The sequence below is a fragment of the Streptomyces sp. NPDC031445 genome (assembly GCF_055581365.1).
Window position 1 is genome coordinate 172,402 of the sequence record NZ_JBVIJO010000001.1, and the last position, 50,835, is coordinate 223,236.

The 50,835-nt window shown below is 73.2% G+C and carries 34 protein-coding genes (1 of these 34 only partly in view); 30 read left to right on the plus strand and 4 right to left on the minus strand.

Going from position 1 to position 50,835, the window contains the following annotated elements:
• Positions 1-648: the 3' portion of a helix-turn-helix domain-containing protein gene (locus ACZ5DC_RS00710; protein ID WP_468647966.1), read on the plus strand. 291 nt of this gene lie to the left of the window's left edge; the window shows 648 of its 939 coding nt (coding positions 292-939); its start codon lies off the left edge, out of view; its stop codon occupies positions 646-648.
• Here the strand turns inward: ACZ5DC_RS00710 and ACZ5DC_RS00715 are convergent.
• Positions 626-1,126, minus strand: coding sequence for a peptidoglycan-binding domain-containing protein (locus ACZ5DC_RS00715; RefSeq protein WP_468647968.1), 501 nt, complete (start codon positions 1,124-1,126; stop codon positions 626-628). The genes ACZ5DC_RS00710 and ACZ5DC_RS00715 overlap by 23 nt on opposite strands.
• A 142-nt stretch (positions 1,127-1,268) precedes the next feature.
• Here ACZ5DC_RS00715 and ACZ5DC_RS00720 point away from each other — a divergent pair, with 142 nt between their 5' ends.
• From ACZ5DC_RS00720 to ACZ5DC_RS00775, 12 genes are all read left to right on the plus strand, one after another.
• Positions 1,269-2,222 (plus strand): helix-turn-helix domain-containing protein, encoded by a 954-nt coding sequence (locus ACZ5DC_RS00720; RefSeq protein ID WP_468647970.1) that lies wholly within the window; start codon positions 1,269-1,271, stop codon positions 2,220-2,222.
• Between the two features lie 460 nt (positions 2,223-2,682).
• Complete coding sequence (locus tag ACZ5DC_RS00725) at positions 2,683-3,579, plus strand: LLM class flavin-dependent oxidoreductase (RefSeq protein ID WP_468647972.1); 897 nt, start codon at positions 2,683-2,685, stop codon at positions 3,577-3,579.
• A gap of 233 nt (positions 3,580-3,812) precedes the next feature.
• Positions 3,813-4,004 carry a hypothetical protein gene (locus ACZ5DC_RS00730; RefSeq protein ID WP_468647974.1) on the plus strand — a complete coding sequence of 64 codons (192 nt, stop codon included), beginning with the start codon at positions 3,813-3,815 and terminating at the stop codon, positions 4,002-4,004.
• 30 nt (positions 4,005-4,034) lie between these two features.
• Complete coding sequence (locus ACZ5DC_RS00735) at positions 4,035-4,328, plus strand: hypothetical protein (protein WP_468647976.1); 294 nt, start codon at positions 4,035-4,037, stop codon at positions 4,326-4,328.
• A gap of 75 nt (positions 4,329-4,403) precedes the next feature.
• Complete coding sequence (locus tag ACZ5DC_RS00740; protein WP_468647978.1) at positions 4,404-5,426, plus strand: ParB/RepB/Spo0J family partition protein; 1,023 nt, start codon at positions 4,404-4,406, stop codon at positions 5,424-5,426.
• 104 nt (positions 5,427-5,530) lie between these two features.
• Positions 5,531-6,634 (plus strand): DUF6421 family protein, encoded by a 1,104-nt coding sequence (locus ACZ5DC_RS00745; RefSeq protein WP_468647980.1) that lies wholly within the window; start codon positions 5,531-5,533, stop codon positions 6,632-6,634.
• 119 nt (positions 6,635-6,753) lie between these two features.
• Complete coding sequence (locus ACZ5DC_RS00750) at positions 6,754-8,850, plus strand: SidA/IucD/PvdA family monooxygenase (RefSeq protein ID WP_468647982.1); 2,097 nt, start codon at positions 6,754-6,756, stop codon at positions 8,848-8,850.
• Positions 8,843-9,055 (plus strand): MbtH family protein, encoded by a 213-nt coding sequence (locus tag ACZ5DC_RS00755; protein ID WP_366763628.1) that lies wholly within the window; start codon positions 8,843-8,845, stop codon positions 9,053-9,055. Before ACZ5DC_RS00750 ends, ACZ5DC_RS00755 begins: the two co-directional genes overlap by 8 nt.
• Positions 9,052-9,876, plus strand: a complete 825-nt coding sequence (locus ACZ5DC_RS00760) for a 2OG-Fe(II)-dependent halogenase WelO5 family protein (RefSeq protein WP_468647985.1) — start codon at positions 9,052-9,054, stop codon at positions 9,874-9,876. The genes ACZ5DC_RS00755 and ACZ5DC_RS00760 overlap by 4 nt, the downstream gene beginning before the upstream one ends.
• A gap of 30 nt (positions 9,877-9,906) precedes the next feature.
• Positions 9,907-10,719: a phytanoyl-CoA dioxygenase family protein gene (locus ACZ5DC_RS00765; protein ID WP_468647987.1), complete on the plus strand. Its 813-nt coding sequence runs from the start codon at positions 9,907-9,909 to the stop codon at positions 10,717-10,719.
• Positions 10,716-11,816, plus strand: a complete 1,101-nt coding sequence (locus ACZ5DC_RS00770; RefSeq protein ID WP_366748299.1) for a zinc-binding dehydrogenase — start codon at positions 10,716-10,718, stop codon at positions 11,814-11,816. Before ACZ5DC_RS00765 ends, ACZ5DC_RS00770 begins: the two co-directional genes overlap by 4 nt.
• Before the next feature lie 83 nt (positions 11,817-11,899).
• Positions 11,900-15,796 carry an amino acid adenylation domain-containing protein gene (locus ACZ5DC_RS00775; protein WP_468647989.1) on the plus strand — a complete coding sequence of 1,299 codons (3,897 nt, stop codon included), beginning with the start codon at positions 11,900-11,902 and terminating at the stop codon, positions 15,794-15,796.
• Between the two features lie 70 nt (positions 15,797-15,866).
• Here the strand turns inward: ACZ5DC_RS00775 and ACZ5DC_RS00780 are convergent, their stop codons facing one another.
• A complete protein-coding gene (locus ACZ5DC_RS00780) occupies positions 15,867-16,781 on the minus strand; it encodes a thioesterase II family protein (protein ID WP_468647991.1) in 915 nt (304 codons plus the stop codon).
• A gap of 43 nt (positions 16,782-16,824) precedes the next feature.
• On the minus strand, positions 16,825-18,063 hold the full coding sequence (locus tag ACZ5DC_RS00785; RefSeq protein WP_468647993.1) for an MFS transporter: 1,239 nt from the start codon (positions 18,061-18,063) through the stop codon (positions 16,825-16,827).
• A 220-nt stretch (positions 18,064-18,283) separates the two neighbouring features.
• Here ACZ5DC_RS00785 and ACZ5DC_RS00790 point away from each other — a divergent pair, with 220 nt between their 5' ends.
• The 16 genes from ACZ5DC_RS00790 to ACZ5DC_RS00865 all read left to right on the plus strand — a co-directional run bounded on the left by ACZ5DC_RS00790 (position 18,284) and on the right by ACZ5DC_RS00865 (position 47,238).
• Positions 18,284-19,465 carry a cytochrome P450 gene (locus ACZ5DC_RS00790; RefSeq protein ID WP_468647995.1) on the plus strand — a complete coding sequence of 394 codons (1,182 nt, stop codon included), beginning with the start codon at positions 18,284-18,286 and terminating at the stop codon, positions 19,463-19,465.
• A gap of 34 nt (positions 19,466-19,499) precedes the next feature.
• Complete coding sequence (locus tag ACZ5DC_RS00795; RefSeq protein ID WP_468647997.1) at positions 19,500-26,039, plus strand: amino acid adenylation domain-containing protein; 6,540 nt, start codon at positions 19,500-19,502, stop codon at positions 26,037-26,039.
• Between the two features lie 26 nt (positions 26,040-26,065).
• Entirely contained in the window at positions 26,066-28,489 is a 2,424-nt protein-coding gene (locus ACZ5DC_RS00800; RefSeq protein WP_468647999.1) for a non-ribosomal peptide synthetase, read from the plus strand.
• Positions 28,490-28,539: 50 nt separating this feature from the next.
• Positions 28,540-33,297 (plus strand): excinuclease ABC subunit UvrA, encoded by a 4,758-nt coding sequence (locus tag ACZ5DC_RS00805; protein WP_468648001.1) that lies wholly within the window; start codon positions 28,540-28,542, stop codon positions 33,295-33,297.
• Complete coding sequence (locus ACZ5DC_RS00810) at positions 33,294-34,265, plus strand: hypothetical protein (RefSeq protein ID WP_468648003.1); 972 nt, start codon at positions 33,294-33,296, stop codon at positions 34,263-34,265. Before ACZ5DC_RS00805 ends, ACZ5DC_RS00810 begins: the two co-directional genes overlap by 4 nt.
• A 177-nt stretch (positions 34,266-34,442) precedes the next feature.
• A complete protein-coding gene (locus ACZ5DC_RS00815; protein ID WP_468648005.1) occupies positions 34,443-38,387 on the plus strand; it encodes a non-ribosomal peptide synthetase in 3,945 nt (1,314 codons plus the stop codon).
• Positions 38,388-38,402: 15 nt separating this feature from the next.
• Positions 38,403-39,245 carry a DUF6202 family protein gene (locus ACZ5DC_RS00820; protein ID WP_468648007.1) on the plus strand — a complete coding sequence of 281 codons (843 nt, stop codon included), beginning with the start codon at positions 38,403-38,405 and terminating at the stop codon, positions 39,243-39,245.
• A 1-nt stretch (position 39,246) separates the two neighbouring features.
• Positions 39,247-40,071, plus strand: a complete 825-nt coding sequence (locus tag ACZ5DC_RS00825; protein ID WP_468648009.1) for an aspartyl/asparaginyl beta-hydroxylase domain-containing protein — start codon at positions 39,247-39,249, stop codon at positions 40,069-40,071.
• Positions 40,072-40,129: 58 nt separating this feature from the next.
• Positions 40,130-41,176, plus strand: a complete 1,047-nt coding sequence (locus ACZ5DC_RS00830) for a ketoacyl-ACP synthase III family protein (protein WP_468648011.1) — start codon at positions 40,130-40,132, stop codon at positions 41,174-41,176.
• Positions 41,173-43,098, plus strand: coding sequence for an HAD-IIIC family phosphatase (locus ACZ5DC_RS00835; RefSeq protein ID WP_468648013.1), 1,926 nt, complete (start codon positions 41,173-41,175; stop codon positions 43,096-43,098). Before ACZ5DC_RS00830 ends, ACZ5DC_RS00835 begins: the two co-directional genes overlap by 4 nt.
• Complete coding sequence (locus tag ACZ5DC_RS00840) at positions 43,091-43,351, plus strand: acyl carrier protein (protein WP_366748285.1); 261 nt, start codon at positions 43,091-43,093, stop codon at positions 43,349-43,351. The genes ACZ5DC_RS00835 and ACZ5DC_RS00840 overlap by 8 nt, the downstream gene beginning before the upstream one ends.
• A gap of 39 nt (positions 43,352-43,390) precedes the next feature.
• Positions 43,391-43,822: a VOC family protein gene (locus tag ACZ5DC_RS00845; RefSeq protein ID WP_468648015.1), complete on the plus strand. Its 432-nt coding sequence runs from the start codon at positions 43,391-43,393 to the stop codon at positions 43,820-43,822.
• Between the two features lie 69 nt (positions 43,823-43,891).
• Positions 43,892-44,734, plus strand: coding sequence for a dimethylargininase (gene ddaH / locus ACZ5DC_RS00850; RefSeq protein ID WP_468648017.1), 843 nt, complete (start codon positions 43,892-43,894; stop codon positions 44,732-44,734).
• Positions 44,735-44,774: 40 nt separating this feature from the next.
• Positions 44,775-45,374 carry a nitroreductase family protein gene (locus ACZ5DC_RS00855; RefSeq protein WP_468648019.1) on the plus strand — a complete coding sequence of 200 codons (600 nt, stop codon included), beginning with the start codon at positions 44,775-44,777 and terminating at the stop codon, positions 45,372-45,374.
• 4 nt (positions 45,375-45,378) lie between these two features.
• Positions 45,379-46,086 (plus strand): 4'-phosphopantetheinyl transferase family protein, encoded by a 708-nt coding sequence (locus ACZ5DC_RS00860; RefSeq protein WP_468648021.1) that lies wholly within the window; start codon positions 45,379-45,381, stop codon positions 46,084-46,086.
• Positions 46,087-46,314: 228 nt separating this feature from the next.
• Positions 46,315-47,238, plus strand: a complete 924-nt coding sequence (locus tag ACZ5DC_RS00865; protein ID WP_468648023.1) for a LuxR C-terminal-related transcriptional regulator — start codon at positions 46,315-46,317, stop codon at positions 47,236-47,238.
• Between the two features lie 96 nt (positions 47,239-47,334).
• Here the strand turns inward: ACZ5DC_RS00865 and ACZ5DC_RS00870 are convergent, their stop codons facing one another.
• Positions 47,335-48,774: an endo-1,4-beta-xylanase gene (locus ACZ5DC_RS00870; protein WP_468648025.1), complete on the minus strand. Its 1,440-nt coding sequence runs from the start codon at positions 48,772-48,774 to the stop codon at positions 47,335-47,337.
• A 526-nt stretch (positions 48,775-49,300) separates the two neighbouring features.
• Between ACZ5DC_RS00870 and ACZ5DC_RS00875 the strand changes: the two genes are divergently transcribed.
• Entirely contained in the window at positions 49,301-50,725 is a 1,425-nt protein-coding gene (locus ACZ5DC_RS00875) for a non-reducing end alpha-L-arabinofuranosidase family hydrolase (RefSeq protein ID WP_366748278.1), read from the plus strand.
• The last annotated feature ends 110 nt before the right edge of the window (positions 50,726-50,835 follow it).

A 50,835-nucleotide genomic window follows, 5' to 3' on the forward strand; every position in this document is an offset into this window, starting at 1 on the left:
CCGGCACCCGCACCACCGCGTCCGGCGGGTGACGCACGGAACCTGGTTGTCCCGGACACCGTGCCCTCAGGCCCCATGCCGGCTGCGCACCGGGTTCTCCCGCGCGGCTTACGGCCGCCACCCGCGGGCGTGCTGGCCGCTGTCGCCGCTTGCTCGCTGCTGGCCGTCCTGCTGCTCGCCCGGCCGTGGGACGGCCGGACCAGCGGGACGGAGGACGGCCGCCCGCCGGCCGGCGCTCCCTCGGGAGCGCCGGCCTGGCCGTGGCCCTTGCACGGCGCGGCGGACGGGGCGGCCGCCGGGTGCCGGGCGGGCGGCTGCCGGGGCCTGGACCCCTACCGCGAGAGGTGCGACCGCGACAGTGTCGTCGTCCACCGGCTGCGCGCGTCCGGCCGGGTCTTGACGCTTCGGTACAGTCCCGCCTGCCGGGCGAGCTGGGCGGAGGTCGACATCGCGGCGCGGACGGCCGGGCTGCGAATCGCCACGACGAGCGGCGACCAGCAGACGGCCACCGGCGGCGGCGCGTACACGGCGATGGTGGCGAGCGGGCCGGACGGGGCACGTGCCACGGTCGTCGTCCGCGGCCGGCAACTCGGCGTCGCGCGGTACGACAGCTGGATCGACGCTGTCAGCGGCAGCGCGCGAGGGTGACGGCGTCCGTGCGCAGCCGGTGGAACCGCCCGGCGTCGTAGACCTCGTAGACGCCGTCCGGGGCCGGGCGCAGCGGAAGACCGTAGCGCTCGCCCTGGTAGACCATCCACCGGCCGACGGGGACGATACGCTCCGCCGCGGCGCCCCAGGTGGCCGGCCCGACGATCCCGTCCGCGGACAGGTGGTGGTTGCTCTGCCAGACGCGGGTGGCCTCGGCCGTCGCCTCGTCGTACGTGCAGGTGACCCCGGAGCGCGCCGAGTATCCGTCGGCCCACAGCACGCTCTGCCACAGGCCGATCAGGTCGCTGCGCCGGGTGCGGCCGACCGCCAACTGCTGTGCGGCGCCCAGCCCGGCGGCGACGGGCACGCCGCCGTGCCGGTCGCGGGACTGCTGGTTCCGCGGGGCCCCGGACCCCGCGCACACCACCGCCAGAATCAGTACGCACAGCGCGGCGCGCGCCGTCGTCCCTTCGCCCATGGCACCGTCTCACCGTCGTGAGGTCAACTACGTTCCGCACGGGCCTGGTTGTGCAGAATCAGCGGCTCCGCGATCGCCCGCGTGGATACAGTAGGGAAGGAAAGCGACGATCCCCAGAGAGCACTGGGCCCGGAGGGCGTACGTGACTGAGTGGAAGCCGTTACCCGTCGGCCTCGCCTCGGACGTCCGGCATCTGGTCGCCGAACTGCGCGCGTTGAAGGACCGCGCCGGACTGAGCCTGGCCGTCCTCGGCGGCCGCACTCCGTACAGCAAGTCCTCCTGGGAACGCTATCTCAACGGCAAGGCACTGCCGCCGCAGCACGCGGTGATCTCCCTCGGGAAGCTGGCCGACGCCGATCCCGCCCGGCTCCTGGCGCTGTGGGAACTGGCGAACACCGCCTGGCACGAGCACAAGCCCGAGGGCGCGGACGGGGCCCGCGACGCCGACGACGTGCGGGGCCGGCCGCCCGGGGAATCCACTGCCTCCACGGAGCGCGCTCCCGCCACGCGGGCCGAGGAGCCGCCGTCCGTGAGCCGTCGGTCCGGCCGGCGGCGGCTGGTCCGGACGGTGGTCGCCCTGGTCGCCGCCGTCGGCCTGTCCGTCTCCCTGTACGCCGCCTTCGGCCGGCATGCGGGCGCGCACGCCGGCCGGGACGGCACCGTGAGCACGGACGCGGCGAGCAGGCAACTGGACGTGAACTGCTTCGCGGACAGCTGTACCGGGAAGAACCCCGGGCAGACCGGCTGTGGCGGCGACGCGTGGACCGCCGCCCTGTACAAGCTCGCCGGGGTGTACGTGGAGCTGCGCTACAGCGACGCCTGCAAGGCTGCCTGGTCCCGCATCAGCTGGGGACACCCCGGCGACATCGCCCGGGTCATCGGCGAGGGGGGCCGGACGTACCAGAACAAGGTCCACTACGACACCGACACGTTCAGCGCGATGGTCGCGGCGCCGAGCCCCTCGACAGCCAGGGCATGTGCGCTGCTCACCTCCGGGGCGCACGCCTGCACCTCCCCGGGCGGCACCCAGCACCTCACCGAGCCCCCGAACCCGCCCACCCCGGCCGTCCCCTCCGCGGCGGCCGGCACGAGGTGAGCGGGACCGCCGAGGGCGGCCTTCGGTACACCACTCGGTCGAGGCAGGCCGCGGCCGTGCAGGAGGTCAAGGGCCGCCGCCGGCCGCGCATCCTGCGGTCGGCGATCCGGTAGCGCGGTGCCGGTGTGAAGCCGGCCCGGCGGCAGGCGCCGGCCATGGCCTCCGGTCCGCCGTCGCCGTCGTCGGTGAGCGTCGTCCAGGTCTCGCCCGCCGGATCGGCGAGTTCGATCCGCGCCTGCCCGGCCAGTGGGCGACGCGGTCCTGGACGGGGAGGCCGCCGACCACGAGGTGCCGCTCCCCGTACTGTCCGGCGACGAGCATGCGGGTGAGCGTGGTCGCCGAGTGCTCGGTGGTGACCATGGCACGCCGGCTCGGCGGACCGCGGTGGCGCGGTTCTCCTCCCGGTTCGCCACGGCGATTTCCCCGGCGACCGGCAGGGGGGCGCGCTTAGGGTCGGCACATGCGACTGAGTACCGTGATCCTTCCCGTCCGGCGGTGGCGCGACGGGGGCCGTGAGCAGTGGGTACGGGCCGAGCGGCTCGGCTTCCACGCCGCGTACACGTACGACCACCTGTCCTGGCGGAGTCTGCGCGACCGCGCGTGGTTCGGGGCGATACCGACCCTGACGGCCGCCGCCGGGGTCACCGAGCGGCTGCGTCTCGGCACCATGGTGACCTCACCCAACTTCCGGCATCCGGTCACCCTGGCCAAGGAGCTGATCTCGCTCGACGACGTCTCCGGCGGCCGGATCACCCTGGGCATCGGCGCCGGCGCCGCCGGGTACGACGCGACCGCGCTCGGGCAGGAGGCCTGGAGCCCGCGCGAACGGGCCGCGCGGTTCGAGGAGTTCGTGCCGCTGCTCGACCGGCTCCTGACCGAGGACGCGGTCAGCCACGACGGCACCTACTACTCCGCCTCCGAGGCCCGCACCATCCCCGGCTGCGTCCAGCGCCCCCGTCTGCCCTTCGCCATCGCGGCGGCGGGCCCCCGTGCGCTGCGGGTCGTCGCCCGCCACGGCCAGGCGTGGGTGACGATCGGCGACATCAGGCTCTGGCAGACCGGGACGGCCGAGCAGTCGATGGAGGCGATCCGCGAGCAGTCGGCCCGGCTCGACGACGCCTGCGCGGCGGAGGGCAGGGACCCGGCCGGGCTGGAGAGGATCCTGCTCACGGGGCTCACCCCGGACCGGCCGCTGGCCTCCCTGGACGCGTTCGTGGACTTCGCCGGGAAGTACGCGGCGCTCGGCTTCACCGAGATCGTCGTCCACGCGCCCGTGCCGGACTCGATGTTCGACACCTCGGAGGAGGTCTTCGAGCGGATCGCGACGGAGGGAGTCGCTCAACTCGGCGGTAACTAGGGGGGCTGGCACGAACATGCTTGGCCGGGTGTGGCCAGCGTCGCAACGTCCAAGGTGGGCCGGGTGGCGGCTCCCGCCACGGGGGGCCCCATCCGGCCTGGCCTGTTGGTGCAACGCGGCATGTACTGACAGTGACACGGCGGCGAGCCAGTATTTCTCTCGAGCGCCACAGCGGCCGGTTCATCCGATACGGCCCTCGCCATCGCTGGTTCCCGATTTCCCGAAGGAATAACGTGAAGAGTTCCCAGCTTTCCGTCGCCCGGTTTGTCGTCGCCGCCGCCGCGGTCGCCGCCGTCGCCGCCCCGTTCGCCGTCCTCGCCGACGGCACCGGCCGCGCCCACGCGGCGGTGACCGCCACCACCGACGCCCCGGCTTCGGACGCGAGCGTCACCGAGAGCCCGGAGCCCGGCTTCGGCTGGGGCTGATCGGCACCCGCCACCGAGCGAAGCACGTCCATGTATGCCGCCGTCGTCGTGTTGAAAGCCGGCGCCGACCAGGCCAAAGCCTCCGTCAGCAGCGCCTCGCTGACCGACGCGTTCTGGGCGCACGCGCAAGCGGACGACGGCCTGGAGCACGTACGGACCGCGGACCGCGCCGACGGCTTCTCGGTCGTGCTCTTCATGCATGGGGGAGACGAGACCGAGGTGGCCACATCCGCGCTCGCCCTGTGCTGGCGCCTGGTGATGGTCATGCCGCCCCTGGCGGGCTGGTATGTCGATTCCTGTGTCGTGCGCGGCGCCTGGCGATAACGGCGGCCACATGGATGCGGAATTCCGTCGGTCCCGACCGGGTCGATCGCCGCAGCAGAATTGCCCGGAGGAAGAGTGAGCATCTCCCTGAATCTGCCGGAATCCCTTTCTCTCGACGTCCTCGACCCGGACGCCGACGACGCGCCGACGGTCTCCCTCCCCGTCCGCGCGCTGCGGTTCGGGGACTCGCCGCGCGGCGGCGGGCTGAACGACGCGCACTGCCGCATGCTGGCCGCCGCCGGGGACACCCTGCCCCCGGTCGTCGTGCACAGCCGCACCATGCGCGTCGTGGACGGCAACCACCGGGTGCGGGCCGCCGTGCTGCGCGGCCGGCAGGAGATCACGGCCCGGATGTTCGAGGGCACGGCCGACGAGGCGTTCGTGCTGGCCGTGCGGCTGAACACCCTGCACGGCCGCGGCCTGCTCCTGTCGCGTACCGACCGCACCGCCGCGGCGGCGCGCCTGGTCACCACCCACCCGCACTGGTCCAACCGCATGATCGCCTCCCTGACCGGCCTGTCGGCGGGCACCATCGGCCGCATCCGGGGCCAGCTGACCGCCGAGTCCGGCGGCGCGGTCGTACGGGTCGGCAAGGACGGGCGGGCGCGGCCCGTGGACGGCTCCAGCGGCCGGATGAAGGTCTACGAGCTGCTGATGAGCGACCCGACCGCGTCCATCCGCGACATCGCGCAGCGCGTCGGCGTCTCCCCGTCGACCGTGCACGACGTACGCAAGCGCGTCCTGGCGGGGGAGGAGCCGGTCTCCCGGCGCCGCAGGGCACAGGCCGAGGACGAGACCGAGCAGGACCGCACCGTTGTGCCGCGCCCGCAGCCCGAGCCGGAACGGGAGGCGCCCGCCGACCCCGCGGCGATCATCGCGGCGCTCACCAAGGACCCGTCCCTGCGCTACAACAACATCGGCCGGCGGCTGATTCGCTGGCTCGACGGGTGCCGGCGCGGCGTGGCCGAGTGCCCGGAGATCGCCGAGCGGGTGCCCTCCCACAACATCGACCCGGTGGCGGCGCTCGCCCGCGAGTACGCCCACGCGTGGCTCGACTTCGCCACCGCGCTGGAAGAGCGCAACCGCGACGCCTGCTGACCGCCGTCCGGCAGGCGCACATGTCCGCGGCGGCCACTCACCATCCCGTGACCGGTCCCACAGGCCGCCGGGGTGCATTCTCGGAAGGGTATTCCATGGCTGACATGACCGAGGCATTCGCTGAAATAGAGGACATCAGGGCGAGCCTCCCCGAACGACAGTTCCTGCGGGACGAGACCGAACTCAAGGAGCTCTCCCGCCAACTCGGCTCCAGCCGTGCGCTGCGCGGTGTGCCGGCGGTCGAGGCGTTCCTCGACGACCTCGCCGTCTTCGAACCGGGAAAGCGTCTGGAGGCGACGAAGGCGCACATCAACAACCGGCGCGACAACGTCATCTTCTCGCTCTTCGACGCCTCGTACTTCCCGCGCCTGAACCTCGACTGCCTCACGTACGACACGCTGCCGACCGACCCGTACCTGGCCGAGCGTTACGCCAGCAACACCATGCCCGTGAACATCACGGGAAAGACCACCGGATTCGGCTCCCGGGTCGTCGTGGCGCTGTTCCCGGAGAACCACATCGACGGCATACAGAAGCCGGACGACCTCATCTTCTACTTCATCGACAAGTTCCTGGAGCGGCACAACAGGGTCACCCGACTCCTCATCGACGAGGTGATGGAGCCGGGCAGCTTCCCGCAGATCCAGGGCGCCTCCGACCGGAAGGTCGAGCAGGCCTCGTCCTGGTGGGTCCGGCTGCACGAGTACCACCACCGCCACGGCGACATGCCGATCCCGGAGTACCTCGCGGCGAAGAAGCTGAAGCCGCTGGCCGGCCTGGAGGAACTGCGCGTCGACGTCTCCGGCATGCTCGTCTGCCTGCACGACACGAAGCTGCCGCGCGAGGAGGCGCGGGCCGCGTACGAGTTCATCCTCGCCGAGCGTCTGCTGCGCTACGCGGTGGAGGGCATCCCGCGCCCGAACTACGACGCGGTCGCCTCCCAGTTGCTCTTCAACTATCTGGAGGGGAACGGCGGGATCGGTCTCGCCGACGGCCGCATCCGGCTCACCGAGAAACTCCCCGACGTGCTGCGCGATTTCCTCTCGGAGATCGAGCGCATCGAATCCGGTATCCACCGGGACCCGGTCGAGGTCGTGAAGCAGCGCCTTCTCGACTTCACCAACCGGTACACCGACTACGACACCGAGTCGCGCGACTACCGGCACATTCCCTACTTCGCCGAGGTCAAGAGCCGACTCGGCGTCTGAACAACGTCACCGGGCCGGAGTGTTCGACCGTGCAGCACAGTCGATCACACCGGCCGATCAGTGCGGGCATCATCAGGAAATCGCCCTGCGTAAGAGCCGACTGTTCTAGAGGAGTAGTTGTGAGAAACGAAGGCGCGGCCCCCGAGGGCGAGGACCTGGTGGGAACGACCGCGGAACGCCCCTACGACCTCCTGGGCATAGGATTCGGCCCTTCCAACCTGGCTCTCGCCGTGTGCGCCCGTGAGCAGAAGCTGCCGCTGTCCTGCCTGTTCGTCGAGCGCCGCGAGGGCGTCGCCTGGCACCCCGGCATGCTCATCGACGGCGCCCGGATGCAGATCTCCTTCCTCAAGGACCTGGTGTCGCTGCGGAACCCGGCCAGCCCCTACTCGTTCCTCCAGTACACCAAGGCCAAGGGGCGGCTGGAGCGGTTCGTCAACCTCAACGAGTTCCGGCCGACCCGGATCGAGTACGACGACTACCTGAAGTGGGTCGCCGAGGACTTCACCGACCAGGTCCGCTTCGGTACGCGGGTGAACCACGTGACGCCGGTGACGGCCGGCGGCGGCACCCTGTCGCTCTTCCGCGTCGAGACCGAGGAGGTCGCCACCGGCCGGCGCACCACCCACTACGCCCGCAACGTCGTCCACGCGGGCGGCGGGCGGGCGGGCCGGCCGGACGGTGTCGCCGACGTCTCCGCCGTCATCCACTCCAGCGAGTTCCTGACCCGCTTCCCGGAGCGGTTCAAGGACCACGACGCGCCGTACCGGTTCGTGATCGCCGGCGGCGGCCAGAGCGCGGGCGAGATCGCCGAGTACCTCCTCCACCACTACGACCGGGCCGAGATCCACCTCGTCGTCTCCGGGTACACCCTCCAGCCGACCGACAACAGCCCCTTCGTCAACGAGCAGTTCTACTCCGGCGGCGCCGAATCCTTCTACCGGATGGCGCCCGAGCACCGCGCGGTCGTCGCCGCCCAGCTGCGCGACGCCAACTACGGCGTGGTCCGCGAGGACCTGCTGGAGCGGCTCTTCAACACCGACTACCTCGACGAGGTCAAGGGCCGCCGCCGGCTGCACATCCACTCCTTCTCCCGCCTCGGCGAGGTCCGCGAGGACGGCGACGGGCTGGCCGCGACCCTCCACGGGCGGCTGGAGGAGCGCCCGGACGAGGTGCTCGCCTGCGACGGCGTGGTCCTGGCCACCGGCTACGACCGCTCGCTCGACCCGGAGATCTTCGCGGACGTGCTGCCCCACCTCGTCACGGAGGAAGCCGGCACCGGCGTCTCCCTCACGCGCAGCTACCGGGCCCGTACCGGCTCCGAGCTGCGCGCCGGGCTGTACCTCCAGGGCTTCGGCGAGGCGCAGTTCGGCCTCGGTGACACGCTGCTGTCACTGCTGCCGTTCCGCTCCAAGGAGATCGTGGACGACATCGCCGACCGGGTGCCGGCGCCGGCGGGCATCGGCGGCTGCCCGGTGATGTCGCCGGGCGCGTCCGGCCGCCCGGCCGTCTCCGCCCCGGCCGGCGCGTCCGGTACCGCCGCGTACCCGCCGAGCTGGTACCTGGAGCACGACCGGGAGAAGCTCTACGCCCTGATGGAGCGGTTCCGCTTCGCCACGCTGATCTCGGCGCGCTCCGGCGACGAGCCGTTCGCCACCCACCTGCCGCTGATCCTCGACCGGTCCCGTGGCACCATGGGCGTCCTCTTCGGGCACCTGGACCGGGCGAACGAGCACGCCTCGCTCATCGACGGCCGCCGCATGCTCGCCGTCTTCCACGGCCCCAACGCCTACATGCCGCCGGACCTCTTCGCGAGCGACCCGCTGCCCACCTGGAACTCGATGTCCGTCCACGTGCGCGGCCGGGTCCGGGTCATCGAGGACCGGGACACGCTGGTGCGCGGTCTGATCGGGATCGCGGAGCACTCCGAGCCCGACAACCGGCTGCGCGGCGACGACCCGCGCATCGACCGCATCATCGGCGGCATCCTCGGCTTCGAGTTCGAGATCGACGAGATCGTGGGCCGCTTCAAGCTGTCGCAGGACCGCGACGAGACCGACCGCCGGCACGCCGCCGTCGCCCTGGCCCGCGCGACCGAACGCGGCGAGCGGGACTTCATCGAGTACGCGGTGGGGCTCAGCCTCCTCACCGAGGACGCCCCCCGGGACCTGGCCGACCGCCCCCTCCTCCCCATCGCCATTGGAGGCATTCATGAGTGACACGACACTGACCCAGGAGCGTTACCTCGTGGTCCGCAACCACGAGGAGCAGTACTCGGTCTGGCGCGCCGACCGCGAGCTGCCGCAGGGCTGGGAGCCCGTCGGCGAGGCCGCCGCGAAGGAGGAGTGCCTGAGCCGGATCGAGGAGCTGTGGACCGACATGCGGCCGCTCAGCCTCCGGACCTTCATGGAGGGGGAACGATGAGCGGGACGCAGCTGCGGGACGTCTCCACCAACGCCTCGCCGATCTTCACCCTCTTCGACGCCGAGACGGTCGACGAGCTGACCCGGGACCACATCCTGCGGCTGGCCGTCGGGGTGCTCGGCGCGGTACGGATCCGCGGCTTCTCCTCGGAGCAGGAGTGCGCCGACATCATGGAGGGCCTGGACCACCGGGAGTTCGGGGCCTACGACGAGAACCTGATCTTCCCGCCCATCGCCAAGATCGGCCCCGCCGCGTACGACTTCTACGGCGCGCACACGCTGACCGACGAGTACTGGAAGACCGCGGACGAGGCGCTCCGCCTGCGCGGGAAGCTGCACCACGGCTCGGACCCGATGGACCTGGCCGTGGAGCGGGTCAGCCGCGCCTGGGGCGACGAGGTGGTGCCCGCCCGGTCCAGGGGCCGTGAGATGTTCGCGGGGATGATCCGGGAGATCCCGAACGGCGCCAAGCTCCACTTCGACGAGATCGTGCGGGAGTTCCCGGGCATCCTGGACGAGACCCCGGCCAGTTTCCTCACCCTCAACTGGTACCTCTCCATGCCCGAGCAGGGCGGCGAGACCCGTGTCCACCGGCGCCGCTGGCGGCCGGCCGACGAGCCCTTCCGCGACGGCTACGGCTATGACGAGAAGGTGATCGAGGACGAGCCGGTGGCGGTGGTCCGCCCGCGCACCGGCGACGCGGTGATCTTCGACTCGCGCAACCTCCACGCGGTCAACGAGATCGGTGGCGAGGGCCGCCGGGTCAGCCTCTCCTTCTTCCTGGGCGTGACCGGGCGCGGCCCGCTCCAGGTCTGGTCCTGAAACACCCCTACCCATGAGCAGAGTGATCACATGCGACTCAGCCAAGAGCAGGTGCGGCAATTCCGGACTCAGGGCTACCTGATCCTCGACCGGTTGTTCAGCCCGGAAGAGGCCGAGGCCCTTCAGGACGCCTTCCAGCGCGACTCCCTCATACCCGGTGACCACCGTGTGGCCGAGCAGGACGGCGGCGAGGTGCGCGCCGTCTACGCCTCCCACACCCGACAGCCCGAGTTCGCCGCCCTGATCCGCACCCCGAGGGTCCTCGGCCCGGTGCGGCAGCTCCTCGGCGGCGAGGCGTACATCTACCAGTTCAAGATCAACGCGAAGGCGCCCTTCTCCGGCGCCGGGTGGTCCTGGCACCAGGACTTCGCCGCCTGGCAGATGGCCGACGAACTGCGCCTGCCCCGGCTCGTCAACGTCGGCGTCTTCCTCGACGAGGTCAACGAGTTCAACGGGCCGGTGATCTTCTGCCCCGGCTCGCACCGCGACGGTTTGGTGAAGAAGGGCCGGGCGGCCGGCCCGGCCGCCTCCGAGCAGCACGTCGACCCGGAGGACATCGCCCTCACCCCGGCGGACATGACCGGGCTCGTGGAGCGCCACGGCCTGGTCAGCGCCAAGGGCGCCGCCGGCACCGTCGTCCTCTTCGACCCCGAGATCGTGCACGGCTCCGCGACCAACATGGCGCCCTTCCGGCGCCGGCTGCTGATCGTGACGTACAACGACGTCACCAACGTGCCCAAGCCGGCGGGCGAGCGGCGCCCCGAGTACGTCGTCGGCCGCGACACCGCACCGCTGGAGCTGACCGACCAGGAGATCGTCCCGGCCCTGGAGGTGCTGGTATGAGCGTCGGACGCGCCGTCGTCCTGGCGGAGTTCGGCCGGCCGCTGGAACTGCGGAAGTTCCCGGTCCCGCCGGCGCCGGAGGGCGGCATGATCGTCGCCAGCCGGTACGGCGGGGTCTGCGGCACCGACCTTCACCTCCAGCAGGGCCACCTGGAGGTCCCCACGCCGCTGGTCCTCGGCCACGAGGGCCTCGGCACCGTCCACGAACTGGGCGCCGGCGCCGGCACCGACGTCCACGGCACGCCGCTGCGCCCCGGCGACACGGTGATGTGGGCGTCCTCGATCGCCTGCGGCAGCTGTGTGCCCTGCCGGATCCACCGCGAGCCGACGCTGTGCGAGTACCGCCGCACCTACGGCGTGAACCGGCCCACGGACCAGGAGCCGGGCCTGTCGGGCTCCTGGGCCGAGTACATCTGCCTGCGGCCCGGCACGACCGTGGTGAAGGTACCGGACGGCGTCGACCCGGTGGCCGCGATGTCCTTCGCCTGCGCGGGCCCCACCATGGTCCACGCCCTCTACGAGCGGCGCCCGGTCCGCGTCGGCGAGACCGTCGTCGTCCAGGGCAGCGGCCCGGTCGGCCTGGCCGCCACCGCCCTCGCCCAGCTCTCCGGCGCCGCGCGGGTGATCCTCGTCGGCGGCCCCGGCAAGCGCCTCGCCACCGCCGCCGAGGCGCGCGTCGGCGACCACCACGTCAACATCGTGGAGGCCGCCGACCCCTCCGCCGCCCTCGCCGAGGTCATGGAACTGACCGGCGGCCGGGGCGCGGACCTGGTCATCGAGGCCACCGGCGCCCCGGCCGCGATCGACCAGGGCCTGCGCCTGGCCCGGCGCGGCGGCTCGTACCTGGTGGTCGGCCAGTACACCGACAGCGGGGACACGACGATCAACCCGCACCAGATCGTCCACCGCCAGCTGGACGTGGTCGGCTCCTGGGCGTTCACCGGCGCCCACCTCGTGCAGTACGTCGCGCTGCTGCCCGCGCTGGTACGGCGCTTCGACCTGGCGCGGCTGGTGACCAGCTACCCCCTGGAGGACCACGGCAGGGCGCTGGCGGACGTCGCCGCCGGAGCCGTGATGAAGGCCGTCCTCGTCAGCTGAGCCGGCCCCCGGACCGCACCCACCCCACGCAGCCCACCCACGGCCGCGGCGCGGTGCCGCGGCCCGGAACGAGGGAAGTACGCATGGCGACCCCGCCGAGCACCCACCAGCCCTGGCAGGCGGCCCTGGCCGACCTGCCGGAGAAGATCGACCTGCCCGGCCTGCGCCGGCCCGACCAGGCCGGCCCGCCCGGGACGGCCACCGCCGAGTGCCGCCTCGACCCCGGGCTCGGCGGGGCGATGACCCGCCTCGCCGGGGAGGCGGACGGCGGCGCCACCCTCGCCACCGTCTTCACGGCCGGCGTCGCCGCGCTGCTCACCCTGCTGCGCGCCGGTGCCGATCTGCCGCTGGCCACCGCCGCGGCCGCCACGCCCACCGGCGTCCGGCTGCTGCGGGTGGCCGGCTCTGCCGCGACGGACTTCCGCGCGCTGATGGCGGCCGTCCGCGCCGGCGAACGGGCCGCCGCCGCCCAGGACGGCGTCCCCTTCGCCGAGATCGTACGGGCCGTCGACACCGCCCGCGGCACGCCCGGCCTGCCGCTCTTCCAGGTCGGCACGGCCGTGGACGCCGCGCCGCCCGCCCCGGAGCCGGGCCGCGACCCGGGCGAGCTGTGGTTCACCCTGCACACCACGGACGGCGCCGCGGGGGCCCGGCCGCACGTCCGGCTGACCTACCCGGTCGCCGCGCTCGACCGGGCCGGCGCCCAGGCCCTGTGCGACCGGCTCGTACGGGTCCTCACCCGCGCCGTACGCGCGCCCGGCGCGAGGCTCGACACCATCGACTGCCTGCTGCCCGGCGAGGCCGCCGGCCTGATCGGCGAGGGGCACGCGGGCCCGGTGCCCGACGCCACCCTCGCCGGGTGGTTCGAGGAGCGCGCGGCGCGCTGCGCCGACGCCGTCGCCGTCGTCGACGGCCCCCGGCGCGTGACGTACGCGGAACTCAACGCGCGCGCCAACCGGCTGGCCCGGACGCTGACGGCGGCCGGGGCCGGCCCCGAGCGCGTCGTCGCGCTGGTCCTGCCCCGCTCGGAGCTGTCGGTGACCGCGTTCCTCGCGGTGCTCAAGACCGGCGCCACCTATCTGCCCGTCGACCCCGAACTCCCGGCCGAGCGCGTGGCGCTGATGCTGGAGGACGCCGCGCCGGTGGTGACGGTCACGGACGCCGGGCACGCCGGGCTGCTGCCCGCCGGGGCCGCCCCGCCGCTGCTCCTCGACGCGGAGCTGTCCGCCTGCGCCGGGCAGAGCCCGGACAACCCGGCCGAGGCGGAGCTCACCGCTGCCGTCGGCGGCGGCACCCCCGCCTACCTGCTCTACACCTCCGGCTCCACGGGCCGCCCCAAGGGGGTCCTCATGACGCAGGAGGCCGTCCGCAACCTCATGGCCTGGCACCTGGACGAGATCCCCAGCGAACCGGGCCGCGTCACCGTCCAGTTCACCTCCGTCAGCTTCGACATCTCCGTCCAGGAGATGCTCTCGGCGCTGCTGTCCGGCGCGACGCTCGCCATCGTCCCCGAGGACGTGCGGCGCAGCCCGCAGGACTTCGCGCCCTGGCTGGAGGAGCACGGCGTCACGGACCTGTTCGCGCCCAACGTCGTGATCGAACTGGTCTGCCAGGCCGCGCTGGAGCAGGGCCGCACCCTGCCCGCCCTCACCCATGTCGCACAGGCGGGCGAGGCGCTCGTCCTGAGCGAGGCCGTACGGGAGTTCTTCCGGCTGCGGCCCGGGCGGCGCCTGTACAACCACTACGGCCCCACCGAGACGCACGCCGTCACCTCGTACGTCCTGCCGGAGGACGTGGCCGCCTGGCCGGCGGCGGCGCCCGTCGGGACGGCCGTGTGGAACACCTCCGTGTACGTGATGGACGAGGCGCTGCGGCTGGTGCCGCCCGGTGTCGCGGGCGAGCTGTACGCCTCCGGGGTCTGCCTGGCGCGCGGCTACTGCGACCGGCCCGGCCTGACCGCCGACCGCTTCCTGCCCGACCCGTACGGCCCGCCCGGCGCGCGCATGTACCGCACCGGTGACCTGGTGCGCCGCCGGCCGGACGGCGCCGTCGAGTACCTCGGCCGCACCGACCACCAGATCAAGATCCGCGGGATGCGCGTCGAACTCGGCGAGATCGAGGCCGCCCTGCGCGCCGCGCCCGGGGTGCGCGACACCGTCCTCGTCACGGCCGGGGAGGGCGGCACCCGGCGCATCGACGCCTACCTCGTGCCCGCGCCGGGCGCCGACGCGCGGACCCTGGGCGCCGCGACCCGCGCGGAGCTGCGCCGGACGCTGCCGCCCGCGATGGTCCCGGCCTCGTTCACCGTGGTGTCCGAGTTCCCGCTCAACTCCAACGGCAAGGTGGACCGGCGGGCGCTGCCCGAGCCGGTGTTCGGCGGTCCCGACGAGGCGGACCGGCCCCGCACCCCGGAGCAGGAGCGGCTCGCGAGGATCTTCGCCGAGGTGCTCGGGCTGCCCGCCGTCGGCGTCCACGACAGCTTCTACGACGTCGGCGGGCACTCGCTGCTCGCCGCCGAACTCACCGTCCGCGTCCGCAAGGAGTTCCGGGTGGAGCTGTCGCTCGGCGACGTCCTCGGCAACCCCTCGGTCGCCGAGCTCGGCGCGCTCCTGACCCGCGTGGAGCCGGCCCGCCCGCCGGTCGTGCCGCGCACCGGCGACGCGCCCGCGCCCGCCTCCTTCGCGCAGCAGAGCCTGTGGGTCCTCGACCAGCTGGAGGGCGCGAGCCCCCGGTACAACGAGCCGCTCGCCCTGCGGCTGACCGGGCGGGTCGACGTACCGGCGCTGCGCGGCGCCCTGGCCGACGTACTCGACCGCCACCACGTGCTGCGCACGGTCCTGACCATGGAGGACGGGCAGATCGTCCAGCGGGTCCTTCACGGCCCGGCCGCCGTGCCCGCGCTCGGCGAGACCGCCGTCGCGGCGGACGGCCTGGACGCGGCGCTGCTCGCCGCGGCCCGTGTGCCGTTCGACCTGGCGCGCGACCTGCCGGTGCGGGCGACGCTCTTCCGCCTGGAGGGCGTGCGGGAGGACACGCATGTCCTGCTCGTCGTCATGCACCACATCGCCTGCGACGGCGTCTCCCTCCCCACCTTCCTGCGCGACCTCGCCGCCGCCCACAACGCGCGCACCGCCGGCGCTGCCCCCGACTGGGCGCCGCTGCCCGTGCAGTACGCCGACTACGCCGTCTGGCAGCGCGATCTGTTCGCCTCCGACGGGACCGGGCCGGCGGCGGCGCTGCGCCGGCAGTACCGCTACTGGGAGGAGAAGCTCGCCGGGCTGCCGGCCGCGATCCCGCTGCCGCTGGACCGGCCGCGGCCCGCGATGCGCTCGGGCGAGGGCGCGGCCGTGCCGTTCTCCGTCCGGCCCGCCCTCCACCGCGCCGTCCGTGCCCTCGCGCAGGGCCGGCGCACCACCACGTTCACCGTGGTCCACGCCGCGCTGACGGCGCTCCTCGCCGAGCGGGGCGCGGGCGACGACGTCGTGGTGGCGGCGGTCGTCTCCGACCGGGGCGACCCGGCCCTGGACGATCTCGTGGGCTTCTTCGTCAGGACGCTCGTCCTGCGCGTCGACGCCTCGGGGAAGCCGGACTTCGCGGAGCTGCTCGACCGGGTGCGGGAGACCGACGTGGCCGCCTTCGCCCACCAGGACCTGCCGTTCGAGCACGTCGTGGAGCTGGTCAACCCGGCCCGCTCGCTCGACTGCCACCCGCTGGCGCAGGTGATGCTGGCCTTCCAGGTCGAGGAGGCGGAGCCGCCCCGGATGACCGGGCTGACCGTCCGGCACGAGCCGGTGGAGCTGGGCGTCGCCAAGTTCGACCTGTGCTTCAAGGTCGTGGAACGGTTCACCGCGGACGGCGAGCCGGCCGGCGTGGAGGGGCTCCTGGAGTACGCGACCGATGTCTTCGACGCGGAGACGGCCGCCGCCCTGACGGCGGACCTGGTCGGCTTCCTGGAGGCGGGCGCCGCCGGCTCCGCCTGAGCCGCCGGCGGCACACGACCGAGGGCCACGGCGTCGACGCCGTGGCCCTCGGTGCGTGCGGGGTGACCGCTCAGCCGGCCGGGACGCCCAGGCTCCCGGCGACCGTGGCGAGCACCTCCCCGGCGGCGGTCACGGGGAAGAAGTGACCGCCCTCCACGCGGCGGACGGAGAACGGGCCGCCCGCCCAGGGCCGCCACGCCTCGCAGTGGCCCTCGGGAGCCGTCTCGTCCTGGAGCCCGCCCAGCGCCACCATCGGCACGCCCACCCGCCCGGCCGGGGAGACCTCCCGGCGGCAGGAGTGGAACAGCCGCATGTCCGCGCGGAGCGTCGGCAGGAAGGTTCGCAGGAAGGCGGGGTCGGCCAGCAGCTCGGCGGGGGTGCCCTGCCACGCGTTCAGGTGCGCGAGCAGCTCCTCGTCGGTGGGCTCCGGGCCCGGCTCGCCCACCAGGTGCGGCGGCAGCGCCCCGGCCACGAACAGCGCCCGCTGTCCGCTGGTGGAGCCTTCGAGACGGCGGGTGACCTCGCGGGCGACGAGGGCGCCGGTGCTGTGCCCGAAGACGCCGAAGGGCCGGTCCGCGTGCCCGAGGATCTTCTCGGCGATCCGGTCGGCCAGCGCGGCGACGTCGGTGAACGGCGCCTCGCCGAACCGCTCCTCGCGGCCGGGGGTGAGGACGGCCTCGATCCGCAGCCCGGCCGGGGCGGCCGCCGACCACGGCCGGTAGGTGCCGGGTCCGGCGCCCGCCGCGGGGATCAGATACAGCAGGACGTCACCGTCGCCCCGGGTGAGGCGCTTGAACCAGCGGTCCCCGGACTCCGCGCCGATCTTCGCCGCGATGGGCCGCTCCTGTGTCCGCAGCAGCATGACGAACCGGTCGTCCAGGGCCGGGGCGTCCCCCGCGAACTGGAGCCGGCCCGCCGAGTCCACCCAGAGCCGCACCTGACGGCGCCGGGCCTCGCCGATCAGCTGGTCGGCCAGGAATGACATGGGAGTCCTCCTTCTCGTTCGGTTGTCGTGGCCGGGCGGCGGCTCACTCGGCCTGCTCCGGCAGCGTGCGCATCCGGACCAGGGGGGCGAACAGCAGTGGCAGGCAGCTCAGTACGCCGCCGATGACGGCCAGCCAGAGCGCGGGCCGCAGGCCGATCAGGGTGCCCAGGGCGCCGGCGACGAGCGCGCCGGCCGTCCGCACCCCGTGGATGAGCCCGAGGTAGGCGCCCTGCACGCGGGAGCGGAAGCGGTCCGGGGTGAGCGCCTGCTGGATGGAGGAGCCCGCGATGTCACACAGCATCAGGCCCATGCCGGAGACGAACTCGGCGGCCACCACCAGGCCGAACGCCACCCACTTGTCCTGCGTCGCGAACGGGACGAGCGCCAGCGCGCCGGGGAAGAGGACGGAGCCGATCAGGAACGTCGGCCCGATGCCGGCGCGCCGGCTGACCCAGCCGGTGACGAACGAGCCGACCAGGGCGCCGACGGCGCCGAGTCCGAGCGCGACACCGATCATCCCGGGTGTCAGCTTCAGTTCGCGCGCGATGAACAGCAGGAAGAGCGTGAAGTAGACCGTGTAGCAGAGGTTGAGCAGGCCGCCGCCGACGAACTTGGCCCGCAGGGCCGGGGTCCGCGAGACGAAGAGCAGCCCGTCCCGGATGTGGGAGGACGACCTCTCCTTCTCGGGCGCCGGCTCCTCGAGGGAGATGGACCGCAGCAGGAGCGCCGAGCCGAGGAACGACACCACGTCGGCGAGGAGCGCCACGGGCGCCGACAGCGCCTGGACCAGCATGCCGCCGAGGCCGGGGCCCGCCACCCAGGAGAAGGAGAAGCTGCCACGGGTCAGCGACATGCCCCTGACGTAGTCCTCGCGGTTCACGAGCGCGGCGAACAGGCTGTTGCTGGAGACGTTGAAGAGCATCGCCAGGACGCCCGTCACGAAGGCCACCACCCACAGGTGGGTGAGGGTCAGCGCGTCGAGCGCGTACGCGACCGGCACGGTGAGCAACACGGCGGCGCGGCCGAGGTCGCTGAGGATCATCATGTGCCGCAGCCGGCCGTACCGGTCGACGAGGCCCCCGGCGTGCAGCGCGAAGAGCAGGTTGGGCAGCGAGGCCAGCGCGCCGAGGACGCCCATCTCCGCGGCCGAGGCGTCCAGCGCGAGCACGGCCGTGAGGGGCAGCGCCACGGTGGAGACCTGGTCGCCGAGGAAGGAGATGGTCTGCGCGGTCCAGAACCTGCGGAACGTGACCTGTTGCAGCAGTCGAGGTATGCGGTCCATCAGTTGAGTGGCCATCGATAACCATTTCGGTCGTGGAGAGGCGGCTACCGAAGTCGTCGGTCCGGCCGCGCCGGGTTCGGCGCACAATCTACCGGCACGGAACTGCCCTGGTACCCCCGCGTTCGACTGAACACTTGGCGCCATCGAACACCGGATATTCTCGATCCGGAGGCAGATGGAACACCTACGACTAAGAATTCGAGGCGCCGTGCTGCAGGATATGCCCGCACTCACAGATCCGCTTCTCTATTCCGAGGGCGACCCGCACGAGGTATGGCGGAGGCTGCGGCAGGAAAACCCGGTCTCCTGGCACGAGTACGGCGAGCACGGAGGCTACTGGGCCGTCACCACGCACGCGGCCGGTCTCGAAGTGCTCACCGAGTGGGAGCGGTTCACCTCCACCAAGGGAATCTTCCTGCGCCCCAACTTCAAGGACCCGTACCCCGGCGCCGGCAAGATGATGGCGCTGAGCGACCCGCCCCGCCACGACCAGCTGCGCAAGGCGATCATGGGCCTTTTCACCGTACGGGCCATCGCGAAAATGGAGGAGCGGACCCGGGACGTCGTCCGGTCCGCGCTGCGCGGCGTGGTGGAGGCCGGCACCTGTGATTTCGTCAAGGACATCGCCGCTCGCATACCCCTGGCCGTCTCGGCGGAGCTGCTCAGTATTTCCATGGACGATGTGGAGATGCTGGCCAAAGTCACCACCGAGGCCGCCGAGAATTCCACCGACATCGACGGGGTCGAAGCACAGCTGGCGCATTTCGAAATCCTCCGCCACTACTCCGAGATCATCGACGAGAAGCGCCGGAATCCCGGCCGCGACCTGGTGTCCGCGCTGACCACGGCACAGGCCGAGGGGCTCGACATCACGGACGACGAGGTGATCCTCACCTGTGACAACGTCATCGTGGCGGCCAACGAGACCACCCGGCAGGCGGTCGGCGCCGGCATGCTGGCGCTGCTGGAGAGCCCCGAGCAGTGGCGGGCACTGCGGGCCGGTGACCTCAAGCTGAAGACCGCCGCCGAGGAGTTCCTGCGCTGGACCGCACCGGTCACCCACATCCTGCGCACCGCCCAGCACGACACGGTGCTGGAGGGCGTGGAGATCCGCGAGGGCGACGCCGTCACCGTCTGGCTGCCGTCGCTCAACCGCGACGAGAAGGTCTTCGACCGGCCCGAGCGGTTCCTGCTCGACCGCGCCACCAACCACCACGTCTCCTTCGGCGGCGGCGGCCACTTCTGCGTCGGCGCCAACCTGGCGCGGCTGACCATCCGGGTCATGCTCGAGGAACTGGCCCACCTGCCCGCGGAGATCGAGGTGTGCGGCGAGCCGAAGCGGATCGCCTCCTACATCCTCGGGGGCCTCACCTCGCTCCCGCTCGCCTTCCGTCCGCACTGACCACCGACCGAACCATGGGGAGATTGGGCCGAACATGACCGCAGTGCGCGAACTGCTGGACCGGCTGACCGCGGACGGCATACAACTCTGGGTCCAGGACGGACGCTTGCGCTTCCGGCCCACCGGCGCCCTGACATCCGACCAGGTCGCCGACCTGCGTACCCACAAGGACGAGGTCGTCCGCCTGCTGACGCGGCCGGCCGACGCGCCCGGCGGCCTCTTCGACGCCCCGCGTCCGGAGGCCCTGCCGCTGTCGTACGGGCAGGAGAGCCTCTGGTTCCTCGACCGGCTCGGCCTCCAGGCCAGCTACAACGTCGGCACCACGCTCCGGATGGAGGGCGAGCTGGACACGCCCGCCCTGGTGCGCGCACTCGACGAGATCATGCGCCGGCACGAGGTGCTCCGCACCTGCTTCCGCGAGCACGACGGCGTGGTCACGCAGATCGTGACGGACGACGCGCGGATGCCGCTGGAGCGGATCGACCTCACCGCCGAGCCCGCCGAGGAGCGCGAGGCCCGCGCCCAGGCCCATCTCGACCGGCACTTCTCCACCCACTTCGACCTCGCCGCGGACCGGCTCGTCACCGCGCAGCTGATCACGCTCGGCGCCACCTCGCACATCCTCGCCGTCAACGCCCAGCACATCGTCGTGGACGGCGCGTCGATCGGCCGGATCTTCGGCGAACTCAAGGAGCTGTACGAGGCGCTCCGCGCCGGCCGGCCCTCCCCGCTGTCCGAACCGGCCGCCCACTTCGCCGACTACGCGGTCTGGCAGCGCGGCCCGGCCGTCACCGAGGAGCACGCCCGGCAGCTGGAGTACTGGCGCGAGCGGCTCGCCGGCGCCCCCGAGGGGCTCGACCTGCCGCTCGACCACCCCAGGGGCGAGCTGCCCGACTTCGCCGGCGCCAACGTGAGCTTCACCGTGCCGCCCGGCCTCTTCGACCGGCTGCGCGAGGTCGCCGCCCGCAACGGCGCCACCCCGTTCATGGTCGTGCTGGCCGCCTTCCACGTCCTGATGGGCCGCTGGTCCCGGCAGGACGACGTGTGCGTGGGCACCCCCGTCGACTGCCGCGCCCACCCCGAGACCGCCGAGATGATCGGCTACTTCGCCAACACCGTCGTCGTCCGCGCCGACCTCTCCGGCAACCCCTCCTTCACGCGGCTGCTCGACGGGCTGCGGGAGAGCGTCATCGGCGCCTACGACAACCGCCAGCTGCCCTTCGACCGGCTGGTGGCGGCGCTGCGGCCCGGCCGCAGCCAGGTGAGGCAGCCGCTCTTCGACGTGATGTTCTCCTACCAGGGGCAGCAGGACTTCCACCTGGAGGGGCTCGACGTCACCTTCGTCGACCAGCCCAGCACCACCGCCAAGTTCGACCTCTCCCTCTTCGTCTCCGAGACCGACGACGGCCTCTACGGCAGCTTCGAGTACGCCACCTCGCTCTTCGACGCCCCCACCGTCGAGGAGCTGTCCCGGCTCTTCGTCCGCCTCCTCGAAGGCATCGCCGCCGACCCCGGCGCCCGCATCCTGGACCTGTCGCTGGTCACCCCCGCCGAGCGGCCCGAGCTCGTCACCGGTGGCGTCACCGGCCGGCTGCGCGAGGGCTCACTCGCCGGCTGGTTCGAGGAGCGGGCCGCCGCCGCGCACACCGCCCCCGCCGTCCTCGACGGCGAACTCACCCGTACCTACGGGGAGCTGAACGCCCGGGCCAACCGGCTCGCCCGCGCACTGGTCCGGCACGGCATCGGCCCCGAGCGGGTCGGCGCGGTGCTCCTGCCCCGCTCCGGCCTGGCCGTCACCGCCTTCCTCGCGGTGCTCAAGAGCGGCGGCGTCTACCTGCCCGTCGACCCCGCCCTCCCGGCCGAGCGCGTCTCGGTGCTGCTCACCGACGCCCGGCCCGGGGTCGTCGTCACCGACGCGGCCGGCGCCGCGCTGCTGTCCGGCCACGACGTGCCCGTCCTCCTCGTCGACGAGGAGCTGTCGGCGTACGCGGGGGAGAGCCCCGCCGACCTCCGCGACGCCGAGCGCACCGCGCCCGTCGCCGAGGCCACCCCGGCCTACCTGCTGTACACCTCGGGCTCGACCGGGCGCCCCAAGGGCGTCGTCATGACCACCGGTGCCATGCTGAACATGATGGAGTGGCACTTCACCACCCTCCCCACCGGCCCCGGCCGGGTCACCGCCCAGTTCACCGCCCTCAGCTTCGACGTCTCCGTCCAGGAGATGCTCTTCACCCTCCTCTCCGGAGCGGCCCTCGCGATCGTCCCCGAGGAACTGCGGCGCAGCCCCGAGCAGTTCACCGCCTGGCTCGACGACCGGCGGGTCACCGACCTCTTCGCGCCGAACGTCGTGATCGAGCTGACCGCCCGCGCCGCGCTCGCCACCGGCCGCACGCTGCCCGCCCTCACCCACGTCGTGCAGGTCGGCGAGGGCCTCGTCCTCAGCGACACCCTGCGCCGGTTCACCGCCGCCGCCCCCGGCCGCCGGCTGCACAACCACTACGGCTCCACCGAGGTCCAGGTCGTCACCGCGCACGACATGGAGCCCGGCATCGACGGCTGGCCCGATGTCGCGCCGCTCGGCCAGTCCGTGCGCAACACCGTCGCCTACGTCCTCGACGAAGGCCACGGCCTCGTCCCGCCGAACGTCCCCGGCGAGCTGTACGTCTCCGGCGCCTGCGTCAGCCGCGGCTACTTCGGGCGGCCCGCCCTGACCGCCGAGCGCTACCTGCCCGACCCCTACGGGCCGCCCGGCGCGCGCATGTACCGCACCGGCGACCTGGTCCGCCGCCGCCGCGACGGCAGCCTGGAGTACCTCGGCCGCACCGACCACCAGGTCAAGATCCGCGGCATGCGGGTCGAGCTGGGCGAGACCGAGGCGACGCTGCGGCTGCACGAGGGGATCGGCGACGCCGTCGTCCTCGCCCACGCCGACGTCCTCGGCTCCCAGCAGCTCACCGCCTACGTCGTCCCGGCGGCCGCCGGGACGGCCCCCGCGCCGGCGGACCTGCGCGGCTGGCTCCTCGACCGGCTGCCGTCGCACGCCGTGCCCTCCCGTTACGTCGTCCTCGACGCGCTGCCCGTCAACCGCCACGGCAAGACGGACCGCAACGCCCTGCCCGCCCCGGACGACGCCTCCTTCGGCTCCGGAACCGAGTACCTCGCCCCGCGCACCGGCGGCGAACAGCTCGTCGCCGACATCTGGCGGGAGGTCCTGCGCGTCGAACAGGTCGGCGCCCACGACGACTTCTTCGCCCTCGGCGGCCACTCCCTGCTGGTCTCCCAGGTCCTCGCCCGGATCAGGAAGCGCACCGGAGCCGACCTCTCCGTACGCGACTTCTACGCCGGGGCGACCGTCGCCCGCCTCGCCGGACTGGTCGCCGAGGCCGACGCGGTCCCCGACAACGTCGTCCCCAGGCCGGCCGGCGCGCCCGCCGAGACGTCCTACGCCCAGCAGCGCATGGTCTTCCTCCACCTCCTCCAGCCCGACGGCGGCCTCTACAACGTCCAGATCCCGCTGGCCCTGCGCGGGCCGCTGGACCGGACGGTGCTCGCCGCCGCCCTCGACGAGATCGTCCGGCGCCACGAGGTGCTGCGCACCACCTTCGACCTCGCCGGCGAGAACATCGCGCCGGTCGTCTCCGACGAGGCCGTCTTCCCCCTGGAGTTCCGCGACGTCAGCGGCGCCGACGACCCCGAGGCCGAGGTGCGGGCGCTGCTGCGGACCGAGGGCGAGACCGGCTTCGACATCCAGACCGGCCCCGTCGTCCGCGCCGTCGCCGTGCGGACCTCACCCGAGGAGCACCTGCTCGTCCTCACCGCCCACCACATCGTCTTCGACGGCTACTCGGTGGCCGTCCTGGTCGAGGAACTGGGCACGCTGTACGAGGCGTACCTGCGCGCGGAGCCCTCGCCGCTGCCCGAGCCGGTCCTGCAGTACGCCGACTACGCGGTGTGGCAGCGCCGCCGCCTCCAGGGCGGCCCCCTGCGCGACCACCTCTTCTACTGGAAGCAGTACCTCGCCGGCACCCCGCACGCCATCGAGCTGCCCACCGACCGGCCCCGGCCCGCCGTGCCCGACTTCGGCGGCGACGCCGTCGGCTTCACCGTCGACGCCGGTCTGACCGCGCGGCTGCGCGCCCTCGCGGGCCGGAACAGGGCCACCCTGTTCATGACGACCATGGCCGCCTACAGCGCCCTGATGCACCGGCTCAGCGGTCAGGACGACGTGTGCGTCGGCTTCTTCTCCGGCAGCCGGCCCACCGTGGAGACCGAGTCCCTCATCGGGCTCTTCGTGAACACGATCCCCGTCCGCTCCCGCGTCGTCCCCGGCCAGAGCTTCGGCTCCCACCTGGAGCGGGTCCGCGAGTCCGTCCTCCTCGGCGACGCCCACCGCGAACTGCCCTTCGAACTGCTCGTGGACGAGGTCCAGCCCGACCGGGACGTCTCCCGGCACCCCGTCTTCCAGGTCGCCTTCAGCTACTACGCGGCGGCCCCGCAGGAGTCCCGCACCACCGGCTCGGGCCTGCGGATCGCCCCGTCGTCGGCCTCGCCGGGCACCTGGGCCGCCAAGTTCGACCTCACGCTCTACCTGCGGGAGTCGGAGGACGGCGAGCTCCTCGGCGACCTGGAGTTCTCCACCGCCCTCTTCGACCGGCCCACCGTCGAACGGTTCGCCGCCCACTACGTACGGCTCCTGCAGAGCATCGCCGAGGCCCCCGACACGGCGCTCGAAGCCCTGCCGATGCTCGGCGACGCCGAGCGGCGCCAGGTCCTGGACGACTGGAACGACACCGCAGCGGAGGTCTCCACGGCCACGCTTCCCGAGCTGTTCCAGCGGCGCGCGGCGCTGGACCCGGCCGCCCCCGCCGTCCACTTCGAGCAGACCACGCTCTCGTACGGCGAGCTGAACGCCGAGAGCAACCGCCTCGCCCGCCATCTGGTCGCCCTCGGCATCGGCCCCGGCGACTTCGCCGCCATCGCCCTGCCGCGCACCGAACGCGTCCTCGTCGCCGTCCTCGCCGTCCTGAAGGCGGGCGCCGCCTACGTGCCGATCGACCCCGGCTACCCCGCCGACCGGATCGCCCTCATGCTGGACGACGCCCGGCCGGTGCTCGTCCTCACCTCCGAGCAGGCGAAGGACCGCGTCCCCGGCCACGGCCCCGCCCGCCTCGTCCTCGACGCGCCCGGCACCCGCGCCGCCGTCGCCGCCCACCCCGGCCACGACCTGACCGACGCGGAACGCACCGCCCCGCTGGACGCGCTCCTCCCCGCGTACGCCATCTACACCTCCGGCTCCACGGGCCGGCCCAAGGGCGTCGTCGTCGCCCACCGCAGCGTCGCCAACCTGGCGGCCTGGGCGGGCGAGACCTTCGCCCCCGGCCAGCTGGCACGGGTGCTGGCCGCGACCTCGCTCAACTTCGACGTCTCCGTCTTCGAGATGTTCGGCCCGCTGCTCAACGGCGGCTCCGTCGAGATCGTGCCGTCGCTGCTCAGCCTCGCCGACCCGCCCGCGGGCCCGTACACCGCCTCCCTGCTCAGCGGGGTGCCGTCCGCGCTGGCCCAGATCCACGGCACCGGCGGCCTGCACGCCGAGGCGGGCACCGTCGTCATGGCCGGCGAACCGCTGTCCGCCAAGGCCGCCAACGACATCGGCGGCGCCGTCGGCGCCGGACTCGTCGGCAACCTCTACGGCCCCACCGAGTCCACCGTCTACGCCACCGCCTGGTTCACCCGCGACCGCGTCGAGGGCGTCCCCCCGATCGGCCGCCCGCTGCGCAACACCCGGACGTACGTCCTGGACGCGGCGCAGCAGCCGGTGCCGGTGGGCGTGGTGGGCGAGCTGTACCTGGCCGGCGAGGGCCTCGCCCACGGCTATCTGCACCGGCCCGGCCTCACCGCCGACCGGTTCGTGCCCGACCCGTACGGCGCGCCCGGCACCCGCATGTACCGCACCGGCGACCTGGTCCGCTGGACCGCGGACGGCGACCTCCTCTGCCTGGGCCGCGCCGACCACCAGGTGAAGGTCCGCGGTCACCGCATCGAACTCGGCGAGATCGAGGCCCACCTGGCCGGCCACCCCGACGTGGACCAGGCCGTCGCCGGCGTGCAGCGGCTCCCCTCCGGCGACCGGCGGCTCGTCGCCCACGTCGTCTGCCACCGGCCGGTCACCCCCGACGCGCTGCGCGAGCACCTGGAGGCCAGGCTGCCCGGCTACATGGTCCCCGGCGCGTTCGTCCAGCTCGACGCGCTCCCGCTGAACATCAACGGCAAGGTGGACCGCTCCGCCCTGCCGGAGCCCGAGGACGACGGCGGCGCGGACGGCGACCACGTGCCGCCGGTCACCCCGCTGGAGAAGGAACTGGCGGAGATCTGGGCCGACGTCCTGTCCCGGCCGCGGGTCGGCCTGACCGACAACTTCTTCGCCCTCGGCGGCCACTCGCTCCTCGTCACCCAGATGAGCGTCCGCATCCGGCAGCGCCTGGGCGTGGAGATCGGCCTGCTCGACATCTACACCACCGAGAACCTGGGCGAACTCGCCCGCACCATCGCCCGCATGAACGGCATGACGCCGTGACCCACCCGTCCCGAAAGGGGAATGCAGTGTCCATCGAAGGGACTCCGGTCATGACGCCCGGCCAGGACCAGGTGGCGGTGCCCTTCCGGCTCCGCCCGCAGCTTCGGGAGCAGGCGTCGCAGACGGCCCGCCGGTACGGCGTGGGCGAACGCGCCGTCCTGCTCGCGGCGCTGCTCGCCACCCGCTTCCGGCACGCCCGCCGCGAGCACGCCGAGATCCGGCTGTCGCCCGACGCGGAGCGGGCCGTCCCGCTGACCGTCACCGGGGAGCTGGCCTTCGCGGAGCTGCTCCGCGCGGCCGACAAGGGCCTCACCGACGGCCCCACGGCGGAGCCGGCCGGCAGCGCGGCCTCCGGCGGGGCGGTCGAGCGGCTGGTCCTCCAGTACGACGAGGGTGCCGCACCGGTCCCGGGCGCCGACCACCTGCACTGCGTGGTGCGGACCGTCGAGCCCGAGGCCGAAGGGGCCCTGGTCTGCGGGCCGCTGCCCTCCGGCTGCACCGCCGAGGAGTGGACCGCCCGCTTCCTGACCCTGCTCGCGGACGCCGTCCGGCGCCCCGAGGCCCGCGTCGACGAGCTGGCGCTGCTGTCACCGGAGCGCCAGGCCGCGCTGGCCGCCGACGCCAACGCCTCCTTCGAGGAGTACCGCGGCCTGCGCACCCTGCACGGGGCGTTCGAGGAGACGGCTCGCCGCCACCCGGACGCCGTCGCGGTGGAGGCGGGCGGCCGGGCGACGACCTACGCCGAACTCGACGGCCGCGCCAACCTGCTCGCCCACACGCTGGCCGCCGCCGGCATCGGCGCCGAGAGCCTCGTCGCCGTCCGGGTCGAGCGCTCCGCCGACCTGGTCGTGGCCCTGCTCGCCGTCCTCAAGCGCGGCGCGGCGTTCGTCCCGCTGGTGCCGTCGCTGCCCGCCGAGCGGACGGCCGTCATCACCGGCGACGCGCGGGTGGCCGCCGTGCTCGTGGACGGCTCCGGCACCGGCCGGCCCGACGGGCTCGGCGTGCCGCTGATCCCGGTCCCCGCCGAGGGCTCCGCCCCGGCCGCGCCCGAGGCGGACGTGCCCCTCGACCAGGCGGCGTACGTCTACTACACCTCCGGCTCCACCGGCACCCCGAAGGGCGCCGTCCTCGACCACCGCTGCGCGGCGGGCCGCCTGGAGTGGCTGGGCCGCCGCTACGGCCTCCAGCCGGGCGACCGGGTCATCCACAAGACGCCGCTCATCTTCGACGTGGCGATCTGGGAGATCTTCGGCCCGCTCGCCGCCGGCGCGACCATCCTCATGGCCGACCCGGGCGCCGAGTCCGACGTGGTGCACCTGAGCCGGCTGCTCTCCACCGAGCGGACCGTCTTCGCGCACTTCGTCCCCTCGATGCTCAACGCCTACCTCAACCTCGCCCCCGAGGCGGACTGCCCTGACCTGCGCTGGGTGCAGCTCTCCGGCGAGGCGGCCGGCACCCGTCTCCTGGAACGGTTCGCCGAGCGGTTCGGGGCGGAGCTGCACAACCTCTACGGCCAGACCGAGACCTCCGAGGTGGCCGGCTGGGAGGGCCGTTCGTACGACGGCGCCGGCGGGCTGCCCATCGGCCGCCCGCTCGGCATCTACCGCCTGTTCGTCCTGGACGAGGCGCTGCGCCCGGTGCCGCCCGGCGTCCCCGGCGAGCTGTGCGTCTCCGGCACCGGCGGCCTGGCCCGCGGCTACCTCGGCCGCCCCGGGCTGACCGCCGAGCGGTTCGTCCCGCACCCCTACCCGGTGGCGGACGGCGAACGGCTCTACCGCACCGGCGACCTGGTGACCGTCGACGCCGACGGCCTCGTCCAGTACCTCGGCCGCGTCGACAACCAGGTCAAGATCCGCGGCTGCCGGGTCGAAACCGGCGAGGTCGAGGCGGTGCTCGCCGGCCACGACGCCGTCCGCGAGTGCGCCGTCACCGTCTTCCGGGACGAGGACGACGACAACCAGCTCGCCGCGTACGTCGTCGTCGGCGACGACGGAACCGTCGAGGAGCTGGCCGCGTTCGCCGAGGAACGGCTGCCCGGCTTCATGCTCCCCGCCGTCTACGTCCGCCTCGACGCGCTGCCGCACACCCCGTCCGGCAAGCTCGACCGGCTGCGGCTGCCCGCGCCCTCCCTGGACGACCGGCAGGCCCGCGCCGGGGACGACGCGCCGCACAGTCCCCTGGAGGAGCAGGTCGCGGAGTTGTGGCGGGAGGTGCTCGGCGTCGAACGGATCGGCCGTACCGACAACTTCTTCGCCGTCGGCGGCAATTCGCTGAAGTCGCTGCAACTCCTCAACCGCGTCAACGCGGCCTTCGGCGTGCAGGTCTCCGTCCGCGACTTCTTCGCCCTGCCGACAGTCGAGGGCGTCGCGGGAGGCCTCGAACGGGCCCTGACCGAACTGGTCGCGGGGCTCTCCGACGAAGAGGCCGCTATGCTGCTCGGCAAGCTCTGAGCGGCTCGCGTGCGAAGAGCGGCGGACAGGACGGCCGGGAGGGCTTGGTCTTGAGTGCACACGGGCCCGGAGTCCGGATCGAGGGCGCCACGGAGAACAACCTCCGCGACATCGACGTGACCCTGTCCGAGGGCGTCACCGCGGTCGTCGGCGCCTCCGGGTCCGGCAAGTCCTCCCTCGTCTTCGACACGCTCCACCGGGAGGCCAGGCACCGCTTCCTGGCCACCCTCGCGGGCGCCCCGGCCGCCGCCGCGGCCCGGGCGGCCCGCGTCCGCGCCGTCCACGGGCTGCGGCCCGCCGTCGCCGTCGGCCAGAACGTCCTCAACCGCAACCCCCGCTCCACCGTCGCCACCGCCGCCGGCGTCCACCCCTTCCTGCGGGTGCTCTTCGCCCGGTTCGCGGTCCTGCGCTGCCCGCGCTGCGCGGAGGTCACCGAGACGGTGACGGCCGAGGAGCAGCTCTCCTTACTCCGGGCCGCCGCCGCGTCCGGACCCGTGGAGGTGGCCGCCCCGCTCACGCGCGGCGCCCTCGGCACCCACACCCGGCTGCTGGCCGGGCTGCGCGAGCGGTACGGCACCGAAGAGGTCACCGTCGACGGCCGGCCCTGGTCCGGCGACCCGCTCGACCCCGGCCGGCCCCACGACATCGCCGTCCGGGTCGGCTCCCTCACCGCCGCCGACGACGCCCGGGCCGCCCGGCGGCTCCTGGACGAGGTCGCCGCACTCGGCTGCGTCCAGGTCTCCTTCCGTACGGCGGCCGGGACGCGGACGCTGTCCCGGGCCCGGCTCTGCGCCTCCTGCGGGGCGCCGCTGCCCTCGGTCCGGCCGCAGGACTTCCGGGCCGGCGGCCCGGACACCGAGGCGTACGAACTGGCCGGCCTGACCCTGCCCGCCCTGCTGCGGCTCGATGCCGACCGGGCCCGGCGGACGCTGGCCGGGGCCGCGCTCCCCGCCCACGCGGGCACCGCCCTGCGGCACGTCCTGCGCCGCCTCGACGCGCTCGTCTCCCTCGGCCTCGGCTACCTCGCCCTCGACCGCTCCTCGCCCACCCTCTCCCGCGGCGAGGCCCAGCGCCTGCGCATCGCCGTCCTCCTCGCCAACGACGTCGAGGACCTCCTGCACATCCTCGACGAACCCACCATCGGCCTCGGCGCCGCCCAGGTCGCCCGCCTGATGGACGAACTGTGCAAGCTCCCCGGCCCGGTCGTCCTGGTGGAACACGACCGCACCGCCGTCGCCTCCTGCGACCATGTCGTGGAGATCGGCCCCGCCGCCGGCTCCGGCGGCGGCCGCGTCGTCTTCGAGGGCACTCCGGCCGGCCTCTGGCGCGCGGACACGGTCTCGGGCCGCTGGTTCTCGGGCCGCGAACGCCTGACGGCGCCTCAGGCGGCGGGAACCGGCACCCGGTGGCTCACCGTCCGCGACGCCCGCCACCACAATCTCGCCGGGTTCGACTGCGCCTTCCCCGTCGGGGCCCTGACCGTCGTCACCGGACCCTCCGGGGCCGGGAAGACCACCCTCGTACGGGACGTGCTCATCGCCTCCCTGGAGGCGGGGGAGCCGCGCGGGTGCGCCGCCCTCGAAGGGGAGGCGATCGTCCCGCTCACCGTCGACCAGTCGCCCATCGGGGTCAACCCCCGCTCCAACCCGGCCACGTACACCGGGCTCGCGGACCGCGTGCGGGCCGTGCTCGCCGACGCCACCGGGCTGGCCGCCGGCACGTTCTCGTTCAACCGCTCCGAGGGCGCCTGCCCCGCCTGTGCCGGTATGGGATCCGTCGAGGTCAAACTGCGCTTCCTGCCCTCGGAATGGGTGCAGTGCGAGGCGTGCGGAGGACGCCGGTTCAGCGCCGAGGCGCTCGCCGTGCGCGCCGGACTGCCCGACGGGAACACGTACTCCGTGGACGAGATCCACGACCTCAGCGTGCGCGACGCCCTGCCGCTCTTCGGCCACGACGCCCGCGCCCGCCGCATCATCCAGGCCCTGCTCGACGTGGGCCTCGGCTACCTGCGGCTCGGGCAGCCCTCGCCCACCCTCTCCGGCGGGGAGGCCCAGCGCGTCAAGCTGGCCAAGCAGATCGCCGCCACCCGCCCCGCGCAGCTCGTCTACCTGGACGAGCCGACCACGGGACTCCACCCGGCCGACGTGCCCCGGCTCGCCGCCCTGCTGCGCCGTCTCACCGACCGCGGCTGCACGGTCGTCGTCGTGGAGCACAACCGCGACATCGCGGCGATGGCCGACTGGTCCGTCCGGATCGGCCCGGGCAGCGGCCCGGACGGCGGACGGCTGCTGCACGCGGGACCGCCCGAGCCGCCCGACGCACCGCCGGTCCGCCCGCCGGCCGCCCCGGCCCGCCGCCCGCGCCCCGCCCGCACCGCCGTGGAGATCCGCGGCGCCCGCGCCAACAACCTCCGTGACGTCTCGGTCGACATCCCCAAGGGCGCGATGACCGCCGTCGTCGGCGTCTCCGGTTCCGGCAAGTCGTCCCTCGTCCGCGACGTCCTCGAAGCGGAGGCCACGCGCAGGCTGCTGGAATCGCTCTCCCTCTACGAGCGCCAGTCGGTGCGTGAGGGCCCGGAGGCCGGCGCCGCCTCCCTCACCGGGCTCGGCCCCACCCTCGCCGTCGGCGCCGACGGCCGGGCGCCCGGCCTGCGCAGCACCGTCGGCTCCACCACCGACCTCAGCCCGCACCTCGGCGTGCTCCTCGCCTACGCGGGCGTCCGCCGCTGTCCCGACTGCGGCGGGGAGCAACGGCGTTCGGGCCACCGGCCGGCCAGCCCCTGGACCTGCGCGGGCTGCGGGCGCCCCGGCCCGCCGGCCGAACCACCGGACTTCTCGCCCCTGCGCTACGAGGCGGCCTGCCTGCGCTGCCACGGCATGGGCACGATCGCCGTGCCCCGCGTGGAGCGCCTGATCCACCGGCCCGAACGGGCGCTGTGCGACGGAGCGATGTACTCCCCGGGCTTCTATCCGCGCTCGTACCACTCGAAGCCCGCCAACGGCGGCTACTGGATGCTCCTCGCCCTCGGCGAGCGGTACGGCTTCGACCCCGAGCGCACACCGTGGCGGGAGATGAGCCCGCGGGCCCAGGAGGCGTTCCTCTTCGGCGAGGAGGAGGTCACCCTCTCCTCCGAGGCCCGGGTCACCCCCTCGGCCACGGTCGTCTGGCGCGGCGTCTTCCGCATCATGGACGGCTGGGACGTCGGCGGCCTCTACACCGAGCGGGTGCCCTGCTCCTCCTGCGCGGGCGGCCGGCTGCGCCCGGAGTTCCTCGACCGGCGGGTGGCCGGGATGAACCGCTACGACCTGCACCACCAGCCGGTCGACGCCGTACGGGACGCGCTCGCCGGGCTGCGGCTCCCGGACGGCGCGCCGGGCTGGGCGGTCCGCTCGCACGCCGTCGTCCTGCGCCGCCTCGGCTTCCTCGGCCGCGTCGGCATCGGCCACCTCCACCTGGACCGGATGGCCAACACGCTCTCCGCCGGCGAACTCCAGCGGGTCCGGCTGACCGCCCTCCTCGGCGCCGAACTCACCGGCATGACCGTCCTGCTGGACGAGCCCTCGCGCGGTCTGCACCCCCGTGAGGTCGACGTGCTCGGCGCGGTCCTGGAGGAGCTGCGCGACCACGGCAACACGGTGATCCTGGTCGACCACGACACGCGCCTGGTCGCCCGGGCCGACCACCGGATCGTGATGGGACCCGGGGCCGGCCGGCACGGCGGCACCGTCGTCGCGGCCGGCAGCGCGGACCGGGTGCGCGAGGACCCCCGGGCGCGCCTCCTCCTGGAGCGCCCGCTGCCCGCGCGCGCCGCCGGGCCGCGCCGCGAACCCACCGGCTGGATGACCGTCCGCAAACCCGCCGAGAACAACCTCGACGGCCAGGACGTGCGCATCCCGCTCGGAGTCCTCACCGGCGTCTGCGGGGTCTCCGGCTCCGGCAAGTCGACACTGGCCCTCGGCATCGTGGCCCGCGCGCTCGCCCCCAGGAAGCTGACCACCTCGGCCGCCGCCACACCCGTCGCGCCCGGAGCGCACGAGGGCATCGACGGCGCCCCGAAGCAGGTCCGGCACACCGACCAGAGCAGCGTCGGGATCACCTCGCCCGGCGCCTTCCTGAAGGTGCTCGGCCCGCTGCGCGAGGCGTACGCCGACTCCGCCCCGGCCCGGGAACGCGGCCTGGCACCGGCCGACCTCCAGCCCCGCTGCGACGGCTGCAAGGGGAAGGGCACCGTGGCCGAGGACATGGGCTTCATGCCGACCGTCCACCGGCCCTGCGACGCCTGCGGCGCGACCGGCTACCGTGCCGAGGCCCGCGAACTGTCCGTGCGCGGCCACAGCCTGCCCGAACTGGAGCGGCTGAGCATCGAGGAGGTGCTCGGGCTGTGGCCGGACGTGGAGGCGGTCGCCGCCCCGCTGCGCGGCGCCGTGGAGCTGGGCCTCGGCTATCTGACCCTCGGCCAGGGACCCGGCACCCTCTCCGGCGGCGAGCGCCAGCGGCTCAAGCTGGTGCGCGAGACCACCGGCGCGCCCGGCCGCCCCGCCCTGCACATCCTGGACGAGCCCACCACCGGTCTCCACGGCGCCGATGTGGAACTCCTGGTGGAGGCCCTCGACGGCCTGGTGGCCCGGGGCCACGGCGTCCTCGTCGTCGACCACGACCCCCGGCTCCTCGCCTGCTGCGACCGGCTGCTCGAACTGGGCCCCGGCGGCGGACCGGAGGGCGGCGTGGTCGTCGCCGAGGGCACCCCCGAGGAAGTGGCCGCCGGGGACACGCCCACCGCCCCGTACCTGCGTGAGGTGCTGTCATGACCGGAGCCGCGTGGCCGCTGCTGTGCGACCCCTCCCCGGCGCTGCGCTGCCGCGTCCTGACCGAGCTGCTCGACGTGGCGGACGACGACCCGGAGCTGGCCGACCTGCTGCCGCGCCGCGCTGAGGACCCGGAGGCGCGCGCCCTGCTGGCGGAGGAGCCCGGGGGACTCCAGCCGCTGGCCCACCTCCTCGGCCGCCTCGGCCGGCTCGGCTTCGACCGGGGCCATCCCCGGGTGGCGGAGCTGGTCGAGCGGGTCTTCGCCCGGCAGCGCGCCGACGGCTCCTTCCCGCTGGCGGAGTTCCGCACCGACGACCGCTACACGATGATCCCGCTCCAGGTGTCCGTACCGCTGCGGGGCCTCGGCGCCGTCGGCGCGGCGACCGACCCCCGGGCCGAACGCGCCTACGAGTGGCTGCTCGCCCAGCGCGCCGAGGACGGCTCGTGGCCCACGGGCCTCGTCGCCGGCCAGCCCGGCGGCGTCCCCGGCTACCGGAAGCTGCCCGGCTCGCCGGGCTGCCGCGCCAACACCGAGGCCGCCCTGGCCGCCCTCGTCCAGCACCCGCGGCGGGCCCGCTCCGAACCGGCCCGCCGCGCCGCCGACCTGCTGCTGCGCCGCGAGACCCGCGACGAATGGGCGCTGGGCACCGAGATCGCCCGGCTGCACGGCCGGGAGCGCGCCACGGGCTTCATCTCCCTGCACTCCCGCTTCGACCTCGCCTTCGTCCTGGAACTGGTCTCCCGTACGGGCGTCTCCGCGCGCGACCCCCGGGTCGCGGGCCTGACGGCCTTCCTGGAGGGGCTGCGCGGCCCGGCCGGACTCTGGGAGCACCCGGCCCATCCGGAGCTGAGCCGCTGGCTCACCCTCGACCTCCTCGCCGCCCTGCGCCGGCTCGACGGCGGCGAGTGGACCGGTGAGGGACCGCGGCTGCGCTTCCGCGCCGGCGACGTTCCCGTGAAACACCACTGATTCCGCCGCCGGCGCCGCAGCGCCCCCTGCCCGCGCTGTTCGACTGAAAAGCTTGGCCAGTCGAATTGGACCGGGGATCGGATAGCTTCTTTCTTGTCTTCAAGAAGTGCTTCCGTTTCCTGTGTGGGGTGTGGACAGGTGAGTCAGCTCAGTGCCGGCCAAGCGCAGCTTCTCGAAATGCTCCGCAATCGGAAAGCGGAAAAGGCCGAGGTCTCGATTCCGAAGGTGGAGCAGGGTGCCAGAGTTCCGCTGCTTCCTGCACAGGCTCGTATCTGGTACTTCACCAGGCGTTTTCCGCAGAGCACGGAATACAACCTCTTCGACGCCGTCACCCTCGCGAAGGCTCCCGACCGGGAGCGGCTGACCGCAGCCGTCCGGACGCTGACCGAGCGCCACGACGCGCTGCGGCTGCGGATCGTGGAGGTGGACGGCGAGCCCGTGCAGGAGGACTGCGGCGTGCCCGCGCCGCCGGTGCTCTGGCACGACCTGCGCGACCTCGGCCAGGAGGCCGCCGAGACCCGGGCCGCCGCGATCGTCCAGGAGGCGGCGGCGCGTCCGCTGCGCACCGACGAGGCGCCGATGTTCCGCGTCCTCGCGCTGCTCCTGCCGGACGGCCGGGCCGTGCTCGCCCTCGGCTTCCACCACGTGATCATCGACCACTGGTCGGTCGGCCAGGTCATGGGCGAGCTGACCCGCCTGCTGGCCGGGCACGAGCTGCCGCCCGCCCACGGCATCGGCTACCTCGACTACGCCGCCGCCCAGGCCCGGAGCCTCGACCCGGCCCGTGAGGCACGCGAACTGGCGTACTGGACGGAGCGGCTCGGCGGCGAGCTGCCCGTGCTCGACCTGCCCAAGGACCGGCCCCGGCCGGCCACCGAGACGCGCGGCGGCGAACTGGTCGGCTTCCATGTCGAGGCCCCGCTCGCCGACCGGGTGCGCCGCTTCGCCACGGCCGAGAACACCTCGGTGTTCGTCGTCCTGCTCGCGGCCTACCAGACCTTCCTCTCCCGGCTCACCGGCCAGAGCGACGTCGTCGTCGGCTCGCCGCTCGCCGGCCGCGACGACGAGACCGCCGAGAAGATCGTCGGCTGCTTCGTCAAGCCGGTCGCGCTCCGCGGCGACCTGTCGGCGGCGCCCGCCTTCCGCACGCTGGTCCAGCAGACGCAGCGGACCGTGCTGGAGGCCCAGGACCACCAGATGGTGCCGTTCGAGCGGGTCGTCGCCGAGCTGGGCGTCGTCCGCACCCCCGGCGTCAACCCCGTCTTCCAGACCATCTTCGGCTTCCAGGACGGCGTCATGGTCGACGCCGACGCCGGCGGCGGCTCCCTCGTGTCGCTCGACACCAAGTCGGCCCGCACCGACCTGTCGCTGTCCGTCACCGACGAGGGCGGGCGCCTGCGCGGCCTGCTGGAGTACTCCTGCGACCTGTTCCACCGCTCGACGGTCGAGCGGTTCGGGCAGATGTACCTCGACCTGCTCGACGCCCTCCTCGACGCACCCGGCGCCTCCGTCGCCGACGCCCCGCTGCTCACCGAGGACGGCCGCCGCCACATCCTGCACGGCCTCAACGCGTACGCGAAGCCGGACATCGCGTACCGGACGCTGGCCGAGCCCTTCGAGGAGCAGGTCCTGCGTACCCCCGACGCCGTCGCCCTCGTCGGCGAGGAGGGCGAGGTCACCTACGCGGAGATGAACGCGCGCGCCAACCGCCTCGCCCACCACCTGCGGGACCGGGGCGTACGGCCCGGCGGCAAGGTCGCCGTCTGCATGGACCGCGGCTTCGCCATGGTGATCGCGCTGTACGCCGTCGCCAAGACCGGCGCCGCCTACGTCCCGATGGATCCCGAGCTGCCCGACGGCCGCATGGAGTTCATGCTCGCCGACACGGAACCCCAGCTGGTCCTCGCCGACGAACTCGGCGCCGGGCAGCTCCCGCAGGGGCCCTGGCCCGTGCTGCGCCTCACCGGCGACGAGCGTCCCTGGGAGGAGTGCCCGAGCGACGACCTCACGGTGTCCACCCGGCCCGACGCGCTCGCCTTCCTGCTCTACACGTCCGGCTCGACCGGCCGCCCCAAGGCCGTGGCCTACCCCGTCGACGGCGCCCTCGCCAACATCTTCTGGCTCCAGCGGCACTACCCCTTCGGCCCCGGCGACGCCAACATCCTCAAGACCTCGTACGGCTTCGACGTCTCCACGTGGGAGCTGTACTGGCCGCTGTACTACGGCGCCCGCCTCGTCGTCGCCCGCCCCGGCGGCCACCGCGACCCCGAGCACCTGCTCGACCTGACCGAGCGGTACCAGGTCACCACCCTCTTCTTCGTCCCCACGATGATGGAGGTCTTCCTGGCGGCCGCCCCGCCCGGCAGCTGCCGCTCCCTGCGCCGGGTCGTCATCGGCGGCGAGGAGGTCAAGCCCCGGCTGCGCGACGCCTTCCACGCCCACTTCGACGCCGACCTCGTCAACTGCTGCGGCCCCACGGAGGCCGGCACCGTCGTGGAGGGCGTCATCCCCCGGGAGCCCGGCGTCCCGGTCCTGCCGCTCGGCCGGCCCTGCGACAACTTCCGCGTCTACATCCTCGGCCCCGGCCTGGAGGTCCTCCCGGTGGGCGTCCCCGGCGAGATGTACATCGGCGGCGAGACCGGCCTCGCGCACGGCTACCACAACCGCCCCGCCATGACCGCCGAACGGTTCCTGCCCGACCCCTTCGGCCCGGTCGGCGAGCGGATGTACCGCACCGGCGACCTGTGCCGCTACCGCGAGGACGGGGTGATCGAGCACCTGGGCCGCATCGACCGCCAGGTCAAGGTCAGGGGCCTGCGCATCGAGCTCTCCGAGATCGAGTCGGTCCTGCGCGACCACCTCGACGTGCACGCCTGCGTCGCCCTCGCCCCGAGCGCCTTCGAGGGCCGCATCGCCGCCTTCGTCGTGCCCGAGCCGGGCCACGAGCCCGTCCCGCGCGAACTGGAGCGGCACGCCCGCCACCACCTGCCGACGCACATGGTGCCCGCGGCCGTCGTCACCGTCGACCGCATCCCGTACAACGTCAACGGCAAGATCGACGACAAGGCCCTGCTCGAACAGCTCGGCAGCGAGGCCGCCGGCGGCTCCACGGAGCTGGTCGCCCCCGAGGGCGAGACGGAGACCCGGCTCGCGGCGGTCTTCCGCGAGGTGCTCGGCATCGAGACGCTCAGCGTCACCGACGGCTTCTTCTCCCTCGGCGGCCACTCCCTGCTCGTCTTCAAGCTCATCGCCGCCTGCGGCCGGGAGCTGGGCCTACGGCCCACCGTCGGCGACGTCTTCGCCGCGCCCTCCGTCCGCGAACTCGCCGTCCGCCTCGGCACGGCCCGCGAGGAGCGTCCCGGCGACGACGTGCTCGTCCCGCTCGTCCGCCCCCAGGGCGGGCCCGTCGTCCTGCTCGTGCACGGCGCCGGCGGCTCCGTCCTGCCCTTCCACGCGGTCGCCCGGGGCCTGGCCGACCAGTACGACGTCTACGGCCTCCAGGCCGCCGAGGACCCGCGCGGCGTCACGACCATCGAGGAGATGGCGGCCCGGTACGTCGCCGCCGCCGACGCCGTACGCGGCACCCGCCCGGTCTTCCTCGCCGGCTGGTCCGTCGGCGGCTGCGTCGCCCTGGAGATGGCCCGGCGGTGGCAGGAGCGCGACGTGGAACTCGCCGGCGTCGCCCTGCTCGACTCCTGGCTGCCGCCCGCCGCCATCGGCGACCCGCCCGCCGCCGAGCAGGCCCGCACCGCCTTCACGGCCATGGACCTGCTGAAGGGCGAGGGCGACGCGACGGCCCGGCTGGCCGGGCTCTCCGAGGAGGCCGCGCACATCCCCGCCCTGCTGGAGCGGCACCGCGCCGCCTTCCTCGCCTACGCGCCCGAGCCGTACAAGGGCGAGGTGCGTCTGCTGCGGGCGGCCGACCCGTACCCCGATCCCCGGATCGCCTTCCCCGCGATCCTGCGCGGAGAGGACCACGGATGGCGGGAACGGATCTCGGGACTCTCCTTCCGCGAGATCCCCGGGAACCACTTCACCCTCGTCTCCGAGAAGAATTCGGCGGACCTCGCCGATGCCATCCACGAAATCGTCGACGAGACGCTCTCGTTCAGCGAAATCTAGGAATCTGGAGTAGTCGTGACTGATATCGAAATCAGCGCCGGCGCGCGCGGCGCACTCGACGAGCGAGTCGATCTGGAGATCGCCGAGGCCGGACTCGGCCGCGCCGACAACCGCTTCTTCAGCTTCGCCCGGGGATTCGAAACAGAGGATTTCCGCGGCCCGCTCGCCGTCGCCCACCAGTGGCGCGCGATGACCAAGGCGTTCATGTTCACCACCCTGGCCGGCCTCGGCGTGACGGCTCGCGCCCTGGCCGCCCAGCGGTCCCCGTCCCGCGACGTCCTGGCCGCCTTCCAGACCATCTTCCGCGTCATCGGCGACGACCTGGACAACCTCGCCCCGGTCTTCAGCGCGGTCGCCCCCAAGGGCCCCGCCGGAGCCCACTACGTGTGGTGGGAGGACTCCCTGATCACGCCGCTGTCGGAGCACGTCGACGAGGCCGGCCGCAAGTCCGCCGCCGAACTCCCCGAGGGCGTCGTGCGCCTCATCGAGAACATGGAGCGCTTCGCGGACTCCCCGCTCGGCGCCGCCGTCCAGCTGCGGGTCGTCGAGACGATCGCGCTGGACATCGCCGTCGCCTTCCGCCGCGTCTACGGCAAGCTGGAGGTGAACGGCGAGCGACTCTTCCCCGAGACCGAGGACCTCGCCTGGATCGACTCGCACATCAAGGCCGAGACGATGCACGCCGCGCAGGTCAGCGACGACGAGACCGGCATGACGTTCCTGGTCACCACCCAGGCCGAGGCCCGCGCCTTCGCCGAGATGACCGCCGAGTACTCCGCGAGCTGGGCCGGCGCGCTGAACGCCTTCGCCGACTCGCTCGGCCTGCCCGCCGCCGTCGCCGCGACCCAGGCGGCCTGACATGCGCTCTCACCGCATCGCCGCGCTCACCCTCGACGACGAGCGGCTCGCCGCCGACCTCGCCGCATCCGAGGGCTTCGCCTACAACGACTCCTACGCCGACTTCGTCAGCACCGGCCTGCTGCGCAGCACCATGCTGTGGAACCAGAGCGGCAGCCTGGAGGAGGCATCCCTCGGCGACTACGAGGGCTCGGCGCGGCCCACCCCCCACGGCGAGGCGCTGACCTACGTCAGCGAACTCATCGGCCGGCTCTTCCGCACCGAGTACCTCAAGTACGCGCGCTTCATGCGGCTCGCCGGCGGCAGCCTCTACGTGCCGCACCGCGACTTCCTGGAGCTGAAGGCCGACATGGTGCGGGTCCACCTCCCGCTCCAGACCGACGACAACGTCTACGCCTCCGAGGAGAACACCGTCTTCCGGATGCGCCGGGGCGAGCTGTGGTGCCTCGACGCCACCCGGACCCACTCCGTCGGCTCCTTCTCCGACCGCGACCGCGTCCACATCGTCTGCGACTTCACCGCCGACAGCCTCCGGCAGGTCCTCGCCTTCGACGTGCCGGACGAGCCGGACATCCCGGCGGGCAACATCGCCGAGCGCCCGCCCCTCGACGACGCGGGCCGCAAGGCGCTGCTCGGCCTCGCCGACGTCGTCGACGAGCACAACTACCAGGAGATACAGACCCTCCTGATCAAGCAGCACTTCACCACCGGCATCTCCGGCGACGACGTCTTCGCCCTGCTGAGGGAGATCGCGGCCGGCAGCGGCCGGGACGACCTGCTCAGCCGCGTCACCGCCCACGAGGAGTACTGCATGGTCAGCCGGTAGCCGGACGCGTCGCACACGACAGGCCCTGGGACCGCACGACGGAAGGAGACCGCACTCCATGCGGTGGAACGGAATCTATCTCAACGCCTGCGGTGCGGTGCTCGGCCGCGGTGAGGAGACCTCGGTCGCGGTGGCCGAGGGACGGTACGACGCGGCGGAGGCGGAGGCCGACGGCTTCCTCTCCATCAGCGTGGCCGACGACGGCCCGGCCGTCGAACTCGCGGTCAAGGCAGCCGACCTCACCATGGGACGCGCCACCGTGGAGCCCGACGACATCGACCTGGTCGTCCACTCCAGCTGCCATCACCAGGGCCTCGACCACTTCGCCCCCGCCTCCTACGTCCAGGGCCGCACCATCGGCGGCCGGGCCGCCGCCGTGGAGGTCAAGCAGTACTCCAACGGCGGCCTGGCCGCCCTGGAGATCGCCGCGGCCTACCTGACCGCCCGGCCGAAGAAGTCCGCCGCCCTGCTCACCACCAGCGACGTGTTCGCCCTCCCCGCCTTCGACCGCTACCGCTCCGACAAGGGCGTGGTCTTCGGTGACGGCGGCACCGGGCTGGTGCTGTCCCGGCGGGGCGGCGTGGCCCGGCTGCTCTCCACCGCCGTCATCAGCGACGGCACCTACGGGGCCGTCTACCTCGGCAACAAGCCCTTCGAGGACGCCCCGGCCGACGGCGACGGGCCGGTCGACCTCCGCGCCCGCCGCGACGAGTACCTCCTGGAGAACGGCGAACTCCTCCTGAAGATCGTCCAGTCGCTCACCGAACGCCAGCAGGAGAGCGTCTCCGTGGCGCTCGCCGACGCCGGGCTCGGCGCCGGCGACATCGACCGCTGGGTCCTCACCAACGTCGGCCGCACCCTGAACGACCTCGACTTCCGGTCCATGTTCGGCATCGAGGACGCCAAGACCACCTGGGAGTGGGGCCGCAGGGTCGGGCACATCGGCGCCGCCGACCAGATCGCCGGACTCACCCACCTCCTGGAGACCGGACAGGTCGTCCCCGGCGACCGGGTGGCGCTCTGCGGCATCGGCATGGGCTTCACGTACGCCTGCGCCGTCGTCGAGATCCTCGAACAACCCCGGTGGGAGGCCGCCGCGTCATGACCGGATCGCCGCCCGCCCCGGCGTCCCTGCCCGGGGACGAGCTTCTGGACCGGATCCGCGCCCTGCGCGACTCGCCCGCGGCCACCGACACGGGACTCATGGGCGAACTCGGCGCCGTCGCCGACCCCCTGCTGCTGCACGAGGCTGGCCGGCTGCTCGAGGGCGTGGCGGCGGCCCGGCTGACCCGCGCACCGGCCACCCGCGTCAGCACCCTGCGGGTCGCCGTCGCCGCCACCTTCACCGCCGACGACGTCGTCCCCCTGCTGCGGGCGGCCCTGCTGGCCGGCGGCATCGACGCGGAGCTCCACCTGTGCCCCTACGACCAGCTCGGCGTCCAGCTCACCGACCCGGCCTCCGCCCTCGCCGAGTTCGCGCCCGAGGTGACGCTCTGCCTCCTGGACGCCGGGGCCCTGCTGCCGCGCGACTGGGACCCGTCCGCCCTGGACGGCGTCCGCACCGCCGTACGCGACCGCGTCGACGCCCACACGGCCGCCGCCGCCGGCTTCGCCGCGCGCACCGGCTGCGCCGTCCTCCTGCACACCGTGCCGCTGCCCCGCCCCGACCGGCGCAGCGTCATCAGCTTCCGGGGCGGCGCGGCGCTCGGCCGGATCTGGCGCGAGGCGAACATCGCGCTCCTCGCCGCCGGCGAGACCCACGACGGGGTCTACACCGTCGACCTGGAGGCGCTCCTCGCCGACGTGCCCGGCCCCGTCCGCGACGAACGGCAGTACCGGTTCGGCCGGATGGCGTGGACGCCGGCCGCGCAACTGGCCTACGCCCGTGAGGCCGCCGCCTTCTGCCGGGCCGTCGCGGGCCTCGGCCGCAAGGTCCTCGTCCTCGACCTCGACAACACGCTGTGGGGCGGCGTCCTCGGCGACGACGGCCCCGCCGGCATCGAACTCGGCACGGTCTACCCCGGCGACTGCTACACCGACCTCCAGCGCCGGGCCCTGGCCCTGCGGCGCCAGGGCGTGCTCCTCGCCGTGTGCAGCAAGAACGAACGCGCCCTCGTGGAGGAGACCCTGGCCGGCCACCCGGACATGGTGCTCCGCCCGGACGACTTCGTCGCTGTCCTCGCCGACTGGCAGCGCAAGGACCTGCACGTCGCCGCCCTCGCCGAGGAACTCGGCCTCGGGCTCGACGCGTTCGTCTTCGCCGACGACAGCCCCTTCGAGTGCGGCATGGTGGCCGGCTCCCTGCCCCAGGTCGACGTCGTGGGCCTGGACGGCGACCCCGCCTGCCACTCGGCCAGGCTCCTCGAACCCGCCCGCTTCGCCCAGCTCGGCGTCACCGCCACCGACACCGAACGCACCGCGCTCTACCGCGGCCGGCGCGAACGCCACCGGCTGAGCACCACGCACGAGACGGCGGAGGAGTATCTGCGGGCCCTCGGCATCCACGTCACCGTCGGTCCCGCCGACGCGTACACCCTGCCCCGGCTCGTCCAGCTCGAACAGCGCACCAACCAGTTCAACATGACCGGCCGCGCCCACGGTGAGGCCCTCACCCGGCGGCTCGCCGGCGACCCCGGGCACCTCGTGCTCGCCGTCGAGGTCACCGACCGCTTCGGCGGCGAGGGCGTGGTCGGCGGTGTCTGGCTGGACCGGGGCCCGGACCGGTGGACCGTGCGCAACCTCGTCCTCAGCTGCCGGGTGCTCGCCCGGGGCGTCGAGCGGGCCGTCCTGCAGTACGTCGCCGACACCGCCCGTGCCGCCGGCGCCGCCGTCCTGGAGACCCGCTTCCGCCCCACCGCCCGCAACGCACCCGCCGCGACCCTCTACCCCTCCGCCGGCTTCACCCGCGCCGAAGGACCCGCCGGCGACGACGAGACCGTTCACCACGAGGCCCGTCTCGACCGGCTCCCCGCCCTGACCCCCGACTGGATCACCCTGGTCGCCAAGGAGGCCCCGGCCCATGTCTGACACGATGACCACCCTGCGACCCCTCGTCGCCCGCGTCTCCCACCACCCCGCCGAGTCCCTCGCCCCCGACACCCGCTTCACCGCCCTCGGCAGCTGGGGCAGCCTGGCGGCGATGCGCCTGCTGGCGGCCGTCGAGCAGACGTACGGCGTGCAGCTGGACCTGCGCGCCTACATGAAGCTGGAGACGGTCGGGGAGCTGGCGTCTGAGATCTCGACCCGCCTCTCGGGAGGGCCGGCGGCCCATGCGGGGTGAGCCCGCGGGCGGGACCGGCCCCCGCGCGGGCGGCCCGCCGTGATCCTCGGTGTCGACCACGTCGGCCTCGCCACCGCCGAGCCCGCCCGGGCCGGGGAGCAGCTCACCGCGCTAGGGATGGTCCGCACGGACCACGGGCGGGCCGACGCCTACGGAGTCGCCTGCGAGTTCTGGAACCTGCCCGGGGACCGGGCCGGTACCGCCGTCGAGCTGGTGTCGCCCACGCGCGCCGGGTCGGCGGTCGACGGGCGGCTCGCCGGGCAGGGGCCGGGCCTGTACCACCTCGCCCTCGTCGTCGACGACCTCGCCGGCGAGACCGCCCGCCTGCGCCGGGGCGGCTTCCTCGCCCTGGACGCCGAGCCGTGCCGGGGCGCCCGCCCCGGTATGCGCGTCGCGTTCCTGTACCTGCCCGAGCCCGCCGAACTCCTGGTGGAGCTGGTCCACTACGCGCCGCCCGCCCCGTCCCGCTGAAGCGGGCCGCGCACGTCCCGTTCCCGTACATCCGCCACCACCACATGGCCTTCACACCCTGGGGAGAACATGCCCTCCGACACGACCGCCGCTGCCCCCGCGAAGACCCGCGTCCAGCGCCGTCGTCATTACCTGATGTGCCGCCCCTCCCACTTCGAGGTGGTGTACGCCATCAACCCGTGGATGGACCCGGCCAAGCCGGTCGACACCGGTCTCGCCGTCCTCCAGTGGGAGCGGCTGCGCGAGCTGTACCTGGAGCTCGGCCACACCGTCGACCTGATCGACCCGCTGCCCGGTCTGCCCGACATGGTGTACGCGGCGAACGGCGCCACCGTCGTCGACGGCCGGGTGCTCGGCGCCAGCTTCCGCAACGCCGAGCGCCGCGCCGAGGGCCCCGCGTACCTGGAGTGGTTCCGGGCGAACGGCTTCACCGAGCGGCACGACCCGGCGTACGTCAACGAGGGCGAGGGCGACTTCCTCGTCACCGGCCGCTTCGTCCTGGCGGGCCACGGCTTCCGCAGCGACGCGCGCAGCCACCAGGAGGCGCAGTCCTTCTTCGGCCGTCCGGTCATCAGCCTGGAGCTCGTCGACCCGCGCTACTACCACCTCGACACGGCGCTGGCCGTGCTCGACGGCGACGAGATCATGTACCACCCGGAGGCGTTCGCCCCGGGCAGCCGCGAGGTGCTGCGTTCGCTCTTCCCGGACGCCCTCGAGGTGTCGGCGGCGGACGCGGAGGTCTTCGGCCTGAACGCGGTCTCCGACGGCCTCAACGTCGTCCTGCCGGAGGCGGCCCGGCTCCTCGCCGGCCGGCTGCGCGAACGCGGCTTCAACCCCATCGGCATGGACCTGTCCGAACTCCTCAAGGGCGGCGGCAGCGTGAAGTGCTGCACCCTCGAGATCCGCCACTGAGCACCCGTACCAGCCGTACCGACTCAGGAAGGTATTCCCCATGGACGTGATGACGGCGGTCATGACCAGGCGCAGCGAGCAGACCCTGCACGGCCCCGCCCCGAGCGACGGGGAGTTCGCCTATCTGCTCCGCGGCGCGAGCACCGCGCCGGACCACGGGCGGCTGCGGCCCTGGCGGTGGGTGCTGCTGCGGGACGAGGACCGCGACGCCCTGGGGCGCTGCCTGGCGGACGAGGCGGGCGGGGACGAGGTGACGGTGGAGCGGATGCGGGCCAAGCTGCGCCGGGCCCCGCTGGTCGCCGCGCTGGTCTTCTCGCCGCGCGAGGGCCGGATACCGGAGTGGGAGCAGCTGGCGGCCGCCACGTGCATGACGCACGCGCTGATGCTGCTGCTGCACTCGCGCGGTTACGGGAGCATCTGGCGCACCGGCGCGCTGGCGCGCAGCACGACGGCGGCCGGACTGCTCTGCCTGGAGCCGGGGGAGCGGCTGCTGGGCTCCCTGGACATCGGGACGCCCGACCCCACGGCGACGCGCCACCGCCGTCCGATGGAGGACGTGTCGGGCCTGATCACGTCCTTCGCCGACCTGCGGGACCGGAGCGCGGCGGTCCGGGTGCCGGCCGGGCACGGGGCGGCCTAGGCCGATGGGTGCTCCCGCGCCGCTGGTCCCGCGTCCCGTCGGGCAGGGCCTGCCGGACGCGGGGCTGGAACCGCCGGAGGCGGGCGGCCCGCCGCAGCTGTGGCTGGTGCGGGCCGACGCCTACGCCCTGGGGCCGGACGCCGCCCGTCTGCTCGCCGGGGAGCGGGCGGCGCGGCGGTCGCGGTTGGCGCACGCGACGGACCGGCACCGCCACACCGTGGCCCATGTGGTCCTGCGCCGGCTGCTCGGCGCGTACCTGGGGCAGGATCCGGCCGAGGTGGCGCTTGTCCGCCTGCCGTGCGAGCGCTGCGGGCGGCCCGGCGGCCGGCCGGCGCCGCGCGGGGCGGACCTGCACTTCTCGCTCTCCCGCAGCGGTGAGCTGGCGCTGTACGCGTTCGCCCGCGCCCCGGTCGGGGTGGACGTGGAGGCGGCGCCGCCCGCCGGCACGGCCGGCGAACTGGCGGCGATGCTGCACCCCCGGGAGCGGGCGGAGCTGGCGGCGCTGCCGCCGGCGGAGCGCGGGGAGGCGTTCCTGCGCTGCTGGACGCGGAAGGAGGCGTGCCTGAAGGGGCTGGGGGCGGGGCTGACGCACGGGATCGAGGAGCCGTACGTGGGGGGCGGCGAGGTGCCGGGAGCGGTGTCGGGATGGCGTCTCGCGGATGTGCGGATCCCCGCGGGATATCGCGCGGCGGTGGCCGTATCCGTACGCTGATGTCCCGTGATGGGCACCTCTTTTTTGGCGCGATTGAGAGGAACGTTTCTCCGGCGAAGCGATAAAATGCGCTCTCAGTTATGGTCTCACACCTGACCAGTTTCGGGGGCGGTCGCGCTTCGTCCCTGGGGGCTGTGAGAAGGCACCTGACCATCCCAGGGGGAGGAGTGGCTGTTGCTGGAAGTGCTCGGTTTGGAGCCGGATGTCGAGGCAGTCTACCGATTGTTGTTGGAACGGCCCGATATGGGAGTGCGGGACATCTCCGCGAACCTGGGCCTGCCGGAAAAATCCGTCCGCCGCGCGCTGGACGACCTCGCCGACCTGCACCTTCTCCGCCCCGGGGAGACCGACGAGCAGCACCTGACGGTGAGCCCCGAGGTCGGACTGAGCGTCCTGCTCAACCGCATCGAGCTGGAACTGGGTGCGAAGCAGCGCAAGTTGGAGACGGCCCGTTCTTCGGTGGCCGCGCTGATCACGCGGTACGGCCAGCAGCGGCACGCGCCGGAGATCATTCGTCAGCTCTTCGGCCTGGAAGCGGTCCGACTCCGCCTCGAACAGCTCGCCGCGACCGCCCGCACGGAATGCCTCTCTTTCTTCCCCGGCGGGGCCCAGCGCCCGGATGTCATGGAATCGAGCAAACCGCTCGATCAAATGGCCCTGGAACGGGGTGTTTCCCTCCGCACGCTCTACCAGGACAGTTTCCGCAACGACCCCGGCACGCGGGAGTACGTCCACTGGCTCTCCACGCTGGGCGGGGAGACGCGCACCGTCCCCAGCCTTCCGATGCTGATGGTCCTCGTCGACCGTGAGATCGCCCTCGTCCCCCTCGACCCCGAGGACGTCCGCCAGGGCGCCCTGGAGATCCGCAGCCGCGGCGTCGTGGAGGCCCTGCACGTCCTGTTCACCCGCTTCTGGGACGCCGGCATCCCCTGGTACGAACAGGACGGCCCCGACTCCACCGGCCTCTCCCGCCGTGAACGCGAGCTGATGTACCTCCTGGCGAGCGGCCACACCGACGAGGCCATCAGCAAGAAACTCGGCGTCTCCCTGCGCACGGTGCGCCGCACCGTCTCCAACCTCATGGCCCGCCTGGAAGCCCGCAGCCGCTTCGAGGCCGGGGTCCTGGCCGCTCGCGCGGGCTGGCTCTCCTAGGGACACGGCGACGTCGGCGAGGGTCGCCGCCACGAGGGCGGCGACCCGGAACCGGCGACGGTGTGCGGTCGCAGGGGGCGTGTGAGGCAGGTCGCGTCAGGTGCGGGTCCAGCGCTGGTTGCTGCCGTTCGAGCAGGAGTAGAGCTGGATCAGGGTGCCGTTGGCGGTGCCGTTCCCGACGGCGTCGAGGCAGAGGCCGGACTGGACGCCGACGATGGATCCGTCGGAGTTGAGGCGCCACTTCTGGTTGTCGCCGCCCCAGCAGCCGTAGATCTGGACCTTGGTGCCGTTGCCCGTTCCGCCGGCGTCCAGGCACTTGTTGCCGTAGACCTTGAGTTCACCGGCGTCGGTGAGCGTCCACTGCTGGTTGGTGGCGCTGTTGCAGTCCCACAGCTGGACCTGGGTGCCGTCGGTGGTACTGGCGTTGGGCACGTCCAGGCAGCGTCCCGAGCCGACGCCCTTGATCTGTCCGCCTCCCGTGGGGGGAGGCGGGGTGGTGGAGCCGCCGTTGAGCGCGTTGAGGACCGCGGTGTAGGCGGGCTTCTTGCTGCCGTCTCCGTTGAACAGCAGGGGCGTGTCACCCGAGCGCCAGGAGTCGCTGTCGCGCACGCCCCAGACGGTGATGCCGAGGCAGCGCGAGACGGCCAGGCAGTCGTTGGTCACGTTGGCGTAGGTCGTGGACGAGGCGCCCTGGATGTCGAGTTCGGTGATGGCCACGTCGACGCCGAGGGCGGCGAAGTTCTGCAGCGTGGTGCGGAAGTTGCTGTTGTAGGGGCTGCCGCTGTTGAAGTGCGACTGGAAGCCGACGCAGTCGATCGGCACGCCGCGCTGCTTGAAGTCGCGGACCATGTTGTACACGCCCTGGGTCTTCGCCCAGGTCCAGTTCTCGATGTTGTAGTCGTTGTAGCAGAGCTTGGCCGACGGGTCGGCGGCGCGCGCGGTGCGGAAGGCGACCTCGATCCAGTCGTTGCCGGTGCGCTGCAGGTTGGAGTCCCGGCGGCCGCCCGAACCGTCGTCCGAGAAGGCCTCGTTCACGACGTCCCACTGGGCGATCTTGCCCTTGTAGTGGCCCATCACGCCGTTGATGTGGTCGATCATCGCCTGGCGCAGCGTGCTGCCGCTGAGGCTCTGCATCCAGCCGGGCTGCTGGGAGTGCCAGGCCAGGGTGTGACCGCGTACCTGCTTGCCGTTCTGCACCGCCCAGTTGTAGACGCGGTCGGCGGCGGTGAAGTTGAACTGGCCCCGCTGCGGCTCGGTGGCGTCGATCTTCATCTCGTTCTCGGGCGTCACCATGTTGAACTCACGGCCCGCGATCGACGTGTACGCCGAGTCGCCCAGCCTGCCCGAGGCGATGGCGGTGCCGAAGTAGCGGCCGCTCTGCGCCGCCGCGGCGCCGAGCGTGCTCTCGGCGGCGTGTGCGGCCGGCGGCGCGGCCAGCGCGGTGACCGTACCGAGGACGCCGGCGACCAGCGCCAGCAGTAAGCCGCGGGTTTTCCGGCGGCGGGCCGAGGGTCGGGAAAGGGCACAAGAGCCCATGGGTGTGCCTCCGAGGTAGGAATCACGGATGGACTGCGACACGGATGCGCAGGTGCGAACCTCACCGGAACGAAGCGGGGCGGTGCGGGTGCTGTGGTGCGCGGATGAGGCCGGTGTCTCAGACAGGGATGATTGAGGCGGTGGCCAGGGATCGTCAATACTCCTCGCAAGAAAAATTTACGATCGCTGTACGAAACTTTCGAATTAGGGGTGGCGAGGGGGGTGAGCCAGCAACTTCCTTCTTTTGCGCCGCCCTTACGCCTCGCAGGGTTGTCGTCTGTGCGGAGTGAGCGCTGACCGGAGCATGGGAAGGCGAACGATTTCGCCCATGACCGCGATTCATGCGGGAGGTGTTGACGCAGTTCACCGGTTCTCTATCATTCGGGTTGCTCGAAGCTTCGACACTCGTTCGGTATAGCGAACATCCTGATTTGCTCGATCGCGCGTGCAGGGACAGTCCGGGCATATGCGTGTCATGTGCCTGTCATAACGACGCTCCGGCTACCCAAGGGTGAGGAAGTACTCCATGCACAGAGGACGTTTCAGCCGCAGGCACCCGTCCGGGGTGCTCGCCGCCGTGGTCGCGACCCTGGCCGCGTTGGCGGCGATGCTCGTCGCCGCCCCGGCCCAGGCGGCTTCCAGCGGCGCCTTGCGGGGTGTCGGTTCCGGCCGGTGCCTCGACGTGCCGGGCGCCAGCCAGACCGACGGCACGTATCCGCAGTTGTACGACTGCTGGGGCGGGACCAACCAGCAGTGGACGCTGACGGACGGCAACCAGCTCACCGTGTACGGCAACAAGTGCCTGGACGTTCCGGGCCACGCGACCGCGGCCGGTACCCGGGTGCAGATCTGGACCTGTTCCGGCGGCGCGAACCAGCAGTGGCGGGTGAACTCCGACGGCACGGTCGTCGGCGTCGAGTCCGGGCTGTGCCTGGAGGCCGCGGGTGCCGGTACGGCCAACGGCACGGCGGTGCAGATCTGGACGTGCAACGGCGGCAGCAACCAGAAGTGGACCGGTCTGTCCGGGACGACCCCGCCGGACGGCACGTGTGCGCTTCCGTCGACGTACCGGTGGACGTCGACGGGCGCGCTGGCGCAGCCGGCGAACGGGTGGGCCTCGGTGAAGGACTTCACCACCGTCACCTACAACGGCAAGCACCTGGTCTACGCGTCGAACGTCTCCGGGTCGTCGTACGGCTCCATGATGTTCCAGCCCTTCACGAACTGGACGGACATGGCGTCGGCCGGCCAGACCGGGATGAGCCAGGCCGCGGTGGCGCCCACGCTGTTCTACTTCGCGCCCAAGAACATCTGGGTGCTGGCGTACCAGTGGGGTGCGTGGCCCTTCATCTACCGCACGTCGAGCGACCCCACCAACCCCAACGGCTGGTCCGCTCCGCAACCGCTGTTCACCGGGAGCATCTCCGGCTCCGACACCGGCCCGATCGACCAGACCCTGATCGCCGACGGCCAGAACATGTACCTGTTCTTCGCCGGTGACAACGGCAAGATCTACCGGGCGAGCATGCCGATCGGGAACTTCCCGGGCAACTTCGGCTCGTCGTACACGACGGTCATGAGCGACACGAAGGCCAACCTCTTCGAGGCGCCGCAGGTCTACAAGGTGCAGGGCCAGAACCAGTACCTCATGATCGTCGAGGCCATGGGCGCGAACGGGCGCTACTTCCGCTCCTTCACCGCCTCCAGCCTGAGCGGCTCGTGGACCCCGCAGGCCGCCAGCGAGAGCAACCCCTTCGCGGGCAAGGCCAACAGCGGTGCCGGCTGGACCAACGACATCAGCCACGGTGACCTGGTCCGCAACAACCCCGACCAGACCATGACCGTCGACCCCTGCAACCTGCAGTTCCTGTACCAGGGCAAGTCCCCCACCGCGAGCGGCCCGTACGACCAGCTGCCGTGGCGGCCGGGCGTGCTGACCCTCCAGCGCTGAACCGTCCCGTCCACCCCGCCGGCGGCCGGCCCCGTCCCGATGGGCCGGCCGCCGCTTCGTTCGGTGCGGGTGGGCGGCGTGCGGTTGTTCACTCGGCCTGGTCCGGCAGG

What these genes read in the sequence shown, in the direction of transcription:
- ddaH (WP_468648017.1), top strand. Translation starts at nt 43,892, where the DNA reads ATGCCCTCCGACACGACCGCCGCTGCCCCCGCGAAGACCCGCGTCCAG.
- ACZ5DC_RS00735 (WP_468647976.1), top strand. Translation starts at nt 4,035, where the DNA reads ATGTATGCCGCCGTCGTCGTGTTGAAAGCCGGCGCCGACCAGGCCAAA.
- ACZ5DC_RS00825 (WP_468648009.1), top strand. Translation starts at nt 39,247, where the DNA reads ATGCGCTCTCACCGCATCGCCGCGCTCACCCTCGACGACGAGCGGCTC.
- ACZ5DC_RS00775 (WP_468647989.1), top strand. Translation starts at nt 11,900, where the DNA reads ATGGCGACCCCGCCGAGCACCCACCAGCCCTGGCAGGCGGCCCTGGCC.
- ACZ5DC_RS00815 (WP_468648005.1), top strand. Translation starts at nt 34,443, where the DNA reads ATGCTCCGCAATCGGAAAGCGGAAAAGGCCGAGGTCTCGATTCCGAAG.
- ACZ5DC_RS00795 (WP_468647997.1), top strand. Translation starts at nt 19,500, where the DNA reads ATGACCGCAGTGCGCGAACTGCTGGACCGGCTGACCGCGGACGGCATA.
- ACZ5DC_RS00810 (WP_468648003.1), top strand. Translation starts at nt 33,294, where the DNA reads ATGACCGGAGCCGCGTGGCCGCTGCTGTGCGACCCCTCCCCGGCGCTG.
- ACZ5DC_RS00875 (WP_366748278.1), top strand. Translation starts at nt 49,301, where the DNA reads ATGCACAGAGGACGTTTCAGCCGCAGGCACCCGTCCGGGGTGCTCGCC.
- ACZ5DC_RS00745 (WP_468647980.1), top strand. Translation starts at nt 5,531, where the DNA reads ATGACCGAGGCATTCGCTGAAATAGAGGACATCAGGGCGAGCCTCCCC.
- ACZ5DC_RS00870 (WP_468648025.1), bottom strand. Translation starts at nt 48,774, where the DNA reads ATGGGCTCTTGTGCCCTTTCCCGACCCTCGGCCCGCCGCCGGAAAACC.
- ACZ5DC_RS00770 (WP_366748299.1), top strand. Translation starts at nt 10,716, where the DNA reads ATGAGCGTCGGACGCGCCGTCGTCCTGGCGGAGTTCGGCCGGCCGCTG.
- ACZ5DC_RS00855 (WP_468648019.1), top strand. Translation starts at nt 44,775, where the DNA reads ATGGACGTGATGACGGCGGTCATGACCAGGCGCAGCGAGCAGACCCTG.
- ACZ5DC_RS00860 (WP_468648021.1), top strand. Translation starts at nt 45,379, where the DNA reads ATGGGTGCTCCCGCGCCGCTGGTCCCGCGTCCCGTCGGGCAGGGCCTG.
- ACZ5DC_RS00780 (WP_468647991.1), bottom strand. Translation starts at nt 16,781, where the DNA reads ATGTCATTCCTGGCCGACCAGCTGATCGGCGAGGCCCGGCGCCGTCAG.
- ACZ5DC_RS00835 (WP_468648013.1), top strand. Translation starts at nt 41,173, where the DNA reads ATGACCGGATCGCCGCCCGCCCCGGCGTCCCTGCCCGGGGACGAGCTT.
- ACZ5DC_RS00760 (WP_468647985.1), top strand. Translation starts at nt 9,052, where the DNA reads ATGAGCGGGACGCAGCTGCGGGACGTCTCCACCAACGCCTCGCCGATC.
- ACZ5DC_RS00765 (WP_468647987.1), top strand. Translation starts at nt 9,907, where the DNA reads ATGCGACTCAGCCAAGAGCAGGTGCGGCAATTCCGGACTCAGGGCTAC.
- ACZ5DC_RS00830 (WP_468648011.1), top strand. Translation starts at nt 40,130, where the DNA reads ATGCGGTGGAACGGAATCTATCTCAACGCCTGCGGTGCGGTGCTCGGC.
- ACZ5DC_RS00840 (WP_366748285.1), top strand. Translation starts at nt 43,091, where the DNA reads ATGTCTGACACGATGACCACCCTGCGACCCCTCGTCGCCCGCGTCTCC.
- ACZ5DC_RS00785 (WP_468647993.1), bottom strand. Translation starts at nt 18,063, where the DNA reads ATGGACCGCATACCTCGACTGCTGCAACAGGTCACGTTCCGCAGGTTC.
- ACZ5DC_RS00790 (WP_468647995.1), top strand. Translation starts at nt 18,284, where the DNA reads ATGCCCGCACTCACAGATCCGCTTCTCTATTCCGAGGGCGACCCGCAC.
- ACZ5DC_RS00755 (WP_366763628.1), top strand. Translation starts at nt 8,843, where the DNA reads ATGAGTGACACGACACTGACCCAGGAGCGTTACCTCGTGGTCCGCAAC.
- ACZ5DC_RS00725 (WP_468647972.1), top strand. Translation starts at nt 2,683, where the DNA reads ATGCGACTGAGTACCGTGATCCTTCCCGTCCGGCGGTGGCGCGACGGG.
- ACZ5DC_RS00715 (WP_468647968.1), bottom strand. Translation starts at nt 1,126, where the DNA reads ATGGGCGAAGGGACGACGGCGCGCGCCGCGCTGTGCGTACTGATTCTG.